Source organism: Sphingobacterium sp. WM, assembly GCF_029542465.1.
Classification (GTDB): Bacteria; Bacteroidota; Bacteroidia; order Sphingobacteriales; family Sphingobacteriaceae; genus Sphingobacterium; species Sphingobacterium cellulitidis.
In genome coordinates this window covers 4,267,695-4,321,325 of sequence record NZ_CP120709.1, presented here as the reverse complement: position 1 = coordinate 4,321,325, position 53,631 = coordinate 4,267,695, and the positions used below count along the sequence as shown (strand labels likewise).

Sequence of the window (53,631 nt, the reverse complement as noted above, 5' to 3'; positions counted from 1 at the left end):
TCTGAATTTGTTAATAACTTGAAAACCAATAATTGACAAAATTTCTGTTCATAACTTTTGCCTACAACGAATATGACAAAAAAAAATGAGCTAAAAAATTAAAATCACAAAAAAAAGCCAACTAATTAATTAACAGATATTTAATTGTAATTTTTAGCATATTTTGTCCTTTTTTTTAGTGCAAAATATATTTATTAACACATATATTTTGCCTTTCTTTTTTTCTGAATTTTTAAAGCAAAAATTAAGCTAGAAAATTTGGATGTGGAAAACTTTTAATAAAAAAGGAAGCCTGTGGGCTTCCTTATATAGACGCTTGATTGTCTACGAAATAACCGCTTATAAGTAAGCAATTATCCGACCAAAGTTTCTGTTTTTATGCCTTTTGTTAATTTACGAACTTGATCCTCAATTCCAGCAGCATCATAGCCACAAATATGCCACAACTCCCCTTGCTCGCCATGCTCAACAATCGTATCTGGGATCCCTAAGCGAACAACTTGTGCCTCGTATTGATGATCTGACATGAATTCTAATACCGCTGACCCAATACCGCCCGGCAAACATCCATCCTCAACCGTAATAACTTTGTTATACTTTTTAAAAACCTCGTGTAACAAGGCCTCATCTAATGGCTTCGCAAACCGTAAATCATAATGAGCCGGATGAATGCCATCCTCACGTAACTTTAGAATAGCTTTGGATGCTTCGTTCCCAATATGACCAAAAGTTAATATCGCAATTTCTTCCCCATCACAAATCTTACGCCCTTTCCCAATTGGAATCTCCCTAAATGGATGCTTCCAATCGGCCATGACTCCATTACCCCGTGGATAACGAATTGTAATAGGACCTTTATTTGGCAATTGGGCGCTATACATCATGTTTCTTAACTCTTCCTCGTTCATTGGAGAGGCCAAAACCATATTAGGAACACAACGCATAAACGCAATATCATAAGCGCCATGATGCGTAGGTCCATCTGCTCCCACCAAACCTGCACGGTCCAGACAGAAAACAACATTTAACTTCTGTAAGGCTACATCATGTATCACTTGATCATATGCGCGTTGCATAAAGGAAGAGTAAATATTACAGAATGGTACTAATCCTTGTGCCGCTAACCCAGCACTGAACGTAACAGCATGCTGTTCAGCAATACCTACATCAAATGCACGATCAGGCATCGCCTTCATCATGATATTCATCGAAGAACCACTCGGCATCGCCGGGGTAATCCCCATTATTTTTTTATTCTCTTCAGCCAATTCAACTAAGGTATGTCCAAATACATCCTGGTATTTCGGTGGCTGTGGTTTCTCTGAAATAGATTTCTTAATTTCTCCGGTAATCTTATCAAACAAACCCGGTGCATGCCATTTCGTTTGATCCTTTTCTGCCAAGGCATAGCCTTTCCCTTTTACAGTTACGACATGCAGTAATTTTGGACCATTGATATGCTTTAAATCTTCAATCGTTTTTACCAACTTATTGACATCATGTCCATCTACAGGACCAAAATATCTAAAGTTCAATGATTCAAACAGGTTGGAATTCTTTAATAAGGTGCCTTTAATGCTTTGCTCCAACTTTTTAGCCCATCCATAGGCATTCGGTCCTTTTTTAGAAATCTTCTCTAATACCGACACTAAATCGTCTCTAAAGCGATTATAGCTCTTGGATGTTGTTATACTGGTCAAGTATTCTTTCATTGCCCCAACATTTGGGTCAATAGACATACAATTGTCGTTCAGAATAACCAATAAATTGGATTTTTCAATTCCCGCATGATTCAAGGCTTCAAAGGCCATACCACCAGTTAATGCACCATCGCCTATAACGGCAACATGTTGCCTATCGGTTTCACCTTTATAAGCTGATGCAACAGCCATTCCTAATGCCGCAGAAATAGAAGTAGAGGAGTGGCCAACGCCAAAAGAATCATATTCACTCTCAGAACGCTTCGGAAAACCCGAAAGACCTCCCAAAATACGGTTGGTATGAAAATCCTCCCGTCTTCCCGTTAATATCTTGTGCCCATAGGCCTGATGACCAACATCAAAAATAACTTGATCATATGGAGTATTCAATGCGTAGTGCAACGCTACGGTCAATTCTACAACACCTAAACTTGCTGCAAAATGCCCGCCGTTTACAGAAACGATATCGATGATAAACTGTCTCAGCTCCTTACAAACCTCCTCAAGTTCCGACTCCTTCAGATTACGAAGATCAGATGGAAATTGAATTTTTTGTAATAGCGGTCCTGCTTCTACCTGCATAAATTAAAAAATTTCGAAATAAGATACAAAGTAACAATTTATTCTTTTAACTATGGAATATATATACAATTTAATCTAACCCATTGTTTTGCTTTATTCGAATGAATTCCTCCTTTTTATACAATCAAATCCTTATTTTTGAGCGTAATCTATGGACGAAACAAACTACGAAATCAAGCTCGAACAATTCGAAGGACCATTCGATTTATTGCTTTTCTTTATTGAAAGGGATGAACTCAATATTCATGATATCCCTATATCTCAAATAACAGACGATTTCCTCGCATATATACAACATATGCAGTCCTTAAATATCGAATTGGCCTCTGAATTCATTTTCGTTGCATCTACTTTGATGCGTATCAAAGCCAAGATGCTCCTCCCAAGACCTGAATTGGACGAAAATGAAAATGAAATCGATTTAAAGAAAGAATTAGTACAAAAACTAGTCCTATATAAACAATTCAAAGAAGTTTGTGAAGAATTAAAAGGCCTGGAAGATAATCGCGGTAAATTCTATGAACGTGGTAATACCGAATTTGACCTTAAAATCGCCCGTGAAGCGAAAGCCCAAACCATCGACGAAGAATTGTCCTCATTCGACCTTTATAAACTGATGCTCGTGTATGAAAAGGTTATGTACCTATATTCGCACCGAGTACAAGATGTAACCCATACCGTCGTTAAATACCCTTACAGTATTGAACAACAAAAAAAGGTACTCGCGGAACTTATTGAAATCAATAAATCACTAGACTTTTCCGCAATTGCCAAAAACTCGGAAAACAAGGTGCAATTCGTCTATAATTTCTTGGCCGTCCTTGAAATGTTGCAACAAAAATTATTGAATATAGAGATTGGACTCGGATTCAATAACTTCTGGATCGAGAAAAAACTTTCTTAACCCTTATTTAGTTTATCAGAAATAAAAGCCTTGACTTCATCACGGTCTTTTAACTTTTGTAATGACGCTAATAAATAAGAATATTGTTCATTGGAGTCCATATTCCTTATACTCTTTAAGGCTTCCATTCCCGCTTTCATGGCATAGGAACTTTTATTAGCAAATGAAGCAATCAATGCATTCAAGCTATCCCAATCAAGATATGAATCTACTATACCTAATTCTATAGCCTTATCCGTTGTAAATGCTGAAGGATCAAAACACAATTGAAGGATCTTTTTTTCAGGCATTATTCTTCTTAATCCTGCCATAACTTGAAATGGAAAAATACCTAAGGCAATTTCAGGTAATCGAAAATTTAAATCTTTCTCCGCAAATACATAAGTACATCCTAAAATATATAAAAAGCCTCCTGCAATAACATCTCCCTCAACAACAGCAATAGAAGGTTTATTCAATTGATCAAAGATTTCACCTAATGAAATATCTGCATTCTGAATAGCAGGATTAGGTATATCCAAACTTGGATCCTGATAAGTTTTTAAATCCATCCCTGCACAAAATACCGGTCCTGCAGCCTTTAACACAAAGACATGAACCAAATCATTATCATTCGCTTCTTTTACCGCATGCGCAACCTCATTCACCATGGTCGGCGTAAAAGCATTTCGCTTTTCTGCACGATTCAGCGTCAATGTAAAAACATGATCCGATATTTCAGTCTGGATAAATCTATAATTCATGGCTTATTAAATTCTGAAACCCTTGCATTAATTTAGACATACTTTCGAAATTACCTTTATGAAATCGATCTACCAATAATTCTGAAGGAATATTTCCAACAAGCTCATCCTTTGCAAAAGGACAGCCACCATAACCTAAAACAGCACCCTCAAATCTTCTGCATCCAGCTGAGTAGGCAGCATCTATCTTTAATAAGGCACTTTCAACCGCTGAATGAAAATGGGCACTGAATGCAATATCTTGAAACTCTAAATTCAATTTATGAAATAATTGTTTGATACTCTCTGCCGTGGCTTCAGAAGTCGTGTCCGCAATCGAGAAATTACGAACCCCAATCTCATTTAATTTAGAAACCCATTCAGAAACTAAATCCATATCCCAATAATCCGAATATGGATTGCCAAAAGCCATGGAAATATAAACAACCAATTCTTGTTGACCTTTTTTGTTCATGATTTCCAAAATATCCTGAACCGTATCATAAGCCTCTGCAATACTTGCATTGGTATTGTTTTTTTGAAAGGTCTCTGAAATAGAAAATGGATAACCTAAATAATCTATTTTTTGAAATTCAGAACCAATTTCAGCACCTCTTTTATTAGCAATTATAGCTAATAATTTCACCTGATCATTCTTTTCCAAACCTTCTAATACGGCTTGGGTATCACTCAATTGTGGTACTGCCTTAGGAGATACAAAACTTCCAAAATCTATACAATCAAAAATCTTACTTGCGATCAATTCATTGATATAAGTAATCTTTTTTTGAGTAGAAATTTGTTGTTTTATCCCTTGAATGGCATCCCTAGGGCAGTCTACCAAGGTTACTTTTTCGTTAAGCATCTTTCTTTATTTCTCTGGCAATTACCATCCGTTGAATGGAACTAGTTCCTTCTCCAATAGTACACAATTTTGCATCTCTAAAGTATTTTTCCGCAGGAAAATCTTTCGTAAATCCATAACCACCAAGAATCTGAACCGCTTCATTTGAAACTTCAACCGCTGTTTCCGAAGCAAATAATTTCGCCATTGCACCTTCCTTCGTCACTTTCTTACCATGATCCTTTAAATCAGCAGCTTGTCTAATCAATAATTCTGAGGCATTAATCTTGGTCGCCATATCTGCTAATGTAAATCCAACCGCCTGAAAATCAAAAATTTTAGTCTGAAATTGTTCCCGCTCATTAGCATACTTCAAAGCACATTCATAGGCTCCACGTGCTATCCCTAAGGATAATGCCGCAATGGAAATTCTTCCTCCATCCAATAATTTTAAGGCCTGAACAAAACCATCTCCAATCTCTCCAATCAACTGATCTTTATGAATTCTACAATTATCAAAAAATAAAGATCCTGTTTCTGAAGCACGCATGCCTAATTTATCCATTTTGGCGCCAGCTGTAAATCCTGGAGTCCCTTTTTCAATAATAAAAGCTGAAATTCCTTTTTTATCGCCTTTTTCTCCTGTACGAGCCATAACCACTGCTACATCTCCTGATATCGCATGGGTAATAAATGTTTTATCCCCATTTAATACAAAGTAATCTCCATCCTGAACTGCTGTCGTATTCATCCCGCCAGCATCGGATCCTGAACCTGGTTCTGTCAATCCCCAAGCTCCAATCCATTCAGCAGTAGCTAGTTTTGGAAGATATCTGCGCTTTTGATCCTCATTTCCAAAACTTAAAATATGATTGGTACACAATGAATTATGTGCCGCTACGGATAATCCAATAGATCCACATACTTTTGATATTTCATCAAGAATGGTAATATACTCCTGGTAAGATAATCCTGAACCGCCATATTCTTCCGGAACTAGGATGCCCATAAAGCCGTGATCGCCTAAATTCTTGAAGAGTTCAATCGGAAATTTCTGCGACTCATCCCATGTCATGATATTCGGTTTGATATAGGTATTTGCAAAATTTCGCGCACTTTCCTTGACTAAGGTCAATTCTTCTTTAGAACCGAGGTTATACATAATATTATTTTAATTAAGTTTATATTTGGGTTATAAATGTTTTTTACAAATATTATAAAAAACAAATAATATTTTATGATATTTATAAATATTTAATATTTACGTACCTAATAAATTACATTATTTCAATTAAGTTATGCGTAGCCAATTAGAAGAACTCCAAAAGAAAAGAGAAAAATTATTGCTAGGTGGCGGTTTGGATAAAATCCAAAAACAACATGAAAAAGGCAAATTATCCGCATGGGAAAGGGTATTATACCTGATTGACGAAGATTCAGAATTTACTGAAATCGGAATATTTGCTGCAGATGCTATGTATGAAGAACATGGTGGATGTCCTAATGCTGGAGTCGTTGTCATTTTAGGTTATGTTAAAAATAGGTTATGTGTCATTGTATCAAATGATGCAACTGTAAAAGCAGGGGCTTGGTTCCCAATGACCTGTAAGAAGAACTTACGCGCTCAAGAAATTGCCATGGAAAATCATCTTCCAATTATATACTTAGTGGATTCTGCAGGAGTTTACCTGCCAATGCAAGCTGAAATATTCCCCGATAAAGAACACTTTGGAAGAATATTTAGAAATAATGCTAAACTTTCATCCATGGGAATTCCTCAAATCTCAGCAATTATGGGTTCTTGTGTCGCTGGAGGGGCTTATTTACCCATCATGTCAGACTATGCATTAATAGTAGAAGGTACTGGGTCCGTATTTTTAGCTGGATCTTATCTCGTTAAATCGTCAATAGGGGAGGTAATTGATAATGAAACACTTGGTGGTGCTAATACACATTGCGAAATTTCTGGTGTAACAGATAATAAATACCCTAATGATGAGGCCTGTCTCGATGCAATAAAAAATATTGTCGATAAATTTGGTGCTGATCCTACTTTTCAATTCTCCAAAATTGAGGCTAAAGACCCTGAATATCCAATGGAAAAATTATATGAATATTTACCCGAGGATAGATTAAAACCATATAATATGGTTGAAATTTTAAAATCAATCGTGGATCAAGGTTCATTGGAAGAATATAAAGCCGACTATGGTAAAACTTTGATTTGTGCTTTAGCACGTGTAGATGGATGGGCAGTTGGAATTGTTGCTAATCAAAGAGAAGTTGTAAAAGCCAAAAAACCTGCTAATTCTACTGAAATGCAAATGGGAGGTGTAATATACTCTGACTCTGCAGATAAAGCTGCTCGGTTTATTATGAACTGTAATCAACAGAAAATTCCTTTGGTATTTTTCCAGGATATTACTGGCTTTATGGTTGGATCTCGTGCTGAACATGGTGGTATCATAAAAGATGGTGCTAAAATGGTAAATGCAATGGCTAACTCCGTCGTTCCTAAATTTACTTTTATCGTTGGAAACAGCTATGGAGCAGGTAATTACGCAATGTGTGGTAAGGCTTATGATCCGAGATTGATTTATGCTTGGCCTACCGCAAAAATTGCCGTAATGAGTGGTGCATCTGCAGGAAAAACTTTACTTCAAATCCAAGAAGCCGCATTAAAATCTAAGAATATTACCCTGAGCGATGCTGAAAAAAATAAATTATTAAAGGATATTGAAGAAACTTATAACGCACAGTTAAGTCCTTATTATGCGGCATCAAGATTATGGGTGGATGGGGTAATTGATCCTGCTGATACTCGGAAAATTATTTCAATGGGTATCGAAGCAGCCTCTCATAATTCAGATATGCCAAGATACAATGTCGGTGTTATCCAAACTTAAAACACCTGATATATAACGATAAAAAGAAATGAGATTGATAAATATCAATCTCATTTCTTTTTTAAAATACTCTATTTATTAGCTGAAAGCATTCCAGCCTTGAGCCTTAATCTCATGTACATTTCCTGACTTAGAAACCATGGTACAGCCCTCTGCAGCTTCTGTAATATGACCGATAATACTGATTTCCATATTATTCTTCAGTTTATCATAATCACTTTGAGCCACGGTAAATAATAATTCATAATCTTCACCACCACTTAAGGCACAAACCGTTGGATCTAAACCAAATTCTCGCGCCGTTTCGTAAGTCATCGGATCAATAGGAATTTTCTCCTCATATAGCTTACAACCAACATTGGAAGCTTTACAGATATGTAAAATCTCAGAGGCTAAACCATCAGATACATCGATCATAGCATGGGGTTTTACATCCATTGCGGACAATAATTCAACGATATCTTTTCTTGCTTCTGGTTTTAACTGACGCTCAATAATATAATCCTTGCCTTCCAAATCTGGCTGAATATTAGGATTTTCCAGATAAATCTGCTTTTCTCTTTCAAGAAGTTGCAAACCTACATAAGCCCCACCTAAATCTCCTGAAACACAAATTAAATCTCCTTCTTTTGCTGAGGAACGATATGCAATAGCATCTGTTTCTGCATAACCAATACTGGTTACTGAAATCACTAAGCCTTGCGTTGAGGTACTTGTATCACCTCCAATTAGATCTACATTGTAATTTTGACAAGCTAATAATGCGCCTTCATAGATCTCTTCTACTGCTTCCAAAGGAAATTTCGAAGATAAGCCAATTGAGATGGTAACCTGGCTCGCTATGCCATTCATGGCATAAATATCACTTAAATTCACTTGAATAGCCTTATATCCTAAGTGTTTTAAAGGAACGTAGCGTAGATCAAAATGTACATTTTCCAACAGTAAGTCCGTGGATATCAATGTTTTTTTATTGGTAAAATCTAATACCGCTGCATCATCCCCAATTCCTTTGATTGAACTTGGTTGGGTTAAAACCACCGACTGCGTCAAATGATTGATTAATCCAAATTCTCCAATCTCATTCAAATTGGTTCTCTCGCTATTCTCAAATATACTCATGTTATAATCCTAATTTTGCCGAAATATCAAGCATGCGTTCAATAGGTTTTTGAGCACGTTGAATAATATCTTCTGGCAGTGTAATTTCTGGTTGTTCGTAGTACAAACAATTATATAGTTTCTCCAACGTATTTAACTTCATATGCGGACAATCATTGCAAGCACATAAATTATTCGGTGGAGCAGGTATAAACGTCTTGGAAGGACTAGCTTTTTGCATTTGATGCAAAATACCGGACTCTGTCGCAACAATAAACGTATTACTAGGATCCTCTATGGTAAATTTTAACATTCCTGAGGTAGATCCAATGTAGTCTGCTTGTGCTAAAATATGATCCTCACACTCTGGATGCGCAATAAATTTAGCCTCAGGATGTTCCGCACGTAATGCATCAATTTTCTCCTGTGAAAAAATCTCATGTACCATACATGCCCCATTCCATAAAACTAAATCACGGCCTGTTTTCTTCTTCACATAATCCCCTAGGTTACGGTCTGGACCAAAAATTATTTTTTGATCAGCTGGCAAACTCTCTACAATTTGAACAGCATTACTAGACGTACAAACGATATCAGATAAGGCTTTTAATTCAGCTGTACAGTTCACATAAGTGATCACTAAATGATCGGGATATTTCTCCTTGAACTTAGCAAATAAATGCGGTGGACAACTGTCTGATAATGAACATCCTGCCTTTAAATCCGGTAATAATACCTTCTTGGATGGAGATAATATCTTTGCTGTCTCCGCCATGAAATGAACGCCAGCAAAAACAATCACTTCAGCATCTGTCTTCGCAGCCTGCTGGGACAAACCTAAACTGTCCCCAATATAATCTGCTATATCCTGGATTTCAGACTCCTGATAATAATGCGCTAGAATTACCGCATTCTTCTCTTTTTTCAGCCTTTCTATTTCTTTTACCAAATCTAGGTTAGGATCTATCGCAACGTCAATATACCCTTTAGCCACCAAGTCTGTTTCAAATGTTGTATTCATTTGGTTTTTCTAAGTTGATTCCTGATTGTTTGACTTTCTAACTTCACAAAAGTAAAGAAAGAAAACGAAACGAAATCCACATTCCTTTTTTTCAATAAATAATAACTCTTTTTATATAAAAGAATCTTGTTGTTTATTAGTCTGTGGAAAATGGGGAGAATTATAGGATTTTTTATTTTTATTAGTGGATATTCTATAGTTATACACAACTTATCCACAGCTTCGGAAGGGTTAAGCCCTGATTTTCAATACTAAGATTTTTGACCTTTTATTTTTTCCATATTTTAATGTGTAATCATAATTGTGTGTAAAATGTTAATATTTACCTCATATTCTCTTAATATTTTGGTAATACATGTGTGAAAATTGCTAGTATTGTGGAAATAAAAGAAGTTTTACATTTTAATCCACGAGTTATTTACATGTTTTGCACATATTTTGTTAATTTGTTGGTTCAGTTGTAATTAATCATAGCTGCTACAATTTTTAATCAATGCTAGATAGAAAAGTTGATTTTTTGATTATCGGTTCGGGTATTGCCGGATTGAGTTTTGCCCTTAAAGCTGCTAAGCTGGGTAAGGTACTTATTGTTACCAAAAGCAATGAGGATGAGTCTAATACGAAATATGCACAAGGTGGTGTAGCCGTTGTCACGGATGAAGGGGATAGCTTTGATAAACATATTGAAGATACACTAATCGCTGGTGATGGCTTATGCGATGCACATGTTGTGGAAAACGTCGTAAAAGAAGGGCCGGAACGTATTGCAGAACTTATTTCTTATGGAACTACATTCGATAGAGAAGATTCTGGTGAATATGATTTAGCAAGAGAAGGTGGCCATTCTGAACATAGAATCCTTCATTATAAGGACATTACAGGCTATGAAATTGAAAGAGCCTTATTAGAAAGGGTACATGCTGAACCTAATATTGAGATTTTAACACATTACTTTGCAGTTGATCTAATTACTCAACATCATTTAGGTGTACATGTGGATAAACGTACCGAAGATATCAAATGCTATGGTATTTATGCCTTTAATACTGAAACAGGACATGTGGAAAAGATCCTCTCTAAGATTACCTTAATGGCAACTGGTGGAGCTGGACATATATATTCTACCACAACGAATCCCACCATTGCTACCGGTGATGGAATTGCCATGGTATATAGGGCAAAAGGAAAGGTTAGAAATATGGAATTTATTCAATTTCATCCTACAGCCTTATATAATCCTAGAGAATATCCTGCTTTTTTAATTTCTGAAGCTGTACGTGGATTTGGTGGAATCCTTAAAAGAGCTAGTGGTGAGTCTTTTATGGAGGAATACGATGAAAGAGGTTCTTTAGCTCCAAGGGATATTGTAGCTCGTGCAATTGATGCTGAAATGAAGAAATCAGGTCTGGATTACGTATTTCTAGATATTCGACATCGTTCTAAAGCTGATATACTATCTCATTTTCCAAATATTTACGAAAAATGCCTATCTATTGGTTTAGATATGACTAAAGATCTTATTCCTGTTACTCCAGCTGCGCATTATTTATGCGGTGGGATAATGGTGGATGAATATGGGGCAACTTCCATTAATAATTTATATGCTTGTGGGGAGTGTTCCTCAACGGGCTTACATGGTGCTAATAGGTTGGCTTCCAATTCTTTATTAGAAGCTGCTGTATATGCCCATCGTATCTTTGAAGATGCAAGTAAACATGTTAGTGCTATAAATTTTCAAGAAGATCTGCCTTCCTGGGATGAATCTAATACGCAATTATTAAATGAAGATATTCTCGTTACCCATAATTTACGTGAAACTCAGAAATTAATGAGTGACTACGTTGGAATTGTGAGATCTGATTTTAGATTAGATAGAGCAATGAGACGTCTTGGTTTATTACATGAGGAAACAGAATCCTTCTATAAAGGAACTAAATTATCTGTTAAACTTTGTGAACTGAGAAATGTTATTCAAGTTGCTTACTTGGTTGTTAAATCTGCAATGCAAAGAAAAGAGAGTAGGGGACTGCACTATACAACGGATTATCCTCAGCATGCTGATATTCTGGAAGATACAATTTTATAAAAGCTAATTTAAAAGCCACATGGCAACGATATTACCTGTTAAGGATAAACATCCTCAAATTGATGAAAGTAGTTTTATAGCGCCTAATTGTACCATTGTGGGCGATGTAACCATTGGTTCTCATTGTTCAGTTTGGTTCAATGCAGTGGTACGTGGAGATGTAAACTATATTAAGATCGGCAATTACTCCAATATTCAAGATAATGTGACGATACATGGTACCTTCGAAAAGAATGGTACCGATGTTGGTAACTATGTTAATATCGGTCATAATGCTATTGTACATGGTTGTATTATAGATGATTACGTGTTAATAGGCATGGGAGCCATTGTAATGGATAAAGCATATATCCAATCGAATGTAATCATTGCAGCAGGGGCAGTAGTTTTGGAGAATACTATTTGTGAATCGGGCTTTTTATATGCTGGAGTTCCTGCCAAAAAAATAAAGCCGCTCACAGAGGAACAGCTTAATCTTTTGAAAAAATTACCGCACAATTACGTGCTTTATTCTTCTTGGTTTTCTGAATAACCTTTATTTATTTGAAGTTTACTTCAATGGTTTCATTTTGTTCCCAGTTCGCACGTATGGTAAATGTTCGATCTAAATACCATATGCGTTCTGGTTGTCGTTTTGTATAGACATCTCCTGAATCCCATTTGCCATTATTGTTGCTATCTTCTATTAACCGGATACTGTATTTACCACCAGGAAATTGTTTGTAGCTTAATATTCTGTTGCTTGGCAAAGTTTTTCTATCGAATAGTTTCTCCTTACTCTCATCAATTAATTCTACAATATAATTTGTTCCTTCATTTAAACCAGTAAATGTTAAATTGATATCACCATAATTCTCAGTTTCATTTAAGGTAAATTGTGATTTGAACTCCTTATTTTTTTCATCAAAGGGTCCTAGTATAGCTCCTTCTTGTAAAACTAATTCGTAATTACGGTTTGGGCGCCAATTAAATCGGATATGATACATCTCCCGATTTATGGAGTCTTGTTGTAATTGGAAGTTTCTACGTGAAACAGAGTCTTCCATGATTAGGACTTTGTTCTTGTCAACTGATGCAATTGGATAGTCTGAACTTAATTCAATATGCTTTATACGATCTACTTTATTACTAATATTTAGCTTCGGTTGAATACTATTATCAACCTTTAGATTCCTAGCTTTCCGCATACTGATCGTATCGATTGGAACGTTTTTCTCCAATACAGCCACTTTTAAGGAATCAAATTCTAAATTTTCAAAGTATATATTGGCCGTATCTAATGTAGGCTTATATTTTACTAATTTATTAGCATCCAGATTGTTAGGTGAAATTATTTTTAAATCGGGATCCTCTAAAGGTCTATTGAATGTCAATAGTAACGATCCATTGTTTTTAATCTTTTTCTCCAGATTCCTGAAGATAGGAGCTGTTCCTTTAGTATATTCTAATGCTATTCCTGATACATTTTGTGTTAATGCTATACTATCATCCAAAAATCCTATCCACTCATCGTTACCATTATAGATCTTGTCATTATTCATATCCTTTAAGGCATAGACCCGATAGGTGTCTTCTCTTAAATTATTGAATGAAAAATTACCTGATGAATCGACCGTGGTATAATAGGATGCTTTCCTCTTTCCAAAAATAGTATCCCTACTGGTAGGAATTAATATAGCGATGACCTCTTTATCTTTTTCAAGATCAAAATCTTTGCTATATCCATTTTTTACCTGTCCGGAAATACTTAATGAATCCAATTGATCACCAGTCGCAAATACATAATTATAATTGATGAAAGGATTTCCCTCATTATAATCTACCAGGCCTTTTCCAAAATTTATGGTGTAAGTCGTATTTTCTTCCAGCGAGTCTGGTAACTCAATAATGAATCTCTTCTTTTTTATTTTATAAATGGGTTGTGTTTCGAGGTCAGGGGAGATGCTAAATTCTTTTCCTGGATTTACTGTTTTTATATATTCATCGAAAGTCATTTCAATAACTTTCTCTTTAAAATTTTTCGACAGGTTTGGCGGAGTAATACCCAACAATTTTGGTGGGATGGAATCTTTTGGCCCGCCGGTAGGTTTTTGCATATTCGCACACTTCACAAAACTCAATGCAATCATTGTAGCCAGACCTAAAAAGATTAGATTCTTAAATAAAGCTGTTTTTAGTCGATTTAACGAATTATTATCTTTTTTGGATACCTGAGTCATAAATTTAAAAATATTGTCTTAAATCGCTTTATTTTTATTTATTATTATTTTGATATAAAGTATTGAATATCAGTATATTAACTCATGTGAACCATCAATACACTGATATCAGCCGGTGAAACACCTGAAATTCTCGAAGCTTGACCTAATGTTCTCGGTTTTACCTTTAACAACTTTTGCCTAGCTTCAATAGAAAGTGAAGTTAAGGAATTATAGTCAAATTCGGGATTGATTTCTTTGTCTTCCATCTTCTTCATCTTGTTGACGATCTCCATTTCTTTTTCAAAATAACTATCGTACTTGACTTTGATTTCCGCCTGTTCAATGGTGTCTTCATCATAGGCTGCAATAAATTCTGAAAAGTCTTTATCCGCTTTGACGATGTCTTCGATTTCAATTTGTGGTCTACTCAGTATTCCAAATAATCTTGTTTTTTGTGAAATAGGAGTGGAGCCTTTTTCTTCCAAGACCGGATTCATGTCCGCTGTTCCAATGGAATTATTTTTTAGATAGTCAACGATGCGATCGGAGTTTCTGATTTTATCATTTACTTTTTCTAAACGCTCATCAGAGACAAGACCTAATTTATGGGCTATTGGTGTAAGTCTGATATCGGCATTATCTTGTCTTAATAACAAGCGGTGTTCAGCTCTTGAAGTAAACATACGATAGGGTTCATCAGTACCTTTTGTAACAAGGTCATCAATCAATACACCGATATAGGATTCTGATCTTTTCAGGATAAGTTCATGTTGATCATTGATTCTTTGATGTGCATTTATTCCGGCTATGAATCCTTGTGCTCCCGCTTCTTCATATCCTGTGGTACCATTAATTTGTCCGGCAAAGAAAAGATGTTTTACCGCTAGGGTTTCCAAAGTTAAATCCAATTGCATAGGAGGGAAGTAGTCATATTCTATGGCATATCCTGGTCTATACATTTTTGCATTTTCAAAACCTGGTATTAATTGCAATGCCTTTAATTGTACATCTTCTGGTAGGGAAGTAGAAAATCCGTTTACATAAATTTCTACAGTTTTAAAACCCTCTGGTTCTACAAAAATCTGGTGTCTATCGCGCTCAGCAAATCGATTGATTTTATCTTCAATGGATGGGCAATAACGAGGGCCCAATCCTTTGATGCGACCGGTAAACATTGGTGATTTTTCAAAACCTGTTTTTAAGATTTCATGGACCGCTGAATTGGTATAGGTAATCCAACAACACCTTTGTTCCTTGGGAACTTCTACATCAGTAAATGAAAATCTTCCACGTGAATCATCACCCCATTGTTCTTCCATCAAGGAGTAATTTAAACTTCTCCCGTCCACGCGTGGGGGAGTACCAGTTTTCATTCTTCCAGATTCAAAACCTAATGAAACCAATTGCTCGGTTAATCCTGTTGCTGCTTTTTCTCCGGTTCTGCCGCCACCGAATTTCTTTTCGCCGACGTGGATGATTCCATTCAAAAAAGTACCGTTGGTTAAAACAACAGCATCCGATTCAATACGGATTCCCATGGATGTGATGACCCCTTTGGCTCTTCCGTTTTCAACGATTACTTCTTTCACCGTATCCTGCCACATATCAAGATTTGGAATAGACTCTAATTGCAGACGCCATTCCTCCGCAAATCGCATGCGGTCATTTTGTGTTCTTGGACTCCACATGGCTGGACCTTTAGAAAGATTCAACATGCGGAATTGAATTGTGGATTTATCAGCAATGATTCCAGTGTATCCACCCATGGCGTCAATCTCGCGAACGATCTGACCCTTGGCTACACCACCGATGGCAGGGTTGCAACTCATCTGAGCAATCACCCCCATGTTCATGGTAATGAGTAATACCGATGAACCTAAATTTGCAGCTGCTGCTGCCGCCTCACATCCGGCATGGCCGGCACCCACTACAATAACGTTATATTTATTAAACATATAATTTTCTCTAGTTTCACGTGGAACTCGTCTCTGATAAGAAATCTAGTTTCACGTGGAACGCTATATAAACTCTGCTAGTTCCATCCATCTCTCGGTCTTCTCGTCGAGAGTGGTTTTTGTTAATTCGATCTCCTCGGCGATCTTTTGAAGCGCTATGTGATCCGTTGTTTGGGACAACTCCTCTGTCAAGTTGCTCACCTTATTTTCTAACGTTTCAATGTCACTTTCCAAACCCTCGAATTCCTTCTGCTCCTTGAAACTTAATTTTTGTTTCTTCTCTTGGACCTTCGTTTTCTCTACCTTCTTCTCCGGCTTCTTGATCAATGCTTCCTGCTCCAATTTGTAGTCCGCATAGTTCCCGTTATAAATGACAATCTTTCCGTCGCCCGGAAAGATAAATAGTTGTTCCGTCAACTTGTCTATTAGATAACGGTCGTGAGAAACAAGGACCAAAACCCCTGGGTAGTTTTCTAAGAATTCCTCCAGCACATTTAATGTATCAATGTCCAAGTCATTCGATGGCTCATCGAGAATCAAGAAGTTCGGATTCGCCATTAACACGCGCATCAATTGGAGCCGCTTTTTCTCACCACCACTCAGTTTGTTGACAAAACCAAATTGCTTCTCAGGAGGGAAGAGAAACTTCGTTAATAGCTGAGAAGCCGTAATCACTTCTCCATTCTTCATCTCTATAAAATCAGCAACATTCTTCACGATATCCAATACCCGCTCATCCGATTTGAAGGATAAACCCTCTTGCTTGTAATAGCCATATTTGGTGGTTTCACCAATGGATATATTACCCTCCGTAGGTTGTATATTTCCTGTGATCAAATTTAAGAATGTGGTCTTGCCACTACCGTTCTTTCCAGCTAACCCAATACGATCGGCCTTCTTGAAAGTGTAACTGAAAGGGGAGAGGATATGCTTGTTCGGAACAGAAAATCCTGCAGCTTCAATCTCTAGAATTTTATTACCCTGCCTCGAAACTTGCATGCTCAATTCTACTTGCTCCTTCTTCCTTGGACCCTTGGATTTCTCCTCTAAGTCATAGAAAGATTCGATCCTCGCTTTCGCCTTGGTACCTCGAGCTTGTGGCTGCCTCCGCATCCATTCCAACTCTTTCCGCCAAAGATTTCGAGCCTTGTCCGCAGCTAAAATATCGTTCGCTTCACGCTCCGCTTTCTTCTCTAAAAAATAAGCGTAATTTCCTTTATATAGAAAAACCTGACCCTTGTCAAGCTCCCTGATCTCTGTACAAATATTGTCTAAAAAGTAACGGTCGTGTGATACCAAAAGCACCGTTTTATTTCCCGTCGTCAATAGCTTCTCCAACCATTCAATGGTTTCAATATCCAAGTGGTTTGTCGGCTCATCCAGTATATAAATATCCGGCTCATCAATCAGCAACTTCGCCAACGCTAAACGCTTCTTCTGACCTCCACTTAAGGAATCAATACGTTGCTCAAAATTGCTGATCTGGAAACGACTCAGAATAGTCTTAATGTTATTTTCGTATTCCCAAGCATTTAATGCAGTCAATTTTTCAGTAACTTCTAAAAACTTTTTAGATGTAACATCCTCATTTTCAATTAATTCCTCGTATTCTTTGATTAATTGTTGCTGCTCGTTGTCCGCAGAGAAAATGAAATCATTGATGGTCTTTAAATCCGAGAAATCCGGATCCTGGGCAAGGTAGCCAATGCGTAATCCCTTTTCCTTCACAACTTTACCCTTGCTAGGAATAACAATTTCCGCTAATATTTTTAATAATGTTGATTTACCTGTTCCGTTAATACCAACTAATGCTACGCGATCCCCCTTCTGTAAGGCAAAATGAAGATCGGTAAAAAGCCACCTATCATTGTAGGAATGGCTAACTTGTTCTGTGCTTAAAATACTCACCTGATGTGTTGACGTAATTATCCAAGCACAAAATTATTAAATATTTGTTAGTACTTAACTTTTAATCTGAAAAGTATACAGTATATTGACTGAAGCTATATTAGTTCATGCGATAATTTGCAATTAGATTGAATCGCGGGATATGAACATGAAAGATAGAATTATCCATTTCACGAATCATTTCGTAATAGCCTTCCATAAAACCTATGTCGCTTTTTAAATTGCAACCCGACACATATTGATGCATCTCTCCCGGTGCAAGAACAGGCTGCTCTCCAACCACTCCGTCTCCATCAACCTGTTTTGTAAGACCAATTGAATCGTAAATATTCCAATGACGACGCACCAATTGAACCGTATACTCACTCAGATTCTCAATCGTAATCCGATAAGCAAACATGAAATGCTCGTTCTCCGGATTTGAGTATTCTGATTGATATGTTGATTCAACCGAAATTTTAACCCCTGATGTTGTTTGTGTTGTCATAGTCAACCAAATATATATATTCTCATCATTTAGACAAAAATATCCTGATTATGAACTACCTAATTTACAATTATTAGACAAAAAATAATCATAAGTGTTTGACTTAAAGTAACAAACAAAAATTTACTTATCAAATTAGAATGAAAAATTTAACTTTTTGTAAAACTTAAATAAACACAAATCCTCCAATTCTGTATATTTAAAGAGCAAATGATTAGGTTTGTACCATGGCAAAAGGCAATTTATTTCTTCTACCTGTTCCCTTAGCTGAACATGCTGAAAAAGCTTCTTATACCCTGTTACACCTCGATATTATTAATAATATCAAAGAATATGTCGTCGAAAATGAAAAAACAGCACGCAAATTCTTGAAAGAAGCAGGACTCAAAATACCGCAAAGTGAACTGATTATTCATGACTACGGAAAACATAGTCGTGAAAAGATCAATTATAACAACGTATTTAAAGCTGTACAACAAGGATCAGACATAGGACTAATGTCTGAAGCCGGTTGCCCAGGTGTAGCAGACCCCGGAGCCGATGTCGTATTCGAAGCCCATAAAAGAGGTATTAAAGTAATTCCACTCGTTGGACCTAGCTCCATCTTATTAGGCCTAATGGCCTCTGGTTTTAATGGTCAGAATTTTAGCTTTAAAGGCTACCTACCTATTGATAAGGCGGATAGAACGCGTTCCATTAAAGAATTAGAGCACCTCAGCCAAAAGGAAAAAAGCACACAAATTTTTATTGAAACCCCTTTTCGAAACAACCAGATGCTTGCTGAATTATTGAAATCCTGCAAGCCGCAGACAAAATTATGTGTCGCTTGCAATGTCACGGCAGCTGATGAATACATCCGAACTCAAACCATTGAAGAGTGGAAAAAAACTACAATCGATTTGCATAAGAAGCCCTGTATATTTTTATTATTTGCCTCATAAAATTGTATTTTTATAGCTCATGAGAAAATTTATCGTTATATCCCTCTTTATCCTATGCCTTCCTTTCTTATCTCTAAAGGCGCAACAACCAACTTATGTATTGGTGCATGGTGCATGGGGTGGATCCTGGCAGTTTAAGAAAACCGCCGAAGGTCTTGAGAAATTAGGAGCTAAGGTATATCGCGTAAATTTAACAGGTCTGGGCGAAAGATATCATCTGGCATCCCCAGATGTTAATCTAACAACACATATCAAGGATGTAATTAATACTATTTTATTTGAAAGGTTGGATTCCGTTATATTAATGGGACACAGTTATGGCGGAATGGTCATTACTGGGGTGGCTGATAGTATCCCTGAGAAAATTAAAAAAGTAATTTATTTGGACGCCTTCGTTCCTGAAGATGGTGAAAGCGTCGCAAGGTATATAGGTGACAATCCAAATTCGGATTTATTAAGTAGTAAGGATGATATTTATGTTTATCCAACCTGGGTGAAGGACACAACTGCATTTCCTCGGGATGTTCCCCATCCTTTGGCTTCCATTAAGGAACCTATTTACCTGAAGAATACCCTGAGATTAAAAATCCCAACAACTTATATTTTGACCTATGAGAAATCACAAGGCGGAATAGAGAAAGATCCTTTTTATTTCTTTTCAACGCGCGCGAAGAAATATCATTGGAAGCTGATAGAAATGGAAGCGGATCATAACCCTCAAATCAAGAAATTAGACGAATTGCTGACCATATTAAACAATGAAAAATAGATGAACGACGTACTTTCTCCCGAACTGACTGCAGAAATCGAAAGAATAAGTATTTTTTTCGTTGTCGTTATCCTTATTATTTGGGCCCTTTTTGCCAATACGGTCAGAAATACCTTAAAATTAATTTCTAAAGAAAACCAATGTATTCTGCCGAATCAAGCCTGGTTTTTGGTCGTTCCATTTTTTAATATTTATTGGAATTTTGAAGTCGCAAGAAGGCTATCTTATTCCTTGAATAATGAATTCTTTGATCGTAAAATTGCGGTTGAAGAGAACCCTTCCTTGGGCGCTGGTATGACTTATGCATGGTCTTTTTTAGTATATAATTTTCCATTTCCATTATTCTGGCGAATACTGGGTATGATAGTCAGTTTTGTGTATTTTATTACTTACTGGTTTAAAATCAATCAATATCGCGTGCTATTGCTAGAACATAATAAATGGTTGGAAGCAGAAGCGGAAAAAAATAAAAGCAATGAAAATTAGAGAGATTGTTGAACACTTGGAGGAATTAGCTCCATTAAATTATCAAGAAAGCTACGATAACTCAGGCCTGATTGTGGGAGACCCACAGCAGGAAGTACACAAAGCATTAATTTCATTGGATTGTACGGAAGAGGTTGTAGATGATGCGATTGCCAAAGGATGTAATTTGATAATTTCTCATCATCCAATTGTTTTTTCAGGGCTGAAGAAATTCACGGGCAGGAATTATGTTGAACGGGTAGTCATGAAGGCAATTAAAAATGACATTGCCCTTTATGCCATTCACACAAATTTAGATAATATCCTTGGCGGAGTAAGCTCTAAAATGGCAGACAAACTAGGTCTTGAAAACCAAGCTATATTGCGTCCAAAGGGCGGCTTATTGAAGAAATTGGTGGTATATGTTCCAAGAACTCATGTGGAAGAGGTTAGACAGGCGATGTTTGACGCCGGGGCTGGAGCGATTGGCGATTATGATCAATGTAGTTATAACACCGCCGGATATGGAACTTTCCGTCCATTAGATGGAGCAAATCCTGCAATAGGAGAGGTTGGTAATCAAGAACGTGTGGAGGAAACCAAAATTGAGGTGATTTTCCCAGCTCAAGCAGAGCGAAAAATATTGGTTGCCATGTTCTCAGCACACCCTTATGAAGAGGTTGCTCACCAAATCGTTGGCATTGAAAATTCTTTTTCTTATGTTGGTTCTGGAGTTATCGGGAATTTGGAAGAGCCTATGGAGGAGTCTGAGTTTCTGGCATATTTAAAAGAAAAGATGAATCTAAATGTGATTCGTCATACCAAAACTTTGGGCAAGAAAATCTCAAGAGTCGCTGTTTGTGGCGGCGCAGGTGGCTTTTTGTTGGGCGACGCGAAACGTTCAGGGGCAGATATCTTTATTACGGCGGACTATAAATATCATGAGTTTTTCGATGCTGAAGGACAAATAATCATTGCGGATATCGGACATTTTGAAAGTGAGCAATTTACACAAGAATTATTGTTAGATATAATTCAGAAAAAATTTGCTAACTTTGCTGTCCTATTGACGGAAATAGACACAAATCCAATAAAATACTACAGTTAATGGAACAAACCGTAGAACAAAAACTAAAAGCTTTATGGGCGTGGCAATCAATCGAAACACAGATTGATAAAATTCGCCAAGTACGTGGAGAACTACCTATTGAGGTAGCGGACCTGGAAGATGAGATTGCAGGTTTAGATACACGTATCGAGAAAATTCGTAATGAGCTAGACGAATTAGAAGATTCTATTGTGAAGCGCAAAAACATGATCAAAGATGCGCAAGCAGCAATCAAAAAATACGAAACACAATTAAATGAAGTAAAAAATAACCGTGAATATGATGCAATTTCTAAAGAAATTGAAATTCAAGGGTTAGAAATTCAAGTGTGTGAAAAACGTATTCGCGAAGCTGAATTCGAAATCAAAAATAAAACTGAAGCTTATGAAGCGACAGCGAAAAACGTAGATTTCAGCAAAGGTGAGTTGGATGCTAAAAAACAAGAATTGGAAACAATTACGTCCGAAACTCAAAAAGACGAAGATAAATTAGTTACTGAGGTAGAAAAAGCCGAGAAAAACATCGACGATCGCCTTCTAAAAGTAATTAAGAAATTGCGTAAATCATTCCGCAACGGATTGGCAGTGGTGTCAATTGAGCGTGATAGCTGTTCTGGTTGTCACAACAAAATACCACCTCAATTGCAATCTGAAATTCGCCAAAGAAAGAAAATTATCATCTGTGAACACTGTGGTAGAATCTTGGTGGATGAAGAAATCGCATCTGAAGAAGCATAGTCTTATATAAAAGATATGGAACGCCAGCACATTGTGCTGGCGTTTTTTGTTTCTATTATTATTGTAATTTTTATGTATCAGCCTCTTAACCTTTATTTATTTTCCTATTAATTCCTATTTTTATCCAAACTCACCAATTAAATTATATGCTGAAAAATATTTTTACCATCCTTGCCCTCGCTACTAGTCAATTAAGCTTTGCTCAGAGCAATGGAGAAACCCTATTATTACGCAATCCCAGCATCAGTCAAAATCATATCAGCTTTGTATATGGCGGTGATATCTGGATCGCAGATAAAAATGGACAAAACCCAAGAAGATTAACCGTCAACCCTGCTGTTGAACAGAACCCTATCTTTTCACCTGATGGCTCTAAAATAGCCTTTACAGGAAATTATGACGGGAATACCGATGTATATGTGATTTCAACTCAAGGCGGGGAACCAAAAAGGGTTACTTCACACCCATCAGCAGATGTGGTTCGTGGCTGGCTATCCAATGATGAATTGTTTTTTACAACCCAACGGGAACTGAATTACTCCCTTGGTGCTAGGTTATATAAAACCAAGATCAATGGATCCGTGGATTATCCTTTGGTAATGCCTGAGGCAAATCAAGGATCTCCATCTCCAGATGGTAGATACTGGGCTTATATCAAAAATGGGGACCCTACTGAACGGGATAGAGTCGCTTTCAAAAGATACAGAGGTGGTGGCATGCCGTCCATTTGGATTTTTGATTCTCAAACCCATGATGTGCAAGTCGTTCCTGGTGAAAAATGTAATGATGTAAAACCAATCTGGTTAGGCGATAAGGTATATTTTCTTTCAGATAGAGATAAGATTGTAAACGTTTATAGCTATGATGTTAAATCTAAACAGGTAGAAAAGCTTACAAATTTTAGTGATTATGATGTCCGGACTTTACAGGGACAAGGGAATGAACTAGTCTTTGAACAAGCAGGAAAACTTCACCTGTTGAATACTTCAAATAAAACAAGCAACCCTATAGCTATAAATATTCAAGCAGATGCGATCTCAAAAAGAGGACATTATGTGGACATGAAAGATGATATTCGCAGTTTTGAAATATCATCTACAGGTCAACGCGCATTATTTGAATCCCGTGGTGAAATTTTTACTGTGCCTAAGGAAAAAGGTGATGCTCGTAATATTTCCAACTCTCCAGGTTCTCATGAGAAATATCCCGCATGGTCCGCAAACGGAAAATGGATATCATATATCTCCGATAAAAACGGAAAGTATGAACTTGTATTAAGAGATCAAAAAGGCATGGATGAACCAACATACATAAGCTTGGGTACTTCCAACTTCTATTTTCAACCGACTTGGTCACCTGATAGCAAAAAGCTTTTCTATACGGATTCTCACTTGAACTTGTATTATGTAGAAGCCGATTCTAAAAAAATTACCAAAGTAGCTGATGATTATTTAGGATCGCATACAGGACGTAATTATAATTATTTCCAATCCAGCTGGTCTCCGGATTCTAAATGGATTGCCTATCTGAAAACCTTAAACAACGGCCAGAATGCCGTATTTATGTATAACCTGGACAGCAAAAAATCCCATCAGATAACGGATGGTATGAGCGCTGTTTTTCAGCCTACATTTACAAGAGATGGCAAATATTTGGTTTTCTCTGCTAGTACAAACGTAGGTTTAACCAATTCCGGTCTACACATGACGGCTTATGATCGGGACACCGAATTTTCTCCTTATGCCTTTATCCTTTCAAGTGAATCTCCTTCCATCTTCAAAAACGAAAGCGATGAAGAAACGGTAAAGTCGGAAGAATCCAAAGAAGACAAGAACAAAGACGAAAAGAAAGACAGTAAAAAAGGCAAGAAAGACGATAAAAAATCAGATTCTAAGGAAGATAAACCTAAAGAAGAGGTCAAGCCTATCAAAGTCGATTTTGATCAGATAAATAACCGAATTATTGCTTTATCTATCCCTAAAGGTTCCCATAGCTTTGACGGTTCGGTAGAAAATATGTTAATCTATAAGCGTGGAAATAGTATTTATGCGTATGACTTGAACAAACTGGAGGAGAAGGTTATTGTTGAAAATGCCGGTAGCTTCAGCATCAGTAGTGATGGTAAACAGATGATTTACAGTAATAAAGATGGTTATTATATTGTAGCAGCGGGACAAAAGCCTGCCGGTGATACCGGAAAGCTGAAATTAGATAATATTAAACTACGGGTTGAGCCAGAAGAAGAATGGAAACAAATCTTCAATGAAGTTTGGGCGATGCAAAAAGACTTCTTTTATGTAGAAAACATGCATGGTGCAAATTGGGAGGCCGTTAAAAAGAAATATGAGAAGTTCTTGCCTTATGTGAATCACCGTTCTGATTTAAGTTATCTATTGAATGAGATGCTTGGTGAGTTGGTAGTAGGACATAGTTACATCTACCCTGGAGACGAGCCTTCAGCTCCTTCCGTAAGTTCTGGTGTATTAGGCGCTGATTTTGAAATCGAAAACAATCGTTATAGAATCAAAAAAATCTATAACCGAATGGATTGGAACCCGACCTTTAAGGCTCCATTGGCTGAACCAGGTCTGGCTGTTAAAGAAGGTTGGTATATTCTAGCTGTTAATGGCCAAGAACTAACTGCCGATACTGATATCTATAGCCTATTTGATTTTACAGTAGATAAACAAATTGGTTTAAAGGTTAATGATAAACCAACCCTTAATGGAGCAAAAGATATTACGGTTAAGCCAATTTCCTTTGGAAATGAAGTCGCGTTGAGACGCCAGTATTGGGTTGAAAATAACAGAAAAAAGGTTGATTCATTAAGTAATGGTCAAATTGCCTACGTATATATGCCGAATACAGGAAGAGAAGGGTATGTTTCTTTCAACAGATATTACTTCTCTCAAATGGATAAAAAGGCTTTATTGTTGGATGAGCGTAATAACGGCGGCGGTTCGGTTGCCGATTATGTGATTGATTTATTGTCTAGGGAACTTATCTCAGGCTGGGGAATTCGCGACGGGAAAAGCTTTACTACTCCTGGAAACGGAATCTTCGGACCAAAGGCAATGATCATCAACGAATTTGCTGGTTCTGGAGGAGATATGATGCCTTATATGTTCCGCTTTAAAGGACTTGGAAAACTCGTGGGTAGAACCACAATGGGAATTCTGGTTGGTATTTCTGGCTATCCACAATTATTGGATGGTGGAATGGTAACAGCGCCTAACTTCGGGATATTTGACCTGAATGGCAATTATATCATTGAAAACGAAGGTGTAGCTCCGGACGTGTTTGTCGAACAGATGCCGAAGGAATTACTTCAAGGAAAAGATCCACAACTTGAAAAAACAGTTCAGATCCTCCTAGATGAAATGAAAACCTACCCTTACAAAGAACTTAAAAAACCAGCGGATCCAATCCGGGTTAATTAAAAATAAAATGAAAGCCAAGGGGGAACTCTTGGCTTTCGTTCTTTTTACTAATTTAAAAGAGTATTTTTGAAAATGTTAATAGAAATCTGGTCCGATATTATGTGTCCTTTCTGTTATATCGGAAAGCAACACTTTGACAAAGCGCTTAATTCTGTAAGCTTTAAAAATGAAATTGAAGTTCAGTACAAGAGCTATCAATTAGACCCTAATTACCAGCATGAAGCTGGGGATACTACCTACAGTTACTTGAGTCGTTCTAAAGGAATGCCGATGGAGCAGGTGAAAGAGATGACTGGTAATGTAGAGCAAATGGGTAAAAATGCAGGGATAACCATTGATTTCAGCACGAATATTCCAGCTAATACATTCAAATCTCATGAACTGATTCATTTTGCAGCATCTTTGGATAAAGGAGCGGAAATGAAGGAAAGACTTTTCAAAGCACACTTCGCTGAAGGACTGAATATTGAAAATAACGAGGTATTATTGAAGCTGGCTTCTGATGTTGGTTTTTCCGAAGAGGATGCTGCTGCAGCGATTGACAGTGATAAATATGCTTATGAGGTGAAACAAGATTTAGCTGAAGCTCAGCAAATCGGTATTCGTGGCGTTCCATTCTTCTTGTTCAACCGTAAATACGCTGTTTCTGGCGCTCAACCCGTTGATGTTTTTGTCGAAGTACTTGAAAAAAGTTTCGCAGAATGGAAAGAAAGTAACCCCAATATAACCTTCTTAAATGGTGATAGCTCAGCACCAAGCTGTAATGACGATAATTGTAGTATCTAATATTAAGCAGACCTAAATGTTTGAACCTAAAAAAAATTCAGCGTGGATGTCATTAATGATCCTTTTAGGATTAACCTTTGCCTGCGCATTTACCATTCAATTGGTCCTGATAGTAGGTATAAGTTTGAGTACGGAGGGTTTAGTGAGTTTACTGAATTCAGACCAATCCATCATTAATCCAGACAACAACCCTTATCTTCTTTATTTGCTTTTAGGGGTAAGCAGCCTTTCAACCTTTTTGTTGCCATCACTTTTGCTTCAAAAAGTTGAAACAAAGCAATTTCAATATTTCCCAACAGAACAATTTCAGCTGAAAAACTACTTGGTTCTTATATTTCTGTTCTTATTGGTTAGTAATCCTGCAATGGCTGTGATCAGTGAATGGAATTTGAGCCTTAAACTGCCTGAATTCTTAAAGAGTTTAGAAAATTGGATGCGAACCCAGGAAGACCAAATGGCAGAATTGACCGAAAAATTGGTTATGGTAGATCGTATCGATCTGTTGATGATGAACCTATTGGTCATGGCCGTTATTCCTGCAATCGTGGAAGAATTTTATTTCAGAGGGTCTTTACAGAATATCTTACAACGCCTCTTTAAGAACATCCATGTGGCAATATGGGTTACAGCCATTATCTTCTCCGCTATTCATGTGCAGTTCTATGGTTTCTTTCCAAGAATGATTCTGGGATTAATATTTGGATATTCCTTGTTATGGTCAAAAAATATATGGGTTCCTGTATTTGGTCATTTTTTGAATAATGCCTCAGTAACCATAATTGCCTATGTCTACGCAAAAGATGGAAAATCATTTATTGACATGCAAAATGATGAACCCTATAGTGTGTCTATATATATAATTAGCTTTGTCGCAAGTATTGCCATTGCCTTATATTGTTATAAGATTTCAACTCAAAAATCTATTTCAAATGAACTCAAACTGGACTAAATTAAAAGTTTACAATCAAGCTTATGAAGCTGAAATTGTAAAAAATATGCTTATTGAAAACAATATTCCCGCAGTAGTATTAAATAAAAAGGATTCATCCTATTTATTTGGTGTCGTGGAATTGTATGTAGAGAATGAAAATTCGGAAAAAGCCACTGAATTGATGGGGTCTTTTGGTGAAGAAGAGGAATAAATGAAAACAAGAGCTATTACTGGGTTTTTCTTTGTAGTTGCATTGGTATGTGCTACTATTTTTAATCAATATGTATTTACGGTTTTCTTTGCTTTGATAGGCATTCTCTCAGCCAAGGAATTCTTCAGTATTTGTAGTAAGGATGATATCAAGCCCTTGAATGGTCTTGGGATATTAACCGCGACGGTGTTGGCGGCTTTATCTGCTGGGTATTTTTTAGGTCTGTTAGAATTGAAATACTTACTGCTAGCCATTCCTTTCTTTTCTCTACTCTTTATTTCTTCGCTGTATTTGAAACGAGTAAAACCATTCCATGATATTGCCTATACAGTATTGGGGATTTGGTATGCCACTATTCCCTTCTTGTTTTTCATTGGCTTAGGATTTATTCAGGGAAGTTTTAACCCCTATATTCCTATGGGTTTCCTCATTATCCTTTGGTCAAATGACACAGGAGCTTACTTATCAGGTAGAGCCTTGGGCAGGACAAAGCTGTTTGAAAGAATTTCACCAAATAAAACCTGGGAAGGATTTATTGGAGGAGTAATCCTTGCCATGGCTGTGGCTTTTAGTTTAGAACATTTTTTCGGCTCTCTAAGCAAAGTTCAGTGGATTAGTATCGCAGTAGTGATTGGTATATTTGGAACTTTGGGAGACTTGGTGGAATCCATGCTGAAAAGAAGCTTAGGAATCAAAGACTCAGGTCAAATTCTGCCTGGTCATGGTGGTTTCTTGGACCGTTTTGATGGCTTATTAATTGCTGCTCCACTTGTGTATGTTTTGCTAACATTATTATAATTACCCATGAAAATAGAAAAAGCAACCTTTGACTTTCTAAATAATCTGAAAGAGAATAATAATAGAGAATGGTTCCAGGAGCATAAAGTAGCGTATGAAGCGGCTCTGAAAAATGTAACTGAATTTATTGAAGGAATTATTATTAAACTTTCAGAATTAGATCCTCATATCAATCAAGAGATCTCAGCAAAAAAATGTTTGTTCCGTATTTACAGGGATGTTCGCTTTTCAAAAAACAAGGATCCTTATAAAACATGGTTTGCTGCCGGTATTTCGGTAGATGGTCGCAAATTAGCAGGTCCTGAATATTATATCCATATTCAACCGGATGGCACTTTTATCGCTGTAGGTTATTGGAGGCCAGAAAAACATCATTTGGACGCTATCCGACAAGAAATCGATTATAACGCTGAAGAATTATTCAAATCCTTGGAAAAAGGAGGTTGGAAAGCTGAGGATTTATCCTCTGAAGATAAATTGCAGAGACCTCCGGCAGGATATGCGGCCGATAACGAATATATAGAGCTTTTAAAGCACCGAAGTTTCATTTTGTCAGCTAACCTTAGCAGAAAGCAAATGGAAGCCTCTAGCGCCTTAGAAACCGTTGTTGAGAAATATTCCAGCATGATTCCTTTTAAGGAGTTCATCCATCAAGCCTTGGATCAATAAGGAAGGCTTATTTTCCCCATACAAACAGCAGGAGAGTCCTTGATATGTTTAACCGACTGTGGGTTTCCTGCCAAGGTTTCATTCGCTAGAACAGCAAATAAACAAGCTTCTTTCGCATCTGGATTTAAGCCTAATTCATCAAAAGAGTCTACGCTATCCGGAAAAGCTTCTCTTAACTGCTCCATCAATAAAGGATTGTGCAACCCACCCCCGCTTACATAAATTTTGAAATTCGTAATCCCAACTGTTGCCCTCTGAATTCCGTTTATTATTGTCTTTGCTGAAAACGCATTCAAAGTCGCCATTGTATTTTCATTACTGAGGTCCTGAATGGATGCGATCTTAATTGCTGTTTGAAGGTATTCTAAATTGAATAACTCCGGCCCAGTCGTTTTCGGAAAATTCAAATTGAGGAATGGTTCTTTGAGTAATTCTTCCAATAACAACATATTAACGGTTCCCTTTGAGGCTATTTCTGCATCCTTGTCCATTTCTCTTTTAAAGTGTTTTTCCATGTATTGATTCATCATGGTATTTCCTGGGCCAAGATCTGTAGCATAGGCTTCCAATTCTGAACCTATTTGCGGTAAAAAGGTAAAGTTTGATATCCCGCCAATATTCAATAGGATTCGGTTCTCCTTTTCAGAACTGAATAGTAAATAGTCGCCATAAGCAGCCAATGGGGCACCTTCCCCTCCAGCAGCTAAATGCTTTTGTCGAAAATCTGAAAGGCAGATGATTCCTGTTTTTACGGCAATATGATCTCCATCGCCTAATTGTAGAGTGCTATTTGGAAGAGAAAGGACCTGCGTCAATGATTGTGGCGCATGAAATACTGTCTGGCCATGACTGGCAATCGCATCGATCTGCTCTGGTTTTAATTCCCACTTCTTTAATGCCTTCAAGATCAAATCAGCATGTACCTCTGCAATATATGGATTCAGGCCACAGAGAATCTGTTGATCAACGGTTCTTTTTGCAAATATCTTACGGATCCAATTCCTGAATTCTGGCTGATAATCGAAGGTTTCAAACTCCATTAATTCAATTCTACTTGTATTACCATGACCATAAATTTTGCACAAGGCAATATCTAAGCCATCGAGTGAGGTACCGGACATTAATCCAATGATTAATCTATAATCTTTTTGAGCAATATCTGATAGTTTAGCGATTCCAGGATTCATAGGATAAAAATACAATAACTTTTGTATTCTCCTTTCTTAATCCTATTTTTGGGGGAAAAACAAATAGAAAAGACATGAATTTTCCTTCAGAATTAAAATACACCAAAGATCACGAATGGGTTCGTGTAGAAGGTGATGAAGCAGTTATTGGTATTACAGACTTCGCACAAAGAGAGTTAGGTGATATCGTGTTTGTTGATATCAACACAGTGGGTGATGAAGTTGCAGCTAATGAAGTGTTTGGTTCAGTAGAGGCGGTAAAAACTGTTTCTGATCTTTTTATGCCAGTTACTTCAACTGTATTGGCTGTAAATGACGCTATTGATGCTAATCCGGAATTAGTAAACTCTGACCCTTATGGTGAAGGATGGATTATCCGTGTTAAATTAAACAATGCTGCTGATGTTGACGGATTATTATCCGCTGACGATTATAAAGCTGAAGTTAACGCTTAATCAAGCAATAAAGCATAAAAAAGCCCGAAAACAATTTTGTTTTCGGGCTTTTTTATGCTTTATATTATGCTTATTCAACTTTCATGATTACTTCAGAGGTGATTTTTTGACCTTCTACTTCCATATCCATTTTAACGGTAGCAGATTTGGTAAAAAATGTAGTAGGGTCAGCAATATAGGTGCTTACTACACTTCCAATTTTGGTTTCATCCTTGAACATGTCTGAAGTACTTTCAATTACATAACCTTCGGCAGTCTTTTCTACATATTTGTTTAAAGCCTTGGTCGTAATACCATTTGATGTTGCTTCAGTAGTCCAGGTATCACCTGGTTTTACAGGTTTATCAGGATAAGTTGCTGACATTTCAACGTTTCCAAATGGATTTTGTGCATTATCTACTCCCTCCATTTTAACAACTTTACCTGTTTCAGAGGTAATCATAGTAATTTTCTTTCCGATCAAATTCTCAAATTGAGCTCCCATCGCTGCTGCAGTCGGATCGTCTGATGGATTCTCAGAATCATAACTAATAGTCATCATACCCGCATCAATATCCATTTTAACGGCATCTGTGGTGTTTTCAATTGTATAGTTGGGACTTTCGAATTTAGCGACATTGATTGTACTTTTAGTAGTCATATCCATGATCATACTCTGTGCACCTTCCATATCCATTTTCATTGTTGTAACCGCCTTTAAAGGTTTGTTTAAAGGAAGCTTCATTTTAAATTCAACCTGTTGAGCATTCGACGTGAATGCCGCAGATGAGAGTAAGAATAGGACTAATAATTTTTTCATTTTTTTAGATTTTGTTAACTAAAATACAAATTTTTTCAACAATGTAAAGTTTGTCTAAAAATTAATGAGAACTCGAAAAGGAGGGTTAAATGATTTGTGTCTGGATGATAATAAATTGCAAAACCTAAGCTAAACCTATTTTACAAACAGGTTCTTCTTGTAAGCAAGTTCAATCATGCTATGTGTTAACAACAATCAAATCAACCTTTTGTATTTCTCAGAAAAAGAAAAGCCCCAATAGCGATATTGGGGCTCTCAAAATAATATTTTAGAATTCCTTATTTCTTGATATAAGAAACTTCTTTTACAGCTTTAACAACTTTAGCAATACTTGGCAATGAAGCCTCAACTAAGGTTGGTGCATATCCAAGAGGAACGTCTGCTGAAGTAACGCGTACCACAGGAGCATCTAAATAATCAAATGCATTCTTTTGAACATGGAATGTAATTTCAGAAGAAATAGACGCTAAAGGCCAAGCTTCTTCAACAATTACTAAACGATTCGTTTTCTTTACAGATTCGATAATTGCTGGGAAGTCGATAGGACGTACTGAACGTAAGTCGATCAACTCAACGCTAACACCTTCTTTTTCTAATTCCTCAACCGCAGGAATAACAACACGAGGAATCATTTTACCAAATGAAACTACTGTTACTGCCGTTCCTTCTTTCACTACATTGGCTTTACCAATAGGCAAGTAGTATTCCTCTTCAGGAACCTCACCTTTATCACCATACATAACTTCAGACTCCATGAAAATAACTGGATCTGGATCAATAATAGATGATTTTAATAATCCTTTTGCATCATATGGGTTTGAAGGAACAACCACTTTCAATCCTGGAGTATTTGCATACCAGTTTTCAAAGTTTTGAGAGTGCTGAGCACCTAATTGACCTGCATTTCCCGTAGGACCTCTGAACACAATTGGACAAGAGAATTGTCCACCACTCATTTGGTGAATTTTAGCTGCAGCATTGATTACTTGGTCAATTGCAACTAAGGAGAAGTTGAAAGTCATAAATTCAACGATTGGCTTTAAACCATTCATTGCCGCACCAACACCGATACCTGCAAAACCAAGCTCTGCAATTGGGGTGTCAATAACACGTTTAGCACCAAACTCATCAAGCATTCCTTGACTCACTTTATAGGCACCATTATATTCAGCGACTTCCTCGCCCATTAAAAAGATTGTTTCGTCTTTGCGCATTTCTTCGTTCATTGCTTCCCGAAGCGCTTCTCTGAATTGTATTTCTCTCATCAGTATTACAGATAGTGAATTTTGTTTAGATATGCAAAAATACTATTATTTCTCGAATTTCCGTAGAGCCATTGTACTATTTTCGATGGAATGAGGACTACACAATCGATTTACAAAGTGGATTTTACTGTTGGATAGCAATTACAAAGCGCTCTAGCCATGAATTAAGCTCTTTAATCGCCAAGGGAATGTTCCAGTTTTCTACATTTCTCTTTTCCACTAAGTTGGAAATTGACCTTACTTGGACACAAGGGATCCGCATCTTGTTCGCCGCATAAAAAAATGCAGCCCCTTCCATGCTCTCCAATAGGGTTAATCCATGCTCCTGCTTGATCTTGGAAATACTATCTTCGGAGCCATGCGACTTATTCACGGTAATGGCATCCGTATAGGGTATCTCATAAAATTCCGCCGGGAGTGACCAATTTGGCAAGGTCTCCACAAATACGGAATTTCCAAAGCCCAAATTGTCAATCGGAATGAAATCCTGATCGTTCTCTGCACCAAACTCAAATACCCGGTCCGTCTTAATCTTGAATATAGAACCCAACTTATGGTAAGGGTTAAACGTTCCTGCAATACCCACATTGATCATCAGATCGTAATTTTTGCCTTGCAGGTATTGGCCCAAGGCAAAACCCGTAGCAACCATACCGACTCCTGTGACAAGATAATCTGTTTTAGTCTCTATTAATGTGGGAATAGATGCGGCTATTTCAAGTTCCGTGGCGGCGACGACAAGAGTTTTCATATATGTTGCTCAAAGTACTAATTTACGCTAATTTACTTTATCTTTGTCATTATGATTTATATAACACGACGCGAACGCTTTAATGCTGCCCATAAGCTCTATCGTGAAGACTGGTCACTTGAGGAAAATGAGCGTGTTTTTGGTAACTGCTCTAACCCGAATTGGCACGGTCATAACTATGACTTATATGTGACTGTAAAAGGCCTTGTCAATCCTGAAACAGGGTTTCTGATTGACCTTAAACTGATGAAAGATATTATTATCAGAGAGGTTATCGACAAGCTGGACCATAAAAACGTCAACCTGGATGTAGATTTTATGGAAGGTAAAATGGCCTCTACTGAGGTTATTGCCATGGAAATATTCCATATTTTGAAACCATTCTTTGAAAAAGAAAAGGTTTTCCTTCATGCAGTCAGACTACACGAGACTGAAAATAATTATGTCGAATATTTCGGCGAATAATTCACCCATAACAAATAGTAAGAATGAGCAAATTTCAACAATTTGATGATGACGAACAGGACGGTTACTTAAAGATCGACCAATACAACGAAAAGAATGTTGAACGTATTGCAGAACATTATAAAGATATTCTTCAAGCTTTAGGAGAGGATCCTAATCGTGAAGGTTTAATCAAAACACCAGAACGTGTTGCTAAAGCCCTTCAGTTTTTAACTCATGGCTACGATGTTAACCCGGCAGAATTGCTGCGTAGTGCCATGTTTGAAGAAGAATACAGCCAAATGGTGGTGGTAAAGGATATCGAGGTTTATTCTATGTGTGAGCATCACATGCTTCCATTTTTTGGTAAAGCCCATATCGCTTATATCCCGAATGGTCATATCGTAGGATTAAGCAAGATCCCACGTGTGGTTGATGTTTTCTCCAGAAGACTTCAAGTACAAGAAAGATTGACCAATGAAATCCGCGATTGTATCCAAGAAACGTTAAAACCAGCAGGTGTTGCAGTCGTAATTGAATGTAAACACATGTGTATGGCTATGCGTGGCGTACAGAAACAAAATTCGGTAACCACAACCTCTGCATTTACAGGTGCATTTCAAAATGATGTAACTCGATCAGAGTTTCTACGTTTGATTACCGCTTCTTTAGATTAATTTTTCGAAAAGATATTTTTATTAAAAGGTCTGGATGTATTTCCAGACCTTTTTTTGTATAGGATATTCCGTTCATCTTTTGGACTCCTTTTACTTTAATTATTATTTATCCCGGAGATGTACCGTAGCTGGCTCGGAACTTCCTCGGACCTTGTTCGGATTTTTTCGACCAAGGTCCGAAGGATGTCCGGAGAAGGTCCGGAGAAAGTCCCTAGAAACAGCGAGTTTTTCTTGAACAAGAAATGGATTGGAATCGAATATCATTTCCTTAAAATCGATAGTTTATAAATGAAATTGATTTCCGATTAAAGGTCAGTTTTATGACGTAATTTAAATAATGGTTGAAAATTTTCACTTTTAACAAACAGCATTTAAAGGCTTTAAACGCTGTTTATACTTGTGGGTGTTACGTTGTAAGTAAAAGATAATCAGTGCTTTGTAAAATAATTCTTGGTTGGAAGCATAGCTAATATTTATCTTTGCGCAGTATGTTTGAAGAGTCTAATCCGTTAAACAGTTATCTGGAAGATACTACAGACGAAGAAAATTCGTTGTTAAAAAAGGTCAATAGAGAGACCTATCTAAAGGAGACAATGCCACACATGTTATCGGGGCATTACCAAGGGCGAGTGCTGAGTATGTTAAGCAAATTAGTACAGCCGAGGTTAGCGTTAGAGATTGGGACTTTTACAGGATATGCGACCCTGTGTTTGGCTGAGGGAGTAGTTGATGGCGGTGTTTTACATACGATAGATATCAATGAAGAGCAGGAGGAGCGAGTTCAATCCTATTTTGATGAATCGCCCTATGCTAGTCAGATTAAATATCATATCGGAGACGCTGCGGAGGTTATTCCGACGATTGAGGGAACATTTGATTTGGTATTTATTGATGCCGACAAGAAGCGTAACCTCATTTATTTTAACATGTTGGTTGACCGGGTTAGGCCTGGAGGTCTAATTTTAGTTGACAATGTGTTATGGAAGGGCAAGGTTTTTGATGAAAAGCCGGACAAGCAAACACAGCAAGTAATAGAATTAAATCAAACCTTGGCAGGGGATAAACGAGTTGAGAAACTCATACTGCCGATTAGAGATGGGCTTTTTGTGCTACGCAAAAAGTAGTGTTAAACTAAAACAAGTTTTATGCTAGATTATTGTAGAAAGATTTTTGTGGTATGTATACTTATCACTCTTTCAACTTTAGGATTATATGCTCAGGATTATACGACAAAGACGTATATCGAGAAACATAGTCCAGCAGCTCAAACGCTAATGCGTGAAACAGGGGTTCCGGCTTCTGTAATTTTAGCAGTAGCAATTCATGAAAGTGCTTATGGCAACAGTAGAATTGCGCGCTATTTAAACAACCACTTTGGTATCAAGGGGAAGAACAGCAGTAAAAAGATCCGTTCGGCGTATAAAGGCTACGGTTCGGTATTGGATTCTTACCGTGATTTTGTGGGGCTTCTTCAAAGAAGGAAAGCTACACGGCCATTGTTCGACAAACACAACTCTGAAGATTATAAAGGTTGGGTAAAAGGGATCGCTAAATCTGGGTATTCAGAAACTGGCGATTGGTCTAGAAAGGTGATCTCAACGATCAACACTTATGACCTAGAAAAGTACGACGAGAAAATTAATCTTAACTAAGCGCATTTGTCAACACGATGAAGAAGTTTTTATTGGCCAGTTTAATATTGGCCTTATTTTTTGTTTCATGTGGAACTAAAAGAAACACAGTACTTAAGCATCCTAACGGAAAGCCGAACAGCAGTACCTCTAAACCGAACTCTTCATCATCGGGCAATAAAGGCACATCCATGAGTGGCTTGTCCTATATCGATCGCTATAAAGGCATCGCTATTGAGGAAATGAATAAATATGGCATTCCTGCCAGTATTAAATTGGCGCAAGCCCTTTTAGAATCAGGAAACGGAAATAGTTACCTCGCGACTCAAGCCAACAACCACTTTGGAATCAAATGTGGCGGCTCTTGGTCCGGCAAGTCTGTCAATCGTCCTGATGATACCAATAATGATTGTTTCCGCGTGTATAATGATCCTGAACAATCCTTCCGTGACCATTCCCAATTTTTACTTCGTAAACGCTATGAGAATCTCTTTACCCTAAAAAAAGATGATTATAAAGGCTGGGCAAAAGGTCTAAAAGCAGCAGGCTACGCTACAAACCCTCGTTATCCAGAACTTCTAATCGATCTAATCGAGCGCTACGACCTTCATCAATACGATATTGCTGAAGCTCCAATAGAAAAAGTGGCTCGTGTGGAGAAAGTGGAAGAAGTAATCGAAGAAAAAGAAGTGGTAGAACCTGATGTGCCAGTAGAGGAAATCAAGAAACCTGTCGCTATGGCGATTTATGAAGTCCAAGCAACCGATACCATGTATTCCATCGCCAGAAAATATAATGTCAGCGTAGACAATATCAAACAATGGAATGGTCTTTCTACTGATGCGGTCTCCGTTGGACAACTCCTGGTCGTATCAAAATAGTTACAAGCCCCATTAAAAGATGTTAAATATTAGCAAGCTATTCTTCTAAGACGTAGTTTTATAGGAGTGAAAATTCTTGTCCATATATTTTTTATTTTTTGTTTATTTGGACCAACTTTGTTATATGCACAGCAAAGTTTGGAAGGGATTGTATATGACAAGGACACCAAGCGTAGGCTTGGAGAAGTGCAGATTAGGAACCTAAACACTCAAAAATACATTTATAACGATGCTCGGGGAGAGTTTAGAACTTCCGTGAAAGCTGGGGATGTTTTGGTCTTTAAGAAGATTGGATATTTTTCGGACACCTTGGTTTACAATAATAATGCGGTTTTGATTGTCAACTTAAAGGAGAATGTTGCTCAGATTGAAACGGTTACAGTTGTTGGTCGGAAAAGCCCTGATGAGGTTTTAGCAGAGATAAAAAGAGATTATGGCAAGGCTTTTGAGTTGTCTACACCCGGAGATTTATTTTCTGTTGGTCGGACCGGAGCTGGGCTGAATATAAACTCGTTGTACAATATGGTCAGTAAAGAGGGGAAAAACGCACGGCGCTTTACCCAATTTATTGGAAAATTGCATGAAGAAAATATCATTGACTTTAATTTTACGCCGGAATTGGTGCGTAGTTTAGTCGGGTTGGAAGGGGATGAATTAAAGGTATTTATGCAGCTTTTTAGGCCTACATACGAATTTGTGTCTACAGCTAACTATTATCAGATGGTGAAATATATAAAAAGTAAATACGAAGTGTTCAAACTACACCCAAATTTACGACCTTTGCGAGAACTACCAGAAATTAAGTTAGACGTAAAAAAAGAGAATTAACATGAATATAAAAATTTACCTATTACCTGTTTTCATTTTTATTTTCGGGATGAGCCTGACCCAAGCACAAGACTTACGTGAATTGCGCGTACGCCCTGATAGTGCTATTTCAGAGGATACTACAGGCCGGGCATTAGCCATCAAAAATATAAACGTACCGATACCAAAATTGGATTTACGTGTCAATTACTGGAAACATTGGACTCGCTTAGGAGTTAATTTTAACCAAGCGGCTTTTAGTGAAAACTGGAAATTAGGGGGATTAAATTCATTCGCCATTGGCGGGATTCTTTGGCATAAATCGGAGTTCAACAGGAACAACTTTAACTTTACTTCAGAGGTTGATTTAAAATATGGTAAAGTAAAGAATGAAGGCCAATTGGCAAAGCCAAATAATGACCGGATATTCTGGGATAATAAATTGGCGTATAAATTGACAAAATCATGGGCGGTCTATTTGTCCTTGACTTATGAGACTCAATTTGACAATTCATTCCACTATGCTATGGTCGATGGCGAAGAGGTGATCACCGGTTTGAAATCTTCATTTATGGCTCCGGGTTATTTTACGGAATCATTCGGTTTGGAGTACAAGCCTGATCAAACGTTCTCTTTAAGATTTGGTACCGGTACGGCTAGACAGACATTAATCCTGGATAATAGATTGAAGCCATTGAATGCCTATGACTATTTCCAAAAGCATGGAGAATATAAAGATCCGAATGATGTGACGAAAGGTACAGGCCCAATGTTTGGTGTTGAAGAAGGCAAGATCTTCAATAATGAGCTGGCATTCCAGTTAACAGCCAACTTAGACCGTAACTTAACGAAGAATTTGCATTTAAAGGCGCGTTATAACCTATTCGCGGACTACGAAGATATTACAGACCCAACACATCGTTTAGATGCGACCTTAACAGCGAAGGTGACTTCCTTGATCAATGTGGCATTAGGTGGGGTTGTGTTATATGATACTGCCCTAGATAATAAGGTTCAATGGAATCAAATGTTATCCATGGGGGTATTGCTTAATTTACCAAAATAAGATAGATGAGAATAATTTCAGTGCGACTGATTGTTGCGGTGTGTGGAGTGATGTTCTTGGTTGGTTGTTCAACGGCCAAGAAGACGAAGGTATTACAATCAAAGACATCTGTTATTAGCCCTTCAACGGTAGTTGAAAGTTCAGCCCCGCGGCTGGATACCTTAAATAAAACGCCAGATGTCATTGAACAGGCGAAGATAGCTCCTGTTATAGCTGCTGCGGAACTTACCCCGGAGCAACAGGCGTGGAATATGTTTTTGCAAGGCAACAATAAACAATATGATTATGCTAGCGCCATTCATTATGATGTGCGCAAGCCTTCATTTGTTATGATTCATCATACCTCTCAATCCAGCTTAGCTCAAACCATACGTACCTTTCAATTGGCCCATACGAAAGTAAGCAGCCACTATGTGATTGGTCGGGATGGTCGCGTGGTACAGATGTTGAATGATTATATGCGTGGATGGCATGCTGGTCGTGGAAAGTGGGGGAGCATTACAGATATGAACTCGGTGTCAATCGGAATTGAATTGGATAACAACGGCTCAGAACCTTTTCCAGACGCCCAAATAAACTCTTTGTTGATCCTTTTGGACACCTTGAAGACCAAGTATAGCATTCCCCAGAAAAACTTCATTGGACATGCTGATTTTGCCCCAGGGCGCAAAGATGATCCGAATGTGTTTTTTCCTTGGCAGCTCTTGGCAGAACGTGGATTCGGAATCTGGTATAACCCAAATTATTTAATGGCACCTCCAATGAATTTTAATCCTATTGACGCCTTGAAGTTGATGGGTTATGATTTGACGAATCAGGATGCCGCAATCAAGTCTTTTAAACGGAAGTTTGTCAAGTCAGATCTTTCAGGTATACTCACCGAACGGGATAAAGCCATTCTATATGATCTCTATCGAAAGTATTATTAGAGGATATATTTAAAGAAATATTAGGATTGAAGGGTTTCAATCCTATTTTTTTGGGATTTACCCAAGCAGATTTGAAGAAGCCAACTGATCAGGATAAGGAGTAAACAACCTATCAGGTTTAGCCAAAGGAAAGCGACAATATTCATCTGCCAAATTCCAATAACTATAACTTCGGTTATTACTGCTGCCCAAAACACCGCTTTTCCGCCAATCCTTCTGATGTAAAATGCCACCAAGAATATACCCAGTATCGTTCCGTAAAAGAGGGAACCCAAGATATTTACAGCTTCCAACAGGTTTCCTAGCTGGCTAGAGTATAAAGCAATGCAGATTGTAAATATACCCCAACCGAGCGTTGTAATTCTTGAAGCTCTTAAATAATGCGCATCATTGGCGTCTTTTTTCACAAACCTTCTGTAGATATCAATTACCGTGGTTGAGGATAGGGAATTGATGGCACTCGCCGTGGCGCCCATGGAAGCCAAAAAGATAATAGCGATCAGAAGTCCAATAAGGCCCTTAGGGAAGGTGTCTGTCACAAAACGAAGGAATATATAGTTTGTGTCATTTGTGTCGGCTGTGGGGTCGTTTTTCTTGATTAAATCCAGCAACTCTGTTCTAAGGCCATTGTCCTTTTCATTGAAGAGCTGTAGTTCTGTTCTAGCTTCGTCAATTTTATCCTCCTGCTTGCTCTTTAAGGCATCAGTCAGTTGATTGATATAAACAGTTTTTTCTTCGCTCAAGACCTCATGTCGCTGTTTGATATCCTGATACTCCTGCTGGTGGGCACTATTTTCAAGTTTTTCTATTACCTGATTATTGAAGAATAGTGGTGGTGTATGATATTGGTAATATGCAAAAACCAAAATACCTATCAACAGGATCGAGAACTGCATTGGCACTTTCAAGAGACCATTCATTAATAATCCAAGGCGACTTTCTTTTACGGAAGAGCCTGTTAGGTATCTACCTACTTGACTTTGGTCTGTCCCAAAATAGGAGAGTTGGAGGAAAAATCCACCAATCAAACCCGTCCAAACCGTATATTGATTATCGAGGTCAAATTTAAAATCTATGGCATTTGCTTTCCCAGACTTACCAGCAATATGCAAGGCCTCCTTAAACCCGATATCCTGAGGCAATAGATGTACAACGAGCACGCCTGCAAGGAGTAGTCCCCCGAAGATAATGGACATCTGCAGGAGTTGAGTGTATGATACCGCTTTTGTTCCGCCATAAACCGTATAGATCACAACCAAAGTGCCAATTCCGATGGTGGTCATCGTCAGGTTTATATTCAATATGGTAGAAAGGATTAATGCGGGAGCAAAGATGGTAATTCCCGTAGATATTCCACGCTGAATCAAGAATAGAGTTGCTGTAAGGACCCTCGTTTTGATATCAAATCTCTTTTCGAGGAACTCATAGGCTGTATATACCTTTAACTTATGGAAGATAGGCAGGAAGGTAATACAGAGGACAATCATGGCTAATGGTAATCCGAAGTAAAATTGTGCGAAGCTCATTCCGGAGGAGTATGCCAGTCCTGGAGCTGATAAGAAGGTAATTGCGCTGGCTTGTGTTGCCATAACTGATAATCCGACGGTGTACCAAGGTAAAGAGCGGTCACTGAGGATATAGCCGTCAATGGTTTTGACGTTCTTGCTTTTGTAAATGCCATAGACAACGATGGCAAGCAAGGTAAGGATGAGTACTATCCAATCGATACTACTCATCCAAAATATTTAGTAAAAATATACATTAGAACTATGCAAACGACTAACCAGATGACAATAATCCAATAGAATTGTCTCCAGCTTCGTACGAATGGCGGCAGTCCTTTATCTGTCATGCGTTTTGTTTGGCAATAAGGCCGTGATGAAGATAATTGCGAAAATTAATCCACCAACAAGACCAGTGATTATACCTAAAAAAGTTTCAGTAGCAACCCAAGCAGTTAAAGCACCTAAAATAGTACCTACTAATAAAATGATTCCTTTTACGTTTACTTCGTTTGAGTTTTCGATTTGATTTTCCATTATAATATTTTAGTTTTTTTCGTTCTTAGCGAGCAAATTTACAAATAATCTTATAGCTCCGGGAACTCCTGCAGGCAATTGTCTGAAAAATGCCAAAGAAGTATATACAAATTTCCCTTTTCCATAGTTTGCAACTAGTAGCGAACCTTTATTTTGTTGTTCATTCTTGTCGGCCATACTCAATGGGGTGCGATATTCCGGAGCGATATTGCTGGCGAAATATAAACCTCTTTCCTGTACCCAACCTTCAAAATCCTTCATTGTAATTTTATTGGGATAATTAAGGATAGGGTCGTTTTCTTCGGTAAAAGTCACCTTTGCATCCTCCTCCGTTACGCGATCTCTATTGATCTCAAATGGATATGGACCAAATTTATTGGTGCTCATCCTTGAGTTTACATTGTATTGGGCCAAGACCGTCCCGCCTTGTTCCACATAATCAAAGAGCACAGGCAACCATTGGTTGGCATTGTGACTTACGTTATATGCCCGGATACCGACAATAATAGCATCGTATTGTTTCAAGTTAGTGCTGGTTAACAAATCGCTGTTCAAGAGGTCGACCTGAACGCCAATGTTTTCCAATGCAGATGGGACTAAATCACCTGCTCCATGAATATAACCAATTTTTTTCAAAGGATTGTTAATTTCCAGTGCTTTAACTTTTAAGTTTACCAATGGGAACCAGGTAATATCCGGAATATGTTGATAGGAAATCTTCTTGAAACTATGTATAGGCTCAGCATTCAAAAGAGGTTGAATTTCGCTGCTCGCCGAGTTTTTGGGATTAGAAATCTCAAAAGTCTTTACAGAAATCTCATTTGCAGGAATCTCAAAACTCTCCTGATTAGGGCTGATGGTCAATCCGTCGGTCTGTTTGAAACTTAATTGCGCTTTTTGATTCTGGTCGCTATTGTTTTTAATAATCAAGCTAATCGTTTTCTTTTCTCCAGTTTTTAGAAGTGCCTGACTAGAGCTGATAGAAGCGGTCAGCACAGGTGAAATGGATACAGGTTGGTGGATTTCACCACGAACAGGGTCCACATAGCGATATTCAACTGGTTTTTCAAAAGTAATGGGAAGCCCCGCTACTTCCAGTTTGAATTTTGTGGATGGGTTATTCTGGTTTTCTGGAAAACCAAAGTCCTGGTCTTCAATATCAAATTTTCCCAATGAGTTTGGTTTTTCAAGCCAATAAGGTTGAGTCCAATGATTGATTGATTTCTGGGCCTCGTATTTTTTAGTTTCATTGGCAGGTAAAACATCGCCGATCTGTTTATCATCTATAGCGATTAACTTCACTTCAATATTCGAAGCTCTTTTAATGATTTCATTATTGACAGGGAAGTCTTGATCAACCACAAAATTAGGTTTTGAGGCGATTGACTCTGCCACAATGCCTGCGCATGATAAGATGATATCTTCAATATCCTGGATTTTCTTGTCCCTGTAAACCGAAGGTTTCAAGGCTTTAACCAGTGTATGAAGCTCAACGAGACTTTTTATGGAATTTTCTGGCTGGTTCAGGTCATAGGCCTTTTGAATTTCCTGAATTTTGACTTCAATAGGTTTTACTGGTTCTGCCAATCTTTCCCAAGTGGTATTTACACCATCAAAGAGATCCTGAGTAGCTTTTTCACCTGCTACATGATCAAAGTATTCCGTTGTCTTCCCGCGGTTAGACGCAGATCCGAAACCTTGGCTTTTATGTTCAGAGCGGCTCATTGCTGATATCTCACCATAGGAATAGCCCATTAAGGGGTTATAGTCATTCAGAACGACTTTAAGTTGTTCTTCGGAGGTATTGTTCATTCCGCCGAAGTTGGCTGTATTCCAAACGATTCTTTTAGCCTTCCAGGGCTTAAGATCTTTTAGTTGTTCAGGAAATCGCTTAGGGTCTGCGGCAGCTTCGTAAGCTTCCTTAGCGAGCATCGCTGAGGCTTGGTGATGTCCATGACCACCACGGCTGTCAGGAGGGAAGCGGTTGATGATTACATCCGGTTGTAATTTTCGGATCAGATAGACTGCTTCGCGCAGAATATCTTCTTTCTTCCAGAAGCTGAATGTTTCATCATGCGTTTTGGAGAATCCGAAATCATAAGCCGCGCTAAAATATTGTTCGCCTTTATCGATGGCACGAGCGGCTAATAGTTCTTGAGTTCGGATCAATCCGAGTTCAATACCTTGTTCGGTTCCCAATAGATTCTGTCCACCATCTCCACGAGTTAAAGATAAATAGGCGGTTCTGTATTTTCTATCATTCGCCAGATAAGCAATAAGACGGGTGTTTTCATCATCAGGGTGAGCCGCAAAATATAATGCTGTGCCTAGGGTTCCGAGTTTATCAATCTTGAGTTTGATAAGAGCTGCCGAGTTGCTTTGTTGAGAAAAGGCAACTGAGAAAGAGGCAAGAAAGAGGAAAAGTAGGCCTAAGAGTCTATGAATCATCCTTAAAAGTAATAAGATTCGGGGTAAAAAAATAAAAGGAATCAAAATAATTTGATTCCTTTTACCAACAATTAAAAATCTTCGACTTTAAACCATGGTGTAAATTCCGTAGGTTCAATTTTTAGCAGGATGATGCGCTTTTATTTGGTCTAACCTTTAATGAATATAAAAGTACTACAAATCAATCTCAATAACCGAGGTATTTAAAAAAAACTTTTCCACAAAAACGGAGTTATTCACAGCTTTTTGTGGAAAAGAATGTTGATCATGGATATGATCCTATAATTATATATGCGATTTACTTGTCGATAGATCCCAGGACACGTTTCATAAAGCTGTTTAGGGCTTCTTTTTGAGACATACCATCTTGCACCAATTTGTTGACTTCGATAGCGCCGTACATATTGGAGATTAATTCACCAATAACATCTAGCTCTTCGTCTTTTAATTGGGAGACTTCTGTCAACGATTCCAATGTTTCAATGGTTTCTAACACGAAATCGGCGTCATTCTCTGCGATAAACTCGGTAAGATGTTTAATTATTGGTAACTTCATTTAATAGTTCTGTTAATCCTTCGATTTTGTTTGTTTGTACTTGATTGATCAACTTACCGCCTTTGAAAGCTGCGAAAGTTGGGAGATTATTTACATTAGCAAGTTTTCTAGACTCAGGGAATTTCTCTGCATCTACGATAATGAATTTCACGTTTTCATTCTCACCGGCTAATTTTTTGAATTTAGGCTTCATAATGCGGCAGTTACCACACCAAGAAGCGGCATATTGAACCATCACCGTATCATTACTGTTGATGACTTCTTGTAGATTATCTGTGCTTAATTCTTCTAACATGTTTATTGTTTTAAAGGTTATACCAAATAAAAAAGAGGAGGATTATCCTCCTCTTTTACTAGGTGGAATATTAGTTGTGTGCTAAGTAAGAAGCTACGCCATCACGAGTAGCGTTCATTGCTTCTTTACCTTCTTCCCAGTTTGCTGGGCACACTTCACCGTGTTTTTGAACGTGCGTATAAGCATCGATCAAACGGATAAATTCTTTAACGTTACGACCTAAAGGCATATCGTTTACTGATTCGTGGAATACTTTACCAGTTTCGTCGATCAAGTAAGTTGCGCGGTAAGACACTGCAGAACCTTCAACTAGAGTTCCGTATTCTGGGTGTTCTACTTCTTTCATTTCAAGGATACCTAATACGCTAGAAAGGTTGCGGTTAGTATCAGCAATTATCGGGTATTCTACACCTTCGATACCGCCGTTGTCTTTTGCTGTGTTTAACCAAGCAAAGTGAACCTCTGCTGAGTCACATGAAGCACCGATTACGATAGTGTTTCTTTTCTCGAATTCAGCAACAGCCTCTTGGAACGCGTGTAACTCTGTAGGACATACGAACGTGAAGTCTTTTGGATACCAAAATAATAAGATCTTCTTGTTCTCTTGTTTCGCTTTTTCGAATAAGTTCAACGTGAAATTGTCGCCTAAATAGTCAATTGCATCTACTGTGATGTTCGGAAAATTTTTACCTGTAAAACTCATAATATTTTTCTTTTCTTTTTTGTGATACAAAGATACGATTTTAAACGCCTAAAAATAATCGATAATACTTATTAACTATCGGTTTTATCTATTTAAAACCAGTATCATATATAAATATGATTTATATCACAAAATTACGATTCCCTGGTTATCAGTAGGTTGGTTTAATTGTAGAAAATATGGTGTTTTATCGAGATAAGAAGGAGGTGGGGAGGAGTGAGGCAAAATATAGTAGAAGAAAGGAGAGGGATTTTTGGGATAGGCAAAAAATAAAATTTGCTCTAATTTCATAAAGTATTAGTTTTGCAGCAGCGGCCCTGTAGTTCAACGGATAGAATAGATGTTTCCTAAACATTTGATAGCAGTTCGATTCTGCTCGGGGCTACGGAAAAATGCTCAGCTTTCGCTGAGCATTTTTACTATTAGTATTTAGTAGAGAGTATTTGGTATTTAGATGAATTTCTGCAAGAATTTCAAGTTGATACTTTTTGCAATCCTCTTCTAGCTCGCTTTGGCATATCGGTAGAGCATTCCTAAACTTTTATTCCAGAAGAAATTTAGGGTTAGAATTAATTTCTGCGAATTTCCTAACCACTTATATAGGAGTTTAAATACTTGAGGGACCTTTGGGTTTTCTAGTATTTTGTCGTTTTCTCTTTTGAATACTTCATCATAATAAGCCTGATTTTCCTCTGAAATATTCAGGAACCTAAAGCGGTGCCATAATTTGAGAATAAATATCTGTTCGATGTATGAATTATTCTTGGAGGATTTTTGAATTAGGGTATTGATTAATTTCACATTGCCATCAATTCTACCTTTTTCCCTTTTTTTGGAATTCATGATTGAGTTTTCATTAAAGCGATAATAGTAGAATGGCGCGTAGCTAAAGGATATATCCTTGATGTATTGGCTAATCGTGAAGTGCCAAATTACATCTTCAAATATAACTCCTTCCTCAAAACGTAATTTGTTGTCAAGGATAAACTTTCGGTTATAAATTTTGCTACAGGCAATCACCTTCACATTCAGTAAAAAATTGTTTTTAATCCATACAGGATCTTTGGTGTATGCTGGATAAATAGTATCGGATGGAAAGCGTAAAACACTTTGGAAATAATCATTTTCGCAATATATATTTCCAACAACTACATTGGGCTGGTTATTGGCTATTGCAAGGTCAATCAAGTTTTGAAGTGCATTTGGCATAAACATATCATCACTGTCTAAAAACAGGATGTAATCTCCGGTTGCATTTTGAATACCGAGGTTTCTTGCTTCACCAGGACCTTTGTTTTGGTCATGAGAAAACAGTTTAAACGAAATGTCGCCAACATAATTTTGAAGGAATTGTTCCATCTGTTCCTGGGATTTATCTGATGAACAATCGTTTACTAAAATGCACTCTATATTAGGATAATTTTGATCAATTATGGAATTTATACAATCGACAATAAATTTCTCGGCATTAAATACAGGGATAACTATACTTACTTTTAATAATGGTTTCATAAAAAAGTTTCAATAATTTATCTTTCGAATCTGAGAAACAACCTGTCAAATAGATGGAAGGATTCGAATTTAAAACTTAGTTTCAACAACTTGCCGCGAACTCTACTTTTGGAAAATAAGGTCATGACTTCATTGTGATACTCTTTGTGCATGAATTGAAGGGATTCAATTCTACTTACTTTTGGAAGGTTGAGGTTGTAGATATTATCTAATAATCCTTTGGTCCAGAAGTTTAATTGTTCAGCGACCAAGTCTTTCGAATTGGTTTCTTCAATCAATTGAGTTAAGGATAATTTGATTTGGTCATAGAGGGTAAAAATATCCTGCATGGAGATCTTTCTTCTGACTGCAGAGTTGGGGACTTCTTGATAATAATATCCTTTGTAGGAGGAAAGATAGATCTTCTCGATAAATCTCAAATAATTGATAAAAAAGATACAATCCTCGGCTAATTTTATGTTTTCAGGGAATTGAACATGATTTTCAATAACTATTGACCGGTCGTAAATCTTAGAGGCTACATAGCCGAACTTGGTGATATCGAAATGATGGATAAAATCATAACAGGATAATACTTGATCCTGAATGTTATAAATTTCATTTTTTTCACCCTTCAAATCAACCTTATAGAAATCAAGAACAACAAAGCTTTCGGCATGTTTCAATTGTTCCTTTTGCAGGTTTTGCAAGTATTGAACATCAATAAAATCATCTGCATCAATAAATAGAAGGTATTTTCCTTTAGCTAACTTGATGCCTTGATTTCGGGCAATGCTGACACCTTGATTGCTTTGATTATATAATTTGAAGCGTTGGTCATTTAAGCAATACTTTTCACAAATGGCAGCACCATTGTCTGTTGAGCCATCATTGATAATGATGACTTCAAAGTCATTAAAGTTTTGTTTACTGATACTCTCTAGAGTTTTTTCAATATAATTTTCTGCATTAAACAAGGGAATTATGATTGAAAAAAATGGCTCCGTCATAGTTAAATTAAATTGTTGGTTTGAAAAAATCCTACTCTATTCGAATTTTTTACAAAAATGTAAATTTTATTCACAATCTCTTCAGTTTAGTGATTATTAATAAAAGTGTTTTTTATGCCTTAATAATGGTTTTATAGCCATTTTTTTTAATTAATGATCTTCAATGAACCTAGGTTTTGCAGACTTTCTTCCGAAGAAGGTCATTATCAAGATGATGGCTAGCAGGAAGTAAAAGGAATATTTCCATGAAATGTCAAAATCATGAAGTTTTCCAAATAATGGAGGGCCAAATGCGGCTATCAAATAGCCTATAGATTGTGCTTTGCCTGAAATTTTTATAGTTCCAGCCATGGTTTTGCTTCTAAAGGACAGGAATAGAATGGCTAAGCTAAAGGCAAGACCACCGGAAATTCCCAGAAGGATTGCCGTGAAATAAATCCATTGGGTCTTCAGCAAAATCAGCATAACGATTCCTGTAAAATAGAGAACTCCAATGGAGTATATCATTAGCTTTGGGTCTTTCATCTTACTGGCAATAACCGGGCTAACCAACATTACGGGAAGCATCGCCAATTGGAGAATGGAAAATACCCATCCAGCTTCGGATTTACTCATTCCATATTCCATAAGGACCGTCGGCAAAAAGGCAACTAGACAGTAGTAAATCAATGATTGAAGGCCCATGAAAAGGCTAATGTTCCAGGCTTGTTTGGATTTGAAGATATTGAACTTAGTTGTTTCCTCTTTTTTGCTTTGCTGACTTGCTGTATTTGCTCCCCAAAACAACTCTGCAAATACAATTATTAAGGCAATTATGGCCACGAAGATCCAAATCCCTAAAGAGCCTTTCCAACCCATTCCGGTCCACTTGCCAATGGATATACTAAATCCAGAGGCCAATGCTGCAACAAGGTTCATGGAGACTGAAAAGATTCCAGTCATCAACCCTATTTTTGTCGGAAATTCATTTTTGATATAAGCAGGGGTTAAGACGTTTCCAATGCATATACCCAAACCTAAAAGGACAGATCCAATATATAGGGTTGTGATATTCCCATAAACCCGTAGATATAATCCAATTATCAAGAATAGCAGGGCGTAAATAAGTCCATGGCGGATATTTAATCTAGCGGTGGCTTTACTGACTAAAATAGAACAGGAAGCAAACACAATCAATGGGATGGAGGTCAATAAACTTGCTTGAATATTATCTAAATTCATGGCCAATTTGATCTCATCCAATATTGGACCTACCGCTGTGATAGGTGACCTTAGGTTGCTCGCAACCCAAATGACCAATAGAATACCTAACCAGGAAAATGTTGTGTTTGAATTTTGTTTCATGCCTTCCTCCGTGGGGAATAGTTCTTGGAAAACTCTCCCAAATTACTTTGAGGACAAAGATAAGCTTGTCGTTTTTGTTAACTTTGCCATTTACTATATATAAAACGACATGAGAGAATTGGCAGATTTGGACCATCAGATTAGCATTCATGTGGATGATATTCATACAGATACCTATGTTTGGTATGATTCGGAATGGCACCATGGAGAGGAGGAGCATCATCATGAATCCTTTCAGTTGACTTATGTGACGGAGGGCTATCAATATTTTCATATCAATAAAAGAATCTACTTGGTTCCCCAGCATCATGTGATTTGGATTCCGAGCAAGGTTGCTCATCGGACAAGTACTGAATCGAAATCAGTTAACCTGATGTTGGTTTTATTCAATGAGGTTCCAAAGAATGATTTTTACCATACAATCCATGTTTTTCCAGCTCCGGCAGTATTAAAAGAGATGTTGCTCTATGCAGAAAAATGGAATAAGGTGTTGAAGAGTGATCAGGAACAAAAGTTGTTTTTACAAGCCATGTTGTTTAGTCTGCCGAATTTCTGCCAGGAAAGTATGTCCCTAGAAATTCCTGTACCCAATGATGAGCGCTTGATTCCCATCTGCAATTACATCAATGCTAACTATAAGTTTAATCTGGATATTCTGGAGCTTTCCGATTTGGCCAATCTATCAGTTAGAACTTTACAAAGGATATTCAAAAAGGAAACGGGGATTACACTTCAAAAATATTTGCAGCTGGTTCGTATTCTGAAGAGCATTGAATTGCTGGACAGCAAGCAATATACTTTGACTGAAATTGCCTATATGGTGGGATATCAAAGTTTATCGGCTTTTAGGCTCTCATATGCTACTTTGATGAAAGAAGGGCCTAAGTTAAAAGGATAGGGGTTAATCCACTTAACCCCTACATGCAATCTTATTTCACTAACATAATGCCATGCATAATTTGCCAATGTCCTGGGAAAGTACAGATAAAAGGGTATTCCCCTTTTTCTTTTGGGGCCACAAACTGCATCTGATAACTTTGTCCTGCTTGTACCAAAGGGCTTGCGAATAGGACTTCCGGAATATCTGGAATAAAATTCTTCTCGTATGCATCAGGTTCCACCGACATATTATCTGCAGCCTGACCGACCTTTTTCTGGGCGCCAGGTTTGGTGAACACGATGTTGTGAGGCATTTGATCATTATTATCAAACTCAAGAATTATGTTTTCACCCGCAGAAACCTCTAGGATTTCCTTGTCATAAGCCATTTTTCCAGGCAATGTTTTTATTATATGAGTTGCCTTTGAAGATGCTTCTTTCTCTTTTGCAGGCTCTTGTTTAGGTTCTGGGTTCGACTGAGGTTCTTCCAATAGTTCTTTGTGTTGTTCCAAATAGCGGTTTACCGCAGCGGAACCTTTCATCTGATTGAATTCTTCTATGCTGAGTTTTGGTTCGCTGTATTTTGCTGCGGTAGGATCCTCGGCAACAAAGCCAATATAAATGGATTCTCGTTTGGTCGCGACAGAATTTAATAAGAGTTCTGCCTTTTTGGGTTCATTTGCGAGGAATTTCTTGTCAGTCTTGAACATATTCACCCAAACAGGTCTTAAGTGTCTGAAGGACTCGTTTAAGGCGTAATTGATGTAATCGTCGGAAGGCATATCCGAAACGTCAAGCAAGGCTTTGACCGCTTTAGGATCTTTGAAATGACTTAAAGCAATTACAGCTTCTAGTCGGACACGCTGTTCGGAATCTGTAGACATTTTTATCAAGCGATCCAGTGCGTTTGGAATTCGGTCTGCCCAATAATATAAGACGCGTGTTGCTGCAGCACGGATTGCAGGAGATTTACTTTGTAAAAGCTCTTCAAGCAACACTTTATTTGGTTTATTGAATTGCTGATAGACCCATAGTCCTTCAAGTCTGTTCTGATCCCATTCCGGATCAGTCTTATCTAATCTACCTAACCAGGTATTCAGTTCTGGGATTATTTTTTCTGCTGAGTAATCCCTTAGAGTTTTTCGAGCTCTATACCGCTCACGATCCTCTGGGGAGCGCAGTTTATCCAATATTTCAGCGATGCTGAGCTTGCTCATGTCGACTACTGGAAGTTTAGCTATGTTCTTATGGCTGATTTTCCAGATTCTACCTTTAGTATGATCACGTTTAGGATCGCGGAAATTTTGCTCACCATGCTGAATAATCGGGTTGTACCAATCAATTACATAAAGAGCACCATCAGGACCGAATTTTAAATCTACAGGCCTGAAATTGGGGTCTTTCGATTGTAATAGCGGCTGTATTTCAGTGGCAATAATGCCACTACCGTCTTCAGCTAATTTATGTTGTTTCACACCCTGGAAGCCAATAAATGTATTGAAAAGTACATTTCCTTGGAGGCTATCCGGAAATGCGCGACTGGAGATAATTTCTATTCCACATGTTTTCGGTTTAGATGCTGAGGTAAGGAAATCCTTCATTTCGAGGTGTTTCTTTGGATAGTCAATTGCCACGGTTAATGGTGGAGCAAAGTAGTTTAATCCGGTCGATACATCGGCGATTAATTGGGTTCCATCACGCATAAAAACATCACCCCAAGGGTTGGCAAATAAGTAGGAGATATGTTGGTCAAATTTCTTTGTCCGAGGTTCATAACGCCATACATTGCCATAATCACCACGACGAGGGCCATAAGGCGTTTCTACGCTGGTATGAAGAAAAGTTCCCATATTCATATATAAGGCACCATCAGGACCCCAGGTATAGGTGTTCAAGGTATGGTGCGAATCTTCTGTTCCAAATCCAGAAAGTAGGACTTCCCTTTTGTCTGCACGACCGTCGCCATTGGTATCCTTTAAGAACACGAAATCTGGTGCTAGAGTGACATAGACACCGCCATCGCCTAATTCAAATCCCAGGGGGAGATAAAGGCTGTCGGCGAATACACTGTGCTTATCAGCAATTCCATCTGCATTTGTGTCTTCGAGAATAATGATTTTATCATTAGGAGGGTTGCCAGGAGAATAATTGGGATATGAAGGCATGGTTGAAACCCACATTCTGCCTTTGGCATCAAATGTTGCTGATACAGGGTTGGCCAGAGGAAAGTCTTTCTCCGAAGCGAAGAGCTCTATTTCAAAGCCCTCTGGAAGGATAAATTGTGATTTAGCATATTCCAGGTCTGCAGCGGTTGTAGGCTTAATATTTTCGGGATCAGGTTTTACGATTCCAGATTCAATTATCTTTTTGACAGCAGATTGGTCAATGGATGTTCCGGGTTTCGAGCTGGTCCATAACAGGGAATCAAGTTGGTCTACAATATGATCGATTTTCTGTAATTCATTGGGAAGCTCTTGTCCGCCGGCCCATTCGCGACGTCTTCCGTATATATATTCGCCATTCTGTGATTTTGATCGATAGAAATAATGTTGATTTTTGATTCCAACTAGTTTTCTAAGCTCTTCGTTTTCTTTATTTACTTCCCATGATTGTTTAGGTAAGACCATGGCTTTCGCCATAATTTCAGAAACAAATTTGAAACCTTGTTCATTGAGATGAATTCCATCCGATGTTAGGGCTTC

Annotated in this window: 49 protein-coding genes and 1 tRNA gene (1 of these 50 cut by a window edge); 26 read left to right on the top strand and 24 right to left on the bottom strand. The window is 37.6% G+C overall.

Going from position 1 to position 53,631, the window contains the following annotated elements:
* Nucleotides 1-353 precede the first annotated feature (353 nt).
* Nucleotides 354-2,282 carry a 1-deoxy-D-xylulose-5-phosphate synthase gene (gene dxs, locus PZ892_RS18290; RefSeq protein ID WP_277711846.1) on the bottom strand — a complete coding sequence of 643 codons (1,929 nt, stop codon included), beginning with the start codon at nt 2,280-2,282 and terminating at the stop codon, nt 354-356.
* Nucleotides 2,283-2,433: 151 nt separating this feature from the next.
* On the opposite strand from dxs, the gene PZ892_RS18285 reads away from it, so the two are divergent.
* Nucleotides 2,434-3,186, top strand: coding sequence for a segregation/condensation protein A (locus PZ892_RS18285; RefSeq protein WP_094258673.1), 753 nt, complete (start codon nt 2,434-2,436; stop codon nt 3,184-3,186).
* Here PZ892_RS18285 and PZ892_RS18280 read toward each other — a convergent pair.
* Genes PZ892_RS18280 through PZ892_RS18270 form a run of 3 tightly spaced genes read right to left on the bottom strand, consistent with a single transcriptional unit; the run spans nt 3,183 to nt 5,914 of the window.
* Nucleotides 3,183-3,929: an enoyl-CoA hydratase/isomerase family protein gene (locus tag PZ892_RS18280; RefSeq protein WP_277711845.1), complete on the bottom strand. Its 747-nt coding sequence runs from the start codon at nt 3,927-3,929 to the stop codon at nt 3,183-3,185. The genes PZ892_RS18285 and PZ892_RS18280 overlap by 4 nt on opposite strands.
* On the bottom strand, nt 3,919-4,773 hold the full coding sequence (locus PZ892_RS18275; protein ID WP_182497769.1) for a hydroxymethylglutaryl-CoA lyase: 855 nt from the start codon (nt 4,771-4,773) through the stop codon (nt 3,919-3,921). Before PZ892_RS18275 ends, PZ892_RS18280 begins: the two co-directional genes overlap by 11 nt.
* Nucleotides 4,766-5,914: an acyl-CoA dehydrogenase family protein gene (locus tag PZ892_RS18270; protein ID WP_182497768.1), complete on the bottom strand. Its 1,149-nt coding sequence runs from the start codon at nt 5,912-5,914 to the stop codon at nt 4,766-4,768. Before PZ892_RS18270 ends, PZ892_RS18275 begins: the two co-directional genes overlap by 8 nt.
* 136 nt (nt 5,915-6,050) lie before the next feature.
* On the opposite strand from PZ892_RS18270, the gene PZ892_RS18265 reads away from it, so the two are divergent.
* Nucleotides 6,051-7,658, top strand: a complete 1,608-nt coding sequence (locus tag PZ892_RS18265) for an acyl-CoA carboxylase subunit beta (protein WP_277711843.1) — start codon at nt 6,051-6,053, stop codon at nt 7,656-7,658.
* A gap of 78 nt (nt 7,659-7,736) precedes the next feature.
* Here PZ892_RS18265 and thiL read toward each other — a convergent pair whose 3' ends face one another.
* Nucleotides 7,737-8,774 carry a thiamine-phosphate kinase gene (gene thiL, locus PZ892_RS18260; RefSeq protein ID WP_277712935.1) on the bottom strand — a complete coding sequence of 346 codons (1,038 nt, stop codon included), beginning with the start codon at nt 8,772-8,774 and terminating at the stop codon, nt 7,737-7,739.
* 7 nt (nt 8,775-8,781) lie between these two features.
* Entirely contained in the window at nt 8,782-9,780 is a 999-nt protein-coding gene (nadA, locus tag PZ892_RS18255; RefSeq protein ID WP_094281164.1) for a quinolinate synthase NadA, read from the bottom strand.
* Nucleotides 9,781-10,273: 493 nt separating this feature from the next.
* Here nadA and nadB point away from each other — a divergent pair, with 493 nt between their 5' ends.
* Complete coding sequence (gene nadB, locus PZ892_RS18250) at nt 10,274-11,866, top strand: L-aspartate oxidase (protein WP_277711842.1); 1,593 nt, start codon at nt 10,274-10,276, stop codon at nt 11,864-11,866.
* Nucleotides 11,867-11,885: 19 nt separating this feature from the next.
* Complete coding sequence (locus tag PZ892_RS18245) at nt 11,886-12,398, top strand: gamma carbonic anhydrase family protein (protein ID WP_277711841.1); 513 nt, start codon at nt 11,886-11,888, stop codon at nt 12,396-12,398.
* 7 nt (nt 12,399-12,405) lie between these two features.
* On the opposite strand, the gene PZ892_RS18240 is transcribed toward PZ892_RS18245, so the two are convergent.
* The 4 genes from PZ892_RS18240 to apaG all read right to left on the bottom strand — a co-directional run bounded on the left by PZ892_RS18240 (nt 12,406) and on the right by apaG (nt 18,417).
* The gene (locus tag PZ892_RS18240) at nt 12,406-14,085 is read right to left on the bottom strand and encodes an Ig-like domain-containing domain (protein ID WP_277711840.1); all 1,680 of its coding nucleotides are present in this window, start codon (nt 14,083-14,085) and stop codon (nt 12,406-12,408) included.
* Between the two features lie 77 nt (nt 14,086-14,162).
* The gene (gene mnmG / locus PZ892_RS18235; protein WP_277711839.1) at nt 14,163-16,022 is read right to left on the bottom strand and encodes a tRNA uridine-5-carboxymethylaminomethyl(34) synthesis enzyme MnmG; all 1,860 of its coding nucleotides are present in this window, start codon (nt 16,020-16,022) and stop codon (nt 14,163-14,165) included.
* A 63-nt stretch (nt 16,023-16,085) separates the two neighbouring features.
* Nucleotides 16,086-17,930, bottom strand: a complete 1,845-nt coding sequence (locus tag PZ892_RS18230) for an ABC-F family ATP-binding cassette domain-containing protein (protein WP_277711837.1) — start codon at nt 17,928-17,930, stop codon at nt 16,086-16,088.
* A 100-nt stretch (nt 17,931-18,030) separates the two neighbouring features.
* Nucleotides 18,031-18,417 (bottom strand): Co2+/Mg2+ efflux protein ApaG, encoded by a 387-nt coding sequence (gene apaG, locus PZ892_RS18225; protein ID WP_094258684.1) that lies wholly within the window; start codon nt 18,415-18,417, stop codon nt 18,031-18,033.
* 227 nt (nt 18,418-18,644) lie between these two features.
* Between apaG and PZ892_RS18220 the strand changes: the two genes are divergently transcribed.
* The 11 genes from PZ892_RS18220 to PZ892_RS18170 all read left to right on the top strand — a co-directional run bounded on the left by PZ892_RS18220 (nt 18,645) and on the right by PZ892_RS18170 (nt 29,272).
* Entirely contained in the window at nt 18,645-19,358 is a 714-nt protein-coding gene (locus PZ892_RS18220; protein WP_277711835.1) for an SAM-dependent methyltransferase, read from the top strand.
* A gap of 19 nt (nt 19,359-19,377) precedes the next feature.
* Nucleotides 19,378-20,127 carry an alpha/beta hydrolase gene (locus PZ892_RS18215; RefSeq protein WP_277711834.1) on the top strand — a complete coding sequence of 250 codons (750 nt, stop codon included), beginning with the start codon at nt 19,378-19,380 and terminating at the stop codon, nt 20,125-20,127.
* Nucleotides 20,128-20,613, top strand: a complete 486-nt coding sequence (locus PZ892_RS18210) for a hypothetical protein (protein ID WP_094258687.1) — start codon at nt 20,128-20,130, stop codon at nt 20,611-20,613.
* On the top strand, nt 20,603-21,700 hold the full coding sequence (locus PZ892_RS18205) for a Nif3-like dinuclear metal center hexameric protein (RefSeq protein WP_277711832.1): 1,098 nt from the start codon (nt 20,603-20,605) through the stop codon (nt 21,698-21,700). Before PZ892_RS18210 ends, PZ892_RS18205 begins: the two co-directional genes overlap by 11 nt.
* Complete coding sequence (locus PZ892_RS18200; protein ID WP_277711831.1) at nt 21,700-22,437, top strand: C4-type zinc ribbon domain-containing protein; 738 nt, start codon at nt 21,700-21,702, stop codon at nt 22,435-22,437. Before PZ892_RS18205 ends, PZ892_RS18200 begins: the two co-directional genes overlap by 1 nt.
* 146 nt (nt 22,438-22,583) lie before the next feature.
* Entirely contained in the window at nt 22,584-25,877 is a 3,294-nt protein-coding gene (locus PZ892_RS18195; protein WP_277711830.1) for a S41 family peptidase, read from the top strand.
* A 72-nt stretch (nt 25,878-25,949) separates the two neighbouring features.
* A complete protein-coding gene (locus PZ892_RS18190) occupies nt 25,950-26,663 on the top strand; it encodes a DsbA family oxidoreductase (protein ID WP_277712934.1) in 714 nt (237 codons plus the stop codon).
* Nucleotides 26,664-26,679: 16 nt separating this feature from the next.
* The gene (locus PZ892_RS18185; protein ID WP_277711828.1) at nt 26,680-27,612 is read left to right on the top strand and encodes a CPBP family intramembrane glutamic endopeptidase; all 933 of its coding nucleotides are present in this window, start codon (nt 26,680-26,682) and stop codon (nt 27,610-27,612) included.
* A complete protein-coding gene (locus PZ892_RS18180) occupies nt 27,593-27,805 on the top strand; it encodes a DUF2007 domain-containing protein (protein WP_094258436.1) in 213 nt (70 codons plus the stop codon). Before PZ892_RS18185 ends, PZ892_RS18180 begins: the two co-directional genes overlap by 20 nt.
* A complete protein-coding gene (locus tag PZ892_RS18175; RefSeq protein ID WP_277711826.1) occupies nt 27,806-28,603 on the top strand; it encodes a phosphatidate cytidylyltransferase in 798 nt (265 codons plus the stop codon).
* Between the two features lie 6 nt (nt 28,604-28,609).
* Nucleotides 28,610-29,272, top strand: a complete 663-nt coding sequence (locus PZ892_RS18170; RefSeq protein WP_277711825.1) for a DUF2461 domain-containing protein — start codon at nt 28,610-28,612, stop codon at nt 29,270-29,272.
* On the opposite strand, the gene PZ892_RS18165 is transcribed toward PZ892_RS18170, so the two are convergent.
* Nucleotides 29,266-30,459, bottom strand: coding sequence for an anhydro-N-acetylmuramic acid kinase (locus tag PZ892_RS18165; protein ID WP_277711824.1), 1,194 nt, complete (start codon nt 30,457-30,459; stop codon nt 29,266-29,268). The genes PZ892_RS18170 and PZ892_RS18165 overlap by 7 nt on opposite strands.
* Nucleotides 30,460-30,533: 74 nt before the next feature.
* Between PZ892_RS18165 and gcvH the strand changes: the two genes are divergently transcribed.
* Nucleotides 30,534-30,914 carry a glycine cleavage system protein GcvH gene (gene gcvH / locus PZ892_RS18160; protein ID WP_094258432.1) on the top strand — a complete coding sequence of 127 codons (381 nt, stop codon included), beginning with the start codon at nt 30,534-30,536 and terminating at the stop codon, nt 30,912-30,914.
* A 70-nt stretch (nt 30,915-30,984) separates the two neighbouring features.
* Here the strand turns inward: gcvH and PZ892_RS18155 are convergent, their stop codons facing one another.
* The 3 genes from PZ892_RS18155 to mqnB all read right to left on the bottom strand — a co-directional run bounded on the left by PZ892_RS18155 (nt 30,985) and on the right by mqnB (nt 33,729).
* On the bottom strand, nt 30,985-31,713 hold the full coding sequence (locus PZ892_RS18155; protein ID WP_277711823.1) for a DUF6263 family protein: 729 nt from the start codon (nt 31,711-31,713) through the stop codon (nt 30,985-30,987).
* Nucleotides 31,714-31,991: 278 nt separating this feature from the next.
* Nucleotides 31,992-32,978, bottom strand: a complete 987-nt coding sequence (locus PZ892_RS18150) for a pyruvate dehydrogenase complex E1 component subunit beta (protein WP_094258430.1) — start codon at nt 32,976-32,978, stop codon at nt 31,992-31,994.
* Nucleotides 32,979-33,102: 124 nt separating this feature from the next.
* Entirely contained in the window at nt 33,103-33,729 is a 627-nt protein-coding gene (gene mqnB / locus PZ892_RS18145) for a futalosine hydrolase (protein WP_277711821.1), read from the bottom strand.
* Between the two features lie 51 nt (nt 33,730-33,780).
* Here mqnB and PZ892_RS18140 point away from each other — a divergent pair, with 51 nt between their 5' ends.
* The 8 genes from PZ892_RS18140 to PZ892_RS18105 all read left to right on the top strand — a co-directional run bounded on the left by PZ892_RS18140 (nt 33,781) and on the right by PZ892_RS18105 (nt 40,164).
* Entirely contained in the window at nt 33,781-34,194 is a 414-nt protein-coding gene (locus tag PZ892_RS18140) for a 6-carboxytetrahydropterin synthase (RefSeq protein ID WP_094258428.1), read from the top strand.
* A 23-nt stretch (nt 34,195-34,217) separates the two neighbouring features.
* Nucleotides 34,218-34,850: a GTP cyclohydrolase I FolE gene (folE, locus tag PZ892_RS18135; RefSeq protein WP_277711818.1), complete on the top strand. Its 633-nt coding sequence runs from the start codon at nt 34,218-34,220 to the stop codon at nt 34,848-34,850.
* A gap of 488 nt (nt 34,851-35,338) precedes the next feature.
* Nucleotides 35,339-35,974 (top strand): O-methyltransferase, encoded by a 636-nt coding sequence (locus PZ892_RS18130; RefSeq protein ID WP_094258426.1) that lies wholly within the window; start codon nt 35,339-35,341, stop codon nt 35,972-35,974.
* A 21-nt stretch (nt 35,975-35,995) separates the two neighbouring features.
* On the top strand, nt 35,996-36,502 hold the full coding sequence (locus PZ892_RS18125; RefSeq protein ID WP_277711817.1) for a glucosaminidase domain-containing protein: 507 nt from the start codon (nt 35,996-35,998) through the stop codon (nt 36,500-36,502).
* 17 nt (nt 36,503-36,519) lie between these two features.
* Entirely contained in the window at nt 36,520-37,362 is an 843-nt protein-coding gene (locus PZ892_RS18120) for a glucosaminidase domain-containing protein (protein WP_277711815.1), read from the top strand.
* Nucleotides 37,363-37,479: 117 nt separating this feature from the next.
* A complete protein-coding gene (locus PZ892_RS18115; RefSeq protein ID WP_277711813.1) occupies nt 37,480-38,190 on the top strand; it encodes a hypothetical protein in 711 nt (236 codons plus the stop codon).
* A 1-nt stretch (nt 38,191) separates the two neighbouring features.
* Nucleotides 38,192-39,235, top strand: coding sequence for a DUF3078 domain-containing protein (locus PZ892_RS18110; RefSeq protein WP_094258422.1), 1,044 nt, complete (start codon nt 38,192-38,194; stop codon nt 39,233-39,235).
* 5 nt (nt 39,236-39,240) lie between these two features.
* Nucleotides 39,241-40,164 (top strand): N-acetylmuramoyl-L-alanine amidase, encoded by a 924-nt coding sequence (locus tag PZ892_RS18105; RefSeq protein ID WP_277711811.1) that lies wholly within the window; start codon nt 39,241-39,243, stop codon nt 40,162-40,164.
* 20 nt (nt 40,165-40,184) lie between these two features.
* On the opposite strand, the gene PZ892_RS18100 is transcribed toward PZ892_RS18105, so the two are convergent.
* From PZ892_RS18100 to PZ892_RS18075, 6 genes are all read right to left on the bottom strand, one after another.
* Nucleotides 40,185-41,900 (bottom strand): sodium:solute symporter, encoded by a 1,716-nt coding sequence (locus PZ892_RS18100; protein WP_277711809.1) that lies wholly within the window; start codon nt 41,898-41,900, stop codon nt 40,185-40,187.
* 105 nt (nt 41,901-42,005) lie between these two features.
* Nucleotides 42,006-42,203 carry a hypothetical protein gene (locus PZ892_RS18095; RefSeq protein WP_094258419.1) on the bottom strand — a complete coding sequence of 66 codons (198 nt, stop codon included), beginning with the start codon at nt 42,201-42,203 and terminating at the stop codon, nt 42,006-42,008.
* A gap of 9 nt (nt 42,204-42,212) precedes the next feature.
* A complete protein-coding gene (locus PZ892_RS18090) occupies nt 42,213-44,651 on the bottom strand; it encodes a PIG-L family deacetylase (RefSeq protein WP_277711808.1) in 2,439 nt (812 codons plus the stop codon).
* Between the two features lie 298 nt (nt 44,652-44,949).
* Nucleotides 44,950-45,207, bottom strand: a complete 258-nt coding sequence (locus tag PZ892_RS18085) for a hypothetical protein (RefSeq protein WP_094258417.1) — start codon at nt 45,205-45,207, stop codon at nt 44,950-44,952.
* Nucleotides 45,188-45,502 carry a thioredoxin family protein gene (locus PZ892_RS18080; RefSeq protein WP_094258416.1) on the bottom strand — a complete coding sequence of 105 codons (315 nt, stop codon included), beginning with the start codon at nt 45,500-45,502 and terminating at the stop codon, nt 45,188-45,190. Before PZ892_RS18080 ends, PZ892_RS18085 begins: the two co-directional genes overlap by 20 nt.
* Nucleotides 45,503-45,572: 70 nt before the next feature.
* Nucleotides 45,573-46,205 (bottom strand): peroxiredoxin, encoded by a 633-nt coding sequence (locus tag PZ892_RS18075; RefSeq protein WP_094258415.1) that lies wholly within the window; start codon nt 46,203-46,205, stop codon nt 45,573-45,575.
* Between the two features lie 313 nt (nt 46,206-46,518).
* Between PZ892_RS18075 and PZ892_RS18070 the strand changes: the two genes are divergently transcribed.
* Nucleotides 46,519-46,590, top strand: a tRNA-Arg gene (locus PZ892_RS18070).
* Between the two features lie 116 nt (nt 46,591-46,706).
* Here PZ892_RS18070 and PZ892_RS18065 read toward each other — a convergent pair.
* The 3 genes from PZ892_RS18065 to PZ892_RS18055 all read right to left on the bottom strand — a co-directional run bounded on the left by PZ892_RS18065 (nt 46,707) and on the right by PZ892_RS18055 (nt 50,050).
* On the bottom strand, nt 46,707-47,717 hold the full coding sequence (locus PZ892_RS18065; protein WP_277711805.1) for a glycosyltransferase family 2 protein: 1,011 nt from the start codon (nt 47,715-47,717) through the stop codon (nt 46,707-46,709).
* 17 nt (nt 47,718-47,734) lie between these two features.
* A complete protein-coding gene (locus tag PZ892_RS18060) occupies nt 47,735-48,706 on the bottom strand; it encodes a glycosyltransferase family 2 protein (RefSeq protein ID WP_277711803.1) in 972 nt (323 codons plus the stop codon).
* A 150-nt stretch (nt 48,707-48,856) separates the two neighbouring features.
* Nucleotides 48,857-50,050 carry an MFS transporter gene (locus tag PZ892_RS18055; RefSeq protein WP_277711801.1) on the bottom strand — a complete coding sequence of 398 codons (1,194 nt, stop codon included), beginning with the start codon at nt 50,048-50,050 and terminating at the stop codon, nt 48,857-48,859.
* Nucleotides 50,051-50,159: 109 nt separating this feature from the next.
* On the opposite strand from PZ892_RS18055, the gene PZ892_RS18050 reads away from it, so the two are divergent.
* Nucleotides 50,160-50,948 carry an AraC family transcriptional regulator gene (locus tag PZ892_RS18050; protein ID WP_277711800.1) on the top strand — a complete coding sequence of 263 codons (789 nt, stop codon included), beginning with the start codon at nt 50,160-50,162 and terminating at the stop codon, nt 50,946-50,948.
* 31 nt (nt 50,949-50,979) lie between these two features.
* Here PZ892_RS18050 and PZ892_RS18045 read toward each other — a convergent pair whose 3' ends face one another.
* Nucleotides 50,980-53,631, bottom strand: the 3' portion of a protein-coding gene (locus PZ892_RS18045) for a PVC-type heme-binding CxxCH protein (protein ID WP_277711799.1). It continues 609 nt past the right edge of the window; 2,652 of the gene's 3,261 nt are visible here — the last part of the coding sequence; its start codon lies off the right edge, out of view; its stop codon occupies nt 50,980-50,982.

Bases quoted from the DNA above. Each gene is read 5' to 3' on its own strand.
- nadB (WP_277711842.1), top strand. From the start codon at position 10,274: ATGCTAGATAGAAAAGTTGATTTTTTGATTATCGGTTCGGGTATTGCC.
- PZ892_RS18085 (WP_094258417.1), bottom strand. From the start codon at position 45,207: ATGAAGTTACCAATAATTAAACATCTTACCGAGTTTATCGCAGAGAAT.
- PZ892_RS18220 (WP_277711835.1), top strand. From the start codon at position 18,645: ATGGCAAAAGGCAATTTATTTCTTCTACCTGTTCCCTTAGCTGAACAT.
- PZ892_RS18280 (WP_277711845.1), bottom strand. From the start codon at position 3,929: ATGAATTATAGATTTATCCAGACTGAAATATCGGATCATGTTTTTACA.
- PZ892_RS18195 (WP_277711830.1), top strand. From the start codon at position 22,584: ATGCTGAAAAATATTTTTACCATCCTTGCCCTCGCTACTAGTCAATTA.
- PZ892_RS18090 (WP_277711808.1), bottom strand. From the start codon at position 44,651: ATGATTCATAGACTCTTAGGCCTACTTTTCCTCTTTCTTGCCTCTTTC.
- nadA (WP_094281164.1), bottom strand. From the start codon at position 9,780: ATGAATACAACATTTGAAACAGACTTGGTGGCTAAAGGGTATATTGAC.
- folE (WP_277711818.1), top strand. From the start codon at position 34,218: ATGAGCAAATTTCAACAATTTGATGATGACGAACAGGACGGTTACTTA.
- PZ892_RS18055 (WP_277711801.1), bottom strand. From the start codon at position 50,050: ATGAAACAAAATTCAAACACAACATTTTCCTGGTTAGGTATTCTATTG.
- dxs (WP_277711846.1), bottom strand. From the start codon at position 2,282: ATGCAGGTAGAAGCAGGACCGCTATTACAAAAAATTCAATTTCCATCT.
- PZ892_RS18200 (WP_277711831.1), top strand. From the start codon at position 21,700: ATGGAACAAACCGTAGAACAAAAACTAAAAGCTTTATGGGCGTGGCAA.
- PZ892_RS18210 (WP_094258687.1), top strand. From the start codon at position 20,128: ATGAACGACGTACTTTCTCCCGAACTGACTGCAGAAATCGAAAGAATA.
- mqnB (WP_277711821.1), bottom strand. From the start codon at position 33,729: ATGAAAACTCTTGTCGTCGCCGCCACGGAACTTGAAATAGCCGCATCT.
- PZ892_RS18180 (WP_094258436.1), top strand. From the start codon at position 27,593: ATGAACTCAAACTGGACTAAATTAAAAGTTTACAATCAAGCTTATGAA.
- apaG (WP_094258684.1), bottom strand. From the start codon at position 18,417: ATGACAACACAAACAACATCAGGGGTTAAAATTTCGGTTGAATCAACA.
- PZ892_RS18120 (WP_277711815.1), top strand. From the start codon at position 36,520: ATGAAGAAGTTTTTATTGGCCAGTTTAATATTGGCCTTATTTTTTGTT.
- PZ892_RS18065 (WP_277711805.1), bottom strand. From the start codon at position 47,717: ATGAAACCATTATTAAAAGTAAGTATAGTTATCCCTGTATTTAATGCC.
- PZ892_RS18165 (WP_277711824.1), bottom strand. From the start codon at position 30,459: ATGAATCCTGGAATCGCTAAACTATCAGATATTGCTCAAAAAGATTAT.
- PZ892_RS18190 (WP_277712934.1), top strand. From the start codon at position 25,950: ATGTTAATAGAAATCTGGTCCGATATTATGTGTCCTTTCTGTTATATC.
- PZ892_RS18175 (WP_277711826.1), top strand. From the start codon at position 27,806: ATGAAAACAAGAGCTATTACTGGGTTTTTCTTTGTAGTTGCATTGGTA.
- PZ892_RS18185 (WP_277711828.1), top strand. From the start codon at position 26,680: ATGTTTGAACCTAAAAAAAATTCAGCGTGGATGTCATTAATGATCCTT.
- PZ892_RS18075 (WP_094258415.1), bottom strand. From the start codon at position 46,205: ATGAGTTTTACAGGTAAAAATTTTCCGAACATCACAGTAGATGCAATT.
- gcvH (WP_094258432.1), top strand. From the start codon at position 30,534: ATGAATTTTCCTTCAGAATTAAAATACACCAAAGATCACGAATGGGTT.
- PZ892_RS18215 (WP_277711834.1), top strand. From the start codon at position 19,378: ATGAGAAAATTTATCGTTATATCCCTCTTTATCCTATGCCTTCCTTTC.
- PZ892_RS18285 (WP_094258673.1), top strand. From the start codon at position 2,434: ATGGACGAAACAAACTACGAAATCAAGCTCGAACAATTCGAAGGACCA.
- PZ892_RS18270 (WP_182497768.1), bottom strand. From the start codon at position 5,914: ATGTATAACCTCGGTTCTAAAGAAGAATTGACCTTAGTCAAGGAAAGT.
- PZ892_RS18110 (WP_094258422.1), top strand. From the start codon at position 38,192: ATGAATATAAAAATTTACCTATTACCTGTTTTCATTTTTATTTTCGGG.
- PZ892_RS18050 (WP_277711800.1), top strand. From the start codon at position 50,160: ATGAGAGAATTGGCAGATTTGGACCATCAGATTAGCATTCATGTGGAT.
- mnmG (WP_277711839.1), bottom strand. From the start codon at position 16,022: ATGTTTAATAAATATAACGTTATTGTAGTGGGTGCCGGCCATGCCGGA.
- PZ892_RS18125 (WP_277711817.1), top strand. From the start codon at position 35,996: ATGCTAGATTATTGTAGAAAGATTTTTGTGGTATGTATACTTATCACT.
- PZ892_RS18105 (WP_277711811.1), top strand. From the start codon at position 39,241: ATGAGAATAATTTCAGTGCGACTGATTGTTGCGGTGTGTGGAGTGATG.
- PZ892_RS18265 (WP_277711843.1), top strand. From the start codon at position 6,051: ATGCGTAGCCAATTAGAAGAACTCCAAAAGAAAAGAGAAAAATTATTG.
- PZ892_RS18100 (WP_277711809.1), bottom strand. From the start codon at position 41,900: ATGAGTAGTATCGATTGGATAGTACTCATCCTTACCTTGCTTGCCATC.
- PZ892_RS18140 (WP_094258428.1), top strand. From the start codon at position 33,781: ATGATTTATATAACACGACGCGAACGCTTTAATGCTGCCCATAAGCTC.
- PZ892_RS18130 (WP_094258426.1), top strand. From the start codon at position 35,339: ATGTTTGAAGAGTCTAATCCGTTAAACAGTTATCTGGAAGATACTACA.
- PZ892_RS18095 (WP_094258419.1), bottom strand. From the start codon at position 42,203: ATGGAAAATCAAATCGAAAACTCAAACGAAGTAAACGTAAAAGGAATC.
- PZ892_RS18275 (WP_182497769.1), bottom strand. From the start codon at position 4,773: ATGCTTAACGAAAAAGTAACCTTGGTAGACTGCCCTAGGGATGCCATT.
- PZ892_RS18205 (WP_277711832.1), top strand. From the start codon at position 20,603: ATGAAAATTAGAGAGATTGTTGAACACTTGGAGGAATTAGCTCCATTA.
- PZ892_RS18170 (WP_277711825.1), top strand. From the start codon at position 28,610: ATGAAAATAGAAAAAGCAACCTTTGACTTTCTAAATAATCTGAAAGAG.
- PZ892_RS18155 (WP_277711823.1), bottom strand. From the start codon at position 31,713: ATGAAAAAATTATTAGTCCTATTCTTACTCTCATCTGCGGCATTCACG.
- PZ892_RS18080 (WP_094258416.1), bottom strand. From the start codon at position 45,502: ATGTTAGAAGAATTAAGCACAGATAATCTACAAGAAGTCATCAACAGT.
- PZ892_RS18245 (WP_277711841.1), top strand. From the start codon at position 11,886: ATGGCAACGATATTACCTGTTAAGGATAAACATCCTCAAATTGATGAA.
- PZ892_RS18240 (WP_277711840.1), bottom strand. From the start codon at position 14,085: ATGACTCAGGTATCCAAAAAAGATAATAATTCGTTAAATCGACTAAAA.
- PZ892_RS18150 (WP_094258430.1), bottom strand. From the start codon at position 32,978: ATGAGAGAAATACAATTCAGAGAAGCGCTTCGGGAAGCAATGAACGAA.
- PZ892_RS18060 (WP_277711803.1), bottom strand. From the start codon at position 48,706: ATGACGGAGCCATTTTTTTCAATCATAATTCCCTTGTTTAATGCAGAA.